Annotated in this window: 50 protein-coding genes and 1 other RNA gene (2 of these 51 running past the window's edge); 28 read left to right on the forward strand and 23 right to left on the reverse strand. The window is 61.5% G+C overall.

Annotated features, from left to right (window positions below):
- The 12 genes from ccoN to hemN all read left to right on the forward strand — a co-directional run.
- Window positions 1-1319: the 3' portion of a cytochrome-c oxidase, cbb3-type subunit I gene (gene ccoN, locus EJD88_RS04465; protein WP_112196428.1), read on the forward strand. It extends 124 nt beyond the left edge of the window; 1319 of the gene's 1443 nt are visible here — the last part of the coding sequence; the start codon falls outside the window, past its left edge; the stop codon is at window positions 1317-1319.
- Window positions 1319-1927 carry a cytochrome-c oxidase, cbb3-type subunit II gene (gene ccoO, locus EJD88_RS04470; RefSeq protein WP_003193167.1) on the forward strand — a complete coding sequence of 203 codons (609 nt, stop codon included), beginning with the start codon at window positions 1319-1321 and terminating at the stop codon, window positions 1925-1927. Before ccoN ends, ccoO begins: the two co-directional genes overlap by 1 nt.
- Window positions 1928-1932: 5 nt before the next feature.
- Window positions 1933-2118 (forward strand): CcoQ/FixQ family Cbb3-type cytochrome c oxidase assembly chaperone, encoded by a 186-nt coding sequence (locus EJD88_RS04475; RefSeq protein WP_003175465.1) that lies wholly within the window; start codon window positions 1933-1935, stop codon window positions 2116-2118.
- Complete coding sequence (gene ccoP / locus EJD88_RS04480; RefSeq protein ID WP_099582661.1) at window positions 2115-3092, forward strand: cytochrome-c oxidase, cbb3-type subunit III; 978 nt, start codon at window positions 2115-2117, stop codon at window positions 3090-3092. Before EJD88_RS04475 ends, ccoP begins: the two co-directional genes overlap by 4 nt.
- 163 nt (window positions 3093-3255) lie before the next feature.
- On the forward strand, window positions 3256-3510 hold the full coding sequence (locus EJD88_RS04485; protein ID WP_158876956.1) for a type II toxin-antitoxin system Phd/YefM family antitoxin: 255 nt from the start codon (window positions 3256-3258) through the stop codon (window positions 3508-3510).
- Window positions 3510-3920, forward strand: coding sequence for a type II toxin-antitoxin system VapC family toxin (locus tag EJD88_RS04490; RefSeq protein WP_099582663.1), 411 nt, complete (start codon window positions 3510-3512; stop codon window positions 3918-3920). The genes EJD88_RS04485 and EJD88_RS04490 overlap by 1 nt, the downstream gene beginning before the upstream one ends.
- A 207-nt stretch (window positions 3921-4127) precedes the next feature.
- A complete protein-coding gene (gene ccoG, locus EJD88_RS04495) occupies window positions 4128-5543 on the forward strand; it encodes a cytochrome c oxidase accessory protein CcoG (protein WP_158876958.1) in 1416 nt (471 codons plus the stop codon).
- 15 nt (window positions 5544-5558) lie between these two features.
- Window positions 5559-6098: a FixH family protein gene (locus EJD88_RS04500; protein ID WP_099582665.1), complete on the forward strand. Its 540-nt coding sequence runs from the start codon at window positions 5559-5561 to the stop codon at window positions 6096-6098.
- Window positions 6099-6247: 149 nt separating this feature from the next.
- Window positions 6248-8698 carry a heavy metal translocating P-type ATPase gene (locus EJD88_RS04505; protein ID WP_158876960.1) on the forward strand — a complete coding sequence of 817 codons (2451 nt, stop codon included), beginning with the start codon at window positions 6248-6250 and terminating at the stop codon, window positions 8696-8698.
- A gap of 22 nt (window positions 8699-8720) precedes the next feature.
- Window positions 8721-8933: a cbb3-type cytochrome oxidase assembly protein CcoS gene (gene ccoS / locus EJD88_RS04510; RefSeq protein WP_099582667.1), complete on the forward strand. Its 213-nt coding sequence runs from the start codon at window positions 8721-8723 to the stop codon at window positions 8931-8933.
- Window positions 8926-9609, forward strand: coding sequence for a sulfite exporter TauE/SafE family protein (locus EJD88_RS04515; protein WP_158876962.1), 684 nt, complete (start codon window positions 8926-8928; stop codon window positions 9607-9609). The genes ccoS and EJD88_RS04515 overlap by 8 nt, the downstream gene beginning before the upstream one ends.
- 102 nt (window positions 9610-9711) lie before the next feature.
- The gene (hemN, locus tag EJD88_RS04520) at window positions 9712-11094 is read left to right on the forward strand and encodes an oxygen-independent coproporphyrinogen III oxidase (protein ID WP_112196432.1); all 1383 of its coding nucleotides are present in this window, start codon (window positions 9712-9714) and stop codon (window positions 11092-11094) included.
- On the opposite strand, the gene EJD88_RS04525 is transcribed toward hemN, so the two are convergent.
- Window positions 11095-11562: a hypothetical protein gene (locus tag EJD88_RS04525; protein ID WP_158876963.1), complete on the reverse strand. Its 468-nt coding sequence runs from the start codon at window positions 11560-11562 to the stop codon at window positions 11095-11097.
- A 151-nt stretch (window positions 11563-11713) separates the two neighbouring features.
- Between EJD88_RS04525 and fnr the strand changes: the two genes are divergently transcribed.
- Both fnr and EJD88_RS04535 read left to right on the forward strand, forming a co-directional pair.
- Window positions 11714-12448 (forward strand): fumarate/nitrate reduction transcriptional regulator Fnr, encoded by a 735-nt coding sequence (fnr, locus tag EJD88_RS04530; protein WP_099582671.1) that lies wholly within the window; start codon window positions 11714-11716, stop codon window positions 12446-12448.
- A gap of 79 nt (window positions 12449-12527) precedes the next feature.
- Window positions 12528-13076, forward strand: coding sequence for an adenine phosphoribosyltransferase (locus EJD88_RS04535; protein WP_112196434.1), 549 nt, complete (start codon window positions 12528-12530; stop codon window positions 13074-13076).
- A gap of 155 nt (window positions 13077-13231) precedes the next feature.
- Here the strand turns inward: EJD88_RS04535 and recR are convergent, their stop codons facing one another.
- The 4 genes from recR to dnaX form a co-directional block, all read right to left on the reverse strand.
- The gene (recR, locus tag EJD88_RS04540) at window positions 13232-13834 is read right to left on the reverse strand and encodes a recombination mediator RecR (RefSeq protein ID WP_032887656.1); all 603 of its coding nucleotides are present in this window, start codon (window positions 13832-13834) and stop codon (window positions 13232-13234) included.
- A 65-nt stretch (window positions 13835-13899) separates the two neighbouring features.
- Window positions 13900-14934, reverse strand: a complete 1035-nt coding sequence (locus tag EJD88_RS04545; RefSeq protein WP_099582673.1) for an NADP-dependent oxidoreductase — start codon at window positions 14932-14934, stop codon at window positions 13900-13902.
- Between the two features lie 144 nt (window positions 14935-15078).
- Entirely contained in the window at window positions 15079-15417 is a 339-nt protein-coding gene (locus EJD88_RS04550; RefSeq protein ID WP_099582674.1) for a YbaB/EbfC family nucleoid-associated protein, read from the reverse strand.
- Between the two features lie 44 nt (window positions 15418-15461).
- Window positions 15462-17522 carry a DNA polymerase III subunit gamma/tau gene (dnaX, locus tag EJD88_RS04555; protein WP_158876965.1) on the reverse strand — a complete coding sequence of 687 codons (2061 nt, stop codon included), beginning with the start codon at window positions 17520-17522 and terminating at the stop codon, window positions 15462-15464.
- 133 nt (window positions 17523-17655) lie between these two features.
- Here dnaX and EJD88_RS04560 point away from each other — a divergent pair, with 133 nt between their 5' ends.
- Window positions 17656-18414: an ABC transporter substrate-binding protein gene (locus EJD88_RS04560; protein WP_158876967.1), complete on the forward strand. Its 759-nt coding sequence runs from the start codon at window positions 17656-17658 to the stop codon at window positions 18412-18414.
- Here EJD88_RS04560 and EJD88_RS04565 read toward each other — a convergent pair.
- On the reverse strand, window positions 18365-19264 hold the full coding sequence (locus EJD88_RS04565; protein WP_158876969.1) for a DMT family transporter: 900 nt from the start codon (window positions 19262-19264) through the stop codon (window positions 18365-18367). The two genes, EJD88_RS04560 and EJD88_RS04565, sit on opposite strands and share 50 nt — an antisense overlap.
- A 102-nt stretch (window positions 19265-19366) precedes the next feature.
- On the opposite strand from EJD88_RS04565, the gene EJD88_RS04570 reads away from it, so the two are divergent.
- Window positions 19367-20230, forward strand: coding sequence for a LysR family transcriptional regulator (locus tag EJD88_RS04570; RefSeq protein ID WP_099582678.1), 864 nt, complete (start codon window positions 19367-19369; stop codon window positions 20228-20230).
- Window positions 20231-20236: 6 nt separating this feature from the next.
- Here the strand turns inward: EJD88_RS04570 and EJD88_RS04575 are convergent, their stop codons facing one another.
- The 8 genes from EJD88_RS04575 to EJD88_RS04610 form a co-directional block, all read right to left on the reverse strand.
- Window positions 20237-20827: a hypothetical protein gene (locus EJD88_RS04575; RefSeq protein WP_158876971.1), complete on the reverse strand. Its 591-nt coding sequence runs from the start codon at window positions 20825-20827 to the stop codon at window positions 20237-20239.
- Between the two features lies 1 nt (window position 20828).
- Entirely contained in the window at window positions 20829-21875 is a 1047-nt protein-coding gene (locus tag EJD88_RS04580) for an N-acetylmuramidase family protein (protein WP_099582680.1), read from the reverse strand.
- Between the two features lie 244 nt (window positions 21876-22119).
- Window positions 22120-22216: signal recognition particle sRNA small type (ffs, locus tag EJD88_RS04585), an RNA gene on the reverse strand.
- 143 nt (window positions 22217-22359) lie between these two features.
- Complete coding sequence (locus EJD88_RS04590; RefSeq protein WP_158876973.1) at window positions 22360-23526, reverse strand: putative zinc-binding metallopeptidase; 1167 nt, start codon at window positions 23524-23526, stop codon at window positions 22360-22362.
- Window positions 23527-23650: 124 nt separating this feature from the next.
- A complete protein-coding gene (ligA, locus tag EJD88_RS04595; protein ID WP_158876975.1) occupies window positions 23651-26008 on the reverse strand; it encodes an NAD-dependent DNA ligase LigA in 2358 nt (785 codons plus the stop codon).
- A gap of 87 nt (window positions 26009-26095) precedes the next feature.
- Window positions 26096-26965, reverse strand: coding sequence for a cell division protein ZipA (gene zipA / locus EJD88_RS04600; protein ID WP_099582683.1), 870 nt, complete (start codon window positions 26963-26965; stop codon window positions 26096-26098).
- 259 nt (window positions 26966-27224) lie between these two features.
- The gene (gene smc, locus EJD88_RS04605) at window positions 27225-30713 is read right to left on the reverse strand and encodes a chromosome segregation protein SMC (RefSeq protein ID WP_112196442.1); all 3489 of its coding nucleotides are present in this window, start codon (window positions 30711-30713) and stop codon (window positions 27225-27227) included.
- 2 nt (window positions 30714-30715) lie between these two features.
- On the reverse strand, window positions 30716-31375 hold the full coding sequence (locus EJD88_RS04610) for a GntR family transcriptional regulator (protein ID WP_099582685.1): 660 nt from the start codon (window positions 31373-31375) through the stop codon (window positions 30716-30718).
- A 281-nt stretch (window positions 31376-31656) separates the two neighbouring features.
- Between EJD88_RS04610 and xdhA the strand changes: the two genes are divergently transcribed.
- The 4 genes from xdhA to guaD all read left to right on the forward strand — a co-directional run bounded on the left by xdhA (window position 31657) and on the right by guaD (window position 37770).
- On the forward strand, window positions 31657-33105 hold the full coding sequence (gene xdhA / locus EJD88_RS04615) for a xanthine dehydrogenase small subunit (protein ID WP_099582686.1): 1449 nt from the start codon (window positions 31657-31659) through the stop codon (window positions 33103-33105).
- Entirely contained in the window at window positions 33098-35497 is a 2400-nt protein-coding gene (xdhB, locus tag EJD88_RS04620; RefSeq protein ID WP_099582687.1) for a xanthine dehydrogenase molybdopterin binding subunit, read from the forward strand. The genes xdhA and xdhB overlap by 8 nt, the downstream gene beginning before the upstream one ends.
- Before the next feature lie 118 nt (window positions 35498-35615).
- Entirely contained in the window at window positions 35616-36458 is an 843-nt protein-coding gene (gene xdhC / locus EJD88_RS04625) for a xanthine dehydrogenase accessory protein XdhC (RefSeq protein ID WP_099582688.1), read from the forward strand.
- Between the two features lie 7 nt (window positions 36459-36465).
- The gene (guaD, locus tag EJD88_RS04630; protein WP_158876977.1) at window positions 36466-37770 is read left to right on the forward strand and encodes a guanine deaminase; all 1305 of its coding nucleotides are present in this window, start codon (window positions 36466-36468) and stop codon (window positions 37768-37770) included.
- 76 nt (window positions 37771-37846) lie between these two features.
- On the opposite strand, the gene EJD88_RS04635 is transcribed toward guaD, so the two are convergent.
- Window positions 37847-38611, reverse strand: a complete 765-nt coding sequence (locus EJD88_RS04635; RefSeq protein ID WP_017134778.1) for a GntR family transcriptional regulator — start codon at window positions 38609-38611, stop codon at window positions 37847-37849.
- Between the two features lie 226 nt (window positions 38612-38837).
- Between EJD88_RS04635 and EJD88_RS04640 the strand changes: the two genes are divergently transcribed.
- Window positions 38838-40028: a benzoate/H(+) symporter BenE family transporter gene (locus tag EJD88_RS04640; RefSeq protein ID WP_158876979.1), complete on the forward strand. Its 1191-nt coding sequence runs from the start codon at window positions 38838-38840 to the stop codon at window positions 40026-40028.
- A 37-nt stretch (window positions 40029-40065) separates the two neighbouring features.
- On the opposite strand, the gene EJD88_RS04645 is transcribed toward EJD88_RS04640, so the two are convergent.
- Window positions 40066-40410 carry a YggL family protein gene (locus tag EJD88_RS04645; protein WP_016979277.1) on the reverse strand — a complete coding sequence of 115 codons (345 nt, stop codon included), beginning with the start codon at window positions 40408-40410 and terminating at the stop codon, window positions 40066-40068.
- A 237-nt stretch (window positions 40411-40647) separates the two neighbouring features.
- On the opposite strand from EJD88_RS04645, the gene dacB reads away from it, so the two are divergent.
- The gene (dacB, locus tag EJD88_RS04650) at window positions 40648-42108 is read left to right on the forward strand and encodes a D-alanyl-D-alanine carboxypeptidase/D-alanyl-D-alanine-endopeptidase (protein WP_099582691.1); all 1461 of its coding nucleotides are present in this window, start codon (window positions 40648-40650) and stop codon (window positions 42106-42108) included.
- Window positions 42109-42160: 52 nt separating this feature from the next.
- Here dacB and EJD88_RS04655 read toward each other — a convergent pair whose 3' ends face one another.
- Both EJD88_RS04655 and rlmKL read right to left on the reverse strand, forming a co-directional pair.
- Window positions 42161-44560 carry a diguanylate cyclase gene (locus EJD88_RS04655; protein WP_158876981.1) on the reverse strand — a complete coding sequence of 800 codons (2400 nt, stop codon included), beginning with the start codon at window positions 44558-44560 and terminating at the stop codon, window positions 42161-42163.
- A 137-nt stretch (window positions 44561-44697) separates the two neighbouring features.
- Window positions 44698-46965, reverse strand: a complete 2268-nt coding sequence (rlmKL, locus tag EJD88_RS04660) for a bifunctional 23S rRNA (guanine(2069)-N(7))-methyltransferase RlmK/23S rRNA (guanine(2445)-N(2))-methyltransferase RlmL (protein ID WP_099582693.1) — start codon at window positions 46963-46965, stop codon at window positions 44698-44700.
- Window positions 46966-47497: 532 nt separating this feature from the next.
- Here rlmKL and rmf point away from each other — a divergent pair.
- Entirely contained in the window at window positions 47498-47713 is a 216-nt protein-coding gene (rmf, locus tag EJD88_RS04665; protein WP_002553055.1) for a ribosome modulation factor, read from the forward strand.
- A 123-nt stretch (window positions 47714-47836) separates the two neighbouring features.
- Here rmf and EJD88_RS04670 read toward each other — a convergent pair whose 3' ends face one another.
- The 5 genes from EJD88_RS04670 to sctC form a co-directional block, all read right to left on the reverse strand.
- Complete coding sequence (locus EJD88_RS04670; RefSeq protein WP_099582694.1) at window positions 47837-48856, reverse strand: quinone-dependent dihydroorotate dehydrogenase; 1020 nt, start codon at window positions 48854-48856, stop codon at window positions 47837-47839.
- 86 nt (window positions 48857-48942) lie between these two features.
- Window positions 48943-49404 carry a transglycosylase SLT domain-containing protein gene (locus tag EJD88_RS04675; protein WP_177411563.1) on the reverse strand — a complete coding sequence of 154 codons (462 nt, stop codon included), beginning with the start codon at window positions 49402-49404 and terminating at the stop codon, window positions 48943-48945.
- Entirely contained in the window at window positions 49397-49795 is a 399-nt protein-coding gene (locus tag EJD88_RS04680) for a winged helix-turn-helix domain-containing protein (protein WP_158876983.1), read from the reverse strand. Before EJD88_RS04680 ends, EJD88_RS04675 begins: the two co-directional genes overlap by 8 nt.
- A gap of 155 nt (window positions 49796-49950) precedes the next feature.
- Window positions 49951-50172 carry a FliM/FliN family flagellar motor switch protein gene (locus EJD88_RS04685; protein WP_099582696.1) on the reverse strand — a complete coding sequence of 74 codons (222 nt, stop codon included), beginning with the start codon at window positions 50170-50172 and terminating at the stop codon, window positions 49951-49953.
- 15 nt (window positions 50173-50187) lie between these two features.
- Window positions 50188-51615 (reverse strand): type III secretion system outer membrane ring subunit SctC, encoded by a 1428-nt coding sequence (sctC, locus tag EJD88_RS04690; RefSeq protein ID WP_158877009.1) that lies wholly within the window; start codon window positions 51613-51615, stop codon window positions 50188-50190.
- 273 nt (window positions 51616-51888) lie between these two features.
- Here sctC and EJD88_RS04695 point away from each other — a divergent pair, with 273 nt between their 5' ends.
- The 5 genes from EJD88_RS04695 to cobA all read left to right on the forward strand — a co-directional run.
- A complete protein-coding gene (locus tag EJD88_RS04695) occupies window positions 51889-53115 on the forward strand; it encodes a CmpA/NrtA family ABC transporter substrate-binding protein (RefSeq protein ID WP_099582697.1) in 1227 nt (408 codons plus the stop codon).
- A gap of 13 nt (window positions 53116-53128) precedes the next feature.
- Window positions 53129-53704: an ANTAR domain-containing response regulator gene (locus EJD88_RS04700; RefSeq protein WP_158876985.1), complete on the forward strand. Its 576-nt coding sequence runs from the start codon at window positions 53129-53131 to the stop codon at window positions 53702-53704.
- Window positions 53705-53928: 224 nt separating this feature from the next.
- The gene (locus EJD88_RS04705) at window positions 53929-55140 is read left to right on the forward strand and encodes a NarK/NasA family nitrate transporter (protein WP_158876987.1); all 1212 of its coding nucleotides are present in this window, start codon (window positions 53929-53931) and stop codon (window positions 55138-55140) included.
- Entirely contained in the window at window positions 55140-56810 is a 1671-nt protein-coding gene (locus tag EJD88_RS04710) for a bifunctional protein-serine/threonine kinase/phosphatase (RefSeq protein WP_158876989.1), read from the forward strand. Before EJD88_RS04705 ends, EJD88_RS04710 begins: the two co-directional genes overlap by 1 nt.
- A gap of 26 nt (window positions 56811-56836) precedes the next feature.
- Window positions 56837-57248, forward strand: the 5' portion of a protein-coding gene (cobA, locus tag EJD88_RS04715; RefSeq protein ID WP_158876991.1) for a uroporphyrinogen-III C-methyltransferase. The gene runs 332 nt beyond the window's last position; 412 of the gene's 744 nt are visible here — the first part of the coding sequence; it begins with the start codon at window positions 56837-56839; its stop codon lies off the right edge, out of view.

The following is a 57248-nucleotide window of genomic DNA, read 5'->3' on the forward strand; positions in this document are numbered from 1 at the left end:
GGCCGGAATTGAATTTCGACTTGCCATGGACGACCTTCGGTCGCCTGCGCCCGCTGCACACCAACCTGGTGATTTTCGCCTTCGGCGGATGTGCCTTGTTTGCCACCTCCTACTATGTCGTGCAACGCACCTGCCAGACGCGACTGATCTCCGACGGCCTCGCCGCCTTTACCTTCTGGGGTTGGCAAGCAGTCATCGTCGGCGCCATCGTCAGCCTGCCGCTGGGCTACACCACCACCAAGGAATACGCCGAGCTGGAATGGCCGATCGCCATTTTGCTGGCGATTGTGTGGGTGACCTACGGTGCGGTGTTCTTCGGCACCATCGTCAAGCGCAAGACCAAGCACATCTACGTGGGCAACTGGTTCTACGGTGCGTTCATCGTGGTCACGGCGATGCTGCACATCGTCAACCACGCATCGTTGCCGGTCAGCCTGTTCAAGTCCTACTCGGCCTATGCCGGTGCGACGGATGCGATGATCCAGTGGTGGTACGGGCACAACGCCGTAGGTTTTTTCCTGACCACGGGTTTTCTGGGGATGATGTACTACTTCGTGCCGAAACAGGCCGAACGTCCTATTTACTCCTACCGTTTGTCCATCGTGCACTTCTGGGCGCTGATCACCCTGTACATCTGGGCCGGTCCGCACCATTTGCACTACACCGCGCTGCCGGACTGGGCGCAGTCCCTGGGCATGGCGATGTCGATCATCCTGCTGGCGCCCAGCTGGGGCGGCATGATCAACGGCATGATGACCCTCTCGGGCGCCTGGCATAAATTGCGCACCGACCCGATCCTGCGTTTCCTCGTGGTCTCCCTGGCGTTCTACGGCATGTCGACCTTCGAAGGGCCGATGATGGCGATCAAGACCGTCAACTCGCTGTCCCACTACACCGACTGGACCATCGGCCACGTACACGCCGGCGCCCTCGGTTGGGTGGCGATGATCTCCATCGGCGCGCTGTACCACATGATCCCCAAACTGTTCGGCCGTGCGCAGATGCACAGCGTCGGGCTGATCAACACGCACTTCTGGCTGGCCACCATCGGCACCGTGCTCTACATCGCCTCGATGTGGGTCAACGGCATCACCCAAGGCCTGATGTGGCGTGCGATCAACGATGACGGCACCCTCACCTACTCCTTCGTCGAAGCGCTGCAAGCCAGCCATCCCGGCTACATCGTCCGCGCCCTGGGTGGTGCGTTCTTTGCCACCGGTATGCTGTTCATGGCCTACAACGTCTGGCGCACCGTGCGTGCCTCCGACCCGGCGCAAGCCGAAGCCGCCGCCCAGATCGCCGTTGTGGGAGCCCACTGATGAAGCATGAAGTAGTCGAGAAGAACATCGGCCTGCTGGCCTTCTTCATGGTCATCGCCGTGAGTATCGGCGGCCTGACCCAAATCGTTCCGCTGTTTTTCCAGGACGTGACCAACAAGCCGGTCGAAGGCATGAAGCCGCGCACCGCCCTTGAACTGGAAGGCCGCGACGTCTACATCGCCAACGGCTGCGTGGGCTGCCACTCGCAGATGATCCGCCCGTTCCGCGCCGAAACCGAACGCTACGGCCACTACTCGGTGGCCGGTGAAAGCGTGTGGGACCACCCGTTCCTGTGGGGCTCCAAGCGCACCGGCCCGGACCTGGCCCGCGTGGGCGGGCGTTACTCCGACGACTGGCAGCGTGCGCACTTGTACAACCCGCGCAACGTGGTGCCTGAGTCGAAAATGCCGGCGTACCCGTTCCTCGTGGAAAACAAGCTCGACGGCAAGGACACCGCGAAGAAGATGGAAGTCTTGCGCACCCTGGGCGTGCCCTACACCGACGAAGACATCGCCGGTGCAGCCGCAGCCGTGAAGGGCAAGACCGAAATGGACGCATTGGTGGCCTACCTGCAAGGCCTTGGCACCATCATCAAAAGCAAACGGTGACCTACATGGATATCGGGATGATTCGTGGCCTGGGCACCGTTGTGGTGATGGTGGCCTTTATCGGCCTGGCGTTGTGGGTGTTCAGCCCCAAGCGCAAGTCGGAGTTTGAGGACGCGACCTTGCTGCCCTTTGCGGATGATCCCGAAGCCATCAAGCACGTCGAGCAAGCTTCTAGGAGTAACAAAGAATGACTACGTTCTGGAGTCTGTACGTCACAGTCCTCAGTCTGGGTACCATTTTCGCCCTGACCTGGCTGCTGCTGTCGACCCGCAAGGGCCAGCGCGCCGAGCAAACCGACGAGACCGTCGGCCACTCGTTCGATGGCATCGAGGAGTACGACAACCCGCTGCCCAAGTGGTGGTTCATGCTGTTCGTCGGCACCATCATCTTCGCCCTCGGCTACCTCGTGCTGTACCCCGGCCTGGGCAACTGGAAAGGCCTGCTGCCGGGCTACAACTACCTCGACAACGACAAGCAAACCCCCTTCGCCAACGGCCAGACCGGCTGGACCGGCGTGCACGAATGGGAAAAGGAAATGGCCAGGTCGGACGCCAAGTTCGGGCCGATCTTCGCCAAGTTCGCCTCGATGCCGATTGAGGAAGTCGCCAAGGACCCGCAAGCCCTGAAGATGGGTGGCCGCCTGTTCGCCTCCAACTGCTCGGTGTGCCACGGTTCCGACGCCAAGGGCGCCTACGGTTTCCCCAACCTGACCGACGCCGACTGGCGTTGGGGTGGCGAGCCGGCCACCATCAAGGAAACCATCATGAAGGGCCGCCATGCCGTGATGCCGGGCTGGTTGCCAGTCATTCATGAAGAAGGCGTCAGCGACGTGGCCGCCTACGTGGTCACCCAACTTGACGGTCGCAAGCTGCCGGAGGGTGTGAAGGCCGACGTGGCCAACGGCGAAAAACTCTTTGCCGCCAACTGCGTGGCCTGCCACGGCCCGGCCGGCAAAGGCACCCCGGCAATGGGCGCGCCAGACCTGACCCACCCCGGCGCCTTCATCTACGGTTCGAGCTACGCCCAACTGCAGCAGACCATCCGTTTCGGCCGTCAGGGCCAGATGCCGGCGCAGGAACAACTGCAAGGCAATGACAAGGTGCACCTGCTCGCGGCGTATGTTTACAGTTTGTCCCATGGGGACAAGAAGGCCGAGGAACAGTAAAGGCCTCGGACACAACCGAGCCCCGCCTGGCGAACGCTGGCGGGGCTTTGTTATTTCTGCAGCCTGGGCCAGGACCTGGGCGACCGTTGATAACCCCGGGTTGTGGTCCCTGCTGACTAAGTAGTAACGTACCTACATTGCATCTGATAAAGGGGGTTCCCCCATGACCATCACCACTATTTCCAGCCGCGAATTCAATCAAGACACAAGCGGTGCCAAAAAAGCGGCCCGGCAAGGGCCGGTTTTCATCACCGATCGCGGCAAACCTGCCCATGTACTGCTAAGCATTGAGGACTACCAGAAATTGACAGGTCTCAACGTCGACATCGTGGACCTGCTGGTGATGCCGGAAGCGGCCGATATGGAATTCGAAACCGAACGTGCCGTGATCACTCATCGACCCGTGGACCTCTCTTGATGTATCTACTCGACACCAACGTGATCTCTGAACTTCGTAAACCCCAGGCGGATGCGAATGTCGTGGCCTGGGCAAAAAGTGTCATCGCGTCCCACCTGTTTATTTCTGCGATTACGTTGAAGGAACTGGAAACCGGAGTGCTGCGCATTGAGCGCCGCGACCCCACGCAAGGGAAGGTACTGCGCACCTGGCTCAAGCGGCATGTGATGCCCGCGTTCGATGCCCGGATCCTGCCAATCGACGCCGCCGTCGCCTTACGTTGTGCACGCCTGCATGTACCCGACCGCGCCAATGAAAGTGACGCACTGATCGCTGCGACCGCCCTGGTCCATGGGCTCACGGTGGTCACGCGCAACGTCAGCGATTTCAAATCCAGCGGTGTCCCGCTGATTAATCCGTGGGACGAATGACCGTCCCACTCGCAAAAACCGACCATACTTGCCAAGTCAATTGATCCAGATCACGTACACCATCAATTGATTTCTCCCAACGCGACCAAAGGTCGCACCCTTTGCGCCGCATCGGGGGCGTATCATTACGCCACTGCAAGACCCCTAATTTGACCCCGGTTGGCACGTACTGGCCGAGGCAAATCTCCACCGCCGTGGGATGCAATGATGAGCGACCAAATACCGGTACATGACGTTACCCCGCCTGCCAAACACTCGACCACCACCGTCGATCTCTATGCCCCGCGCGAGAAAATCTACACCCGCGCGTTCACCGGCCTGTTCCGCAATTTGCGCATGCTCGGCGGCGCTGCGTTGTTCCTGCTCTACTTCGGCACGGTGTGGCTGAACTGGGGTGGTCACCAGGCCGTATGGTGGAACCTGCCGGAGCGCAAGTTCTTCATTTTTGGTGCGACCTTCTGGCCCCAGGACTTCATTCTGCTGTCGGGCATCCTGATCGTCGCCGCGTTTGGCCTGTTCTTTATCACGGTGTACGCCGGCCGCGTGTGGTGTGGTTATACCTGCCCGCAAAGCGTGTGGACGTGGATCTTCATGTGGTGCGAAAAAGTCACCGAAGGCGACCGTAACCAACGCATCAAACTGGATAAGGCGCCGATGGGCGCCAACAAGTTCCTGCGCAAATTCAGCAAGCACAGCCTGTGGCTGCTGATCGGCTTTGCCACCGGCATGACCTTCGTTGGCTACTTTTCGCCGATTCGCGAACTGGTGTTCGACTTCTTCACCGGCCAGGCCGACGGCTGGTCGTATTTCTGGGTCGGCTTCTTCACCCTCGCCACCTATGGCAACGCCGGCTGGCTGCGCGAACAGGTGTGCATCTACATGTGTCCGTACGCGCGCTTCCAGAGCGTGATGTTCGACAAAGACACCCTGATCGTCTCCTACGACCCACGCCGTGGCGAACTGCGTGGCCCGCGTAAAAAAGGGACCGACTACAAGGCCCAGGGCCTGGGCGATTGCATCGATTGCACGATGTGCGTGCAGGTATGCCCCACCGGCATCGACATCCGCGACGGCCTGCAGATCGAGTGCATCGGTTGCGCCGCGTGCATCGACGCCTGCGACAACATCATGGACAAGATGGAGTACCCGCGCGGCCTGATCAGCTACACCACCGAACACAACCTGTCCGGGCAAAAAACCCATAAGCTGCGCCCACGCCTGATCGGTTACGCCTTGGTGTTGCTGGCGATGATCAGCCTGTTGGCCGCTGCGTTTTTCATGCGCTCGCTGGTGGGCTTCGACGTGAGCAAGGACCGCGTGCTCTACCGCGAGAACGCCGAAGGCCGCATCGAAAACGTCTACAGCCTGAAGATCATGAACAAGGACCAGCGAGACCACACCTACGTGCTCGACGCCGCCGGCCTGCCCGACCTCAAGCTGCAAGGCCGCCGCGAAATCAAGGTGGCGGCCGGCGATATCGTCAGCATGCCGGTGGAGCTGTCGAGTGCGCCGGAACAACTGCCATCGAGCACCAACGAGGTGAAGTTCATCCTCACCGATGCCGATGACGCCAGCGTCCACATTGAAGCCAAGAGCCGATTCATCGGCCCACAAGTCCGATAAAGAGAGAACGGAACGATGCCCCTAGCCACTGCCGCAAGCCCTTGGTACAAGCACCTCTGGCCCTGGATCATCATCGGCATCCTCGCCTGCTCGGTGACCTTGACCTTGTCCATGGTGACCATCGCGGTGAACAACCCGGACAACCTGGTCAACGACAACTACTACGAGGCCGGCAAAGGCATCAACCGCTCCCTCGACCGCGAACGCCTGGCCCAGACCCTGCAACTGCGGGCCAAGCTGCACCTGGATGAACTGACCGGCGAAGTCGAACTGAACCTCACCGGCTACAGCAACCCGAACACCCTGGAACTGAACCTGATCTCCCCGACCCAGCCGGAGAAGGACCGCAAGATCAACCTGGCCCGCAGCGACAGCGAACCTGGCCGCTACATCGGCCAAGTCACCGACAAAGTCGAAGGCCGCCGCTTCGTGGAACTGCTCGGCGTGGAAGGCGACAAGACCTGGCGCCTGTTCGAAGAAGAAGAGGTCAGCCACGACAAGGACTTGCTGTTGGGGGATGAGCCGTTGCAGGGCGCCGAAGACCTGAAAAAATAAAGCCGCGCTTCGCGCATCGGGGGCAAGTCGAATCGTCGCACCGCCCCTCCCACATTTTGAATGTATTCACAGATCAAAGGTGGGAGGGGCGGTGCGACGATTCGACTTGCCCCCGATGAGGCCCTCCCAGCCAACCAAGATCCAGAACCATGACCAGCCCAACCCCCTGCTACCACTGCGCCCTGCCCGTCCCGCCCGGCAGCCGGTTCACCGCCGACATCCTCGGCGAGCGCCGCGAGCTCTGCTGTCCGGGCTGCCAGGCCGTAGCCGAAGCGATTGTGGCCGGAGGACTGGAAAGCTACTACCAGCACCGCAGCGAAGCTTCGGCCAACCCCGAGTCGCTACCGGTGCAACTGGTGGATGAACTGGCGCTGTACGACCGCGCCGATGTGCAAAAACCCTTCGTGCACCACCAAGGCGAACTGGCCGAAACCACCCTGCTGATGGAAGGCATCAGCTGCGCCGCCTGTGGCTGGCTGATCGAAAAACACCTGCGCAGCCTGCCCGCCGTGGCCGAGGCGCGGTTGAACCTGTCCAACCATCGCTTGCAGGTGCGCTGGGCCGACGGGCAACTGCCGTTGAGCCAGGTGCTCAGCGAATTGCGCCATATCGGCTATGCCGCCCACCCGTATCAAGCCGACCGCGCCGCCGAGCAACTGGCCAGCGAAAACCGCCTGGCCTTGCGCCAACTCGGCGTGGCCGGATTGCTGTGGTTTCAGGCGATGATGGCAACCATGGCCACCTGGCCCGAATTCAATATCGACCTGAGCCCGGAACTGCATGTGATCCTGCGCTGGGTGGCGATGTTTCTGACAACCCCCATCGTGTTCTACAGCTGTGCGCCGTTCTTCAAGGGCGCCATGCGTGACCTGCGCACGCGCCACCTGACCATGGACGTGTCGGTGTCCCTGGCCATTGGCGGGGCTTACCTGGCGGGTATCTGGACCGCGATCACGGGGGTCGGCGAGCTGTATTTCGATGCCGTGGGCATGTTTGCGCTGTTCCTGCTGGCCGGTCGCTACCTGGAGCGGCGCGCCCGCGAGCGCACAGCGGCGGCCACTGCCCAACTGGTCAACCTGCTGCCGGCTTCGTGCCTGCGCTTGAACGGCGACGGACAGAGCGAACGCATCCTGTTGAGCGAGCTGGTCCTGGGCGACTGCGTGCTGGTGCATCCGGGCGCGGTATTGCCAGCGGATGGCGTGATCCTCGACGGCCAGTCCAGCATCGATGAGTCCCTGCTCACTGGCGAATACCTGCCGCAACCGCGCCGGGTCGGCGACAGCGTCACCGCCGGCACCCTCAACGTCGAAGGCGCGCTGAACGTCGAAGTGCGCGCCCTCGGCCACGAGACACGCCTGTCCGCCATCGTGCGTCTGCTGGAGCGCGCCCAGGCCGAGAAACCGCGCCTGGCGCAAATCGCCGACCGCGCCGCGCAATGGTTTCTGCTGTGTTCGCTGATTGCCGCCGCATTGATCGGCCTGCTGTGGTGGGAGCTGGACTCATCACGGGCGTTCTGGATCGTGTTGGCCATGCTGGTAGCGACCTGCCCGTGTGCGTTGTCCCTGGCGACACCAACCGCCCTGACCGCCGCCACCGGCACCCTGCACAAACTCGGGCTGCTGCTGACCCGTGGGCATGTGCTGGAAGGCCTGAACCAGATCGACACGGTGATTTTCGACAAGACCGGCACCCTGACCGAAGGCCGCCTGGCCCTACGCGTCATCCGTCCCTTGGGCGAGCTGGGCAGCGACGATTGCCTGGGCCTCGCCGCCGCCCTGGAAAACCGCTCCGAACACCCGATTGCCCGCGCCTTTGGCCGTGCGCCATTGGCCGCTGACGAAGTACTCAGCACCCCCGGCCTGGGCCTGGAAGGTCGCGTGGGCGAGCGTCTGCTGCGTATCGGCCAGCCGGCGTTTGTCTGCGCACTCAGTGGCTGCCCGATCCCCGCCTCGCCGGACGATGCTGGGCAATGGCTGCTGCTCGGCGACCGCAGCGGCGCCCTCGCCTGGTTCGTGCTGGATGACCGCCTGCGCAGCGACGCCCCGGCGCTGCTCGCCGCGTGCAAGGCGCGCGGCTGGCGCACATTGCTGCTGTCCGGGGACAGTTCGCCGATGGTCGCCAGTGTCGCCCTTGAGCTGGGCATCGACGAAGCCCACGGCGGCCTGCGCCCCGACGACAAGCTGCAGGTGCTGCAACAGTTGCACAAGGAAGGCCGCAAGGTGCTGATGCTCGGCGATGGGGTCAACGACGTCCCCGTGCTCGCCGCCGCCGATATCAGCGTGGCCATGGGCTCGGCCACCGACCTGGCCAAGACCAGCGCCGATGCGGTGCTGCTCTCCAATCGCCTCGACGCCCTGGTGCAGGCCTTCAGTCTGGCGCGGCGCACTCGACGGGTGATTATTGAAAATCTGCTGTGGGCAGGCCTATACAATGGCCTGATGTTGCCGTTTGCTGCCTTGGGCTGGATCACGCCAATCTGGGCGGCGGTCGGCATGTCCATCAGTTCGTTGACCGTGGTGCTCAACGCCCTGCGCCTGACTCGCCTGCCGAGCGCGCAGGCCGTCAGCGCGCCCTCAATCACCCGCCCGCTGCCCGTATGAGCCGCGCGGGCCTGGAGTGCAGATGCCAGCTTTATACGTGATGATTCCGGCGGCGCTGCTGATAGTGGCCATCGCCATCTACATCTTCTTCTGGGCCGTGGACAGCGGCCAGTACGACGACCTCGACGGCCCGGCCCACAGCGTGCTGTTCGACGACCAGGACCCGAACCACCTGGCCGCCATCGACGAAGCCAACGGCCCGGATCAACCGCCCAAAGACCCGCCTCATGCTTGAATTGGCGCCGCTGCTGGTCTCCGCGCTGATCCTCGGCCTGCTGGGCGGCGGCCATTGCCTGGGCATGTGCGGCGGGCTGATGGGCGCGCTGACCCTGGCGATTCCCAAGGAACAACGCAGCCGCCGGTTTCGCCTGCTGCTGGCGTACAACCTGGGGCGCATCCTCAGTTACGCCACGGCCGGGCTGTTGGTCGGCCTGGCCGGCTGGGCCGTGGCCAATAGCCCGGCGGCGATGTTCATGCGCGTGCTCGCCGGCTTACTGCTGATCTGCATGGGCCTGTACCTGGCGGGTTGGTGGAGCGGCCTTACCCGCATTGAAAGCCTCGGACGCGGCCTGTGGCGGCATATCCAGCCGGTTGCCACGCGCTTGCTGCCGGTGTCGAGCCTGCCCCGCGCTTTGCTGCTGGGCGCGCTCTGGGGCTGGTTGCCGTGCGGTTTGGTCTACAGCACCCTGCTGTGGGCCGCGAGCCAGGGCAATGCGCTGGACAGTGCACTGCTGATGCTCGCGTTCGGGCTGGGCACCTGGCCGGTGCTGCTGGCGACCGGGCTGGCAGCCGAGCGCGTTACCGCGTTATTGCGCAAAAGCAGCGTGCGCATGGCCGGTGGCTTGCTGGTCATCGTGTTCGGGATCTGGACCTTGCCAGGACCGCACCAGCACTGGCTGATGGGCCATTGAATCGCCATGTGGCATAGCGCCGCTCCCCGTTGATGCAAATCAAGATGCCATCCCCGCCCCGCCCCTAGACTCGGCCCATTAGCCTATCCGGGGGACGCCCGCATGCTCGACGCCATTCGTTGGGACACCGATCTGATTCATCGCTACGACCTGGCGGGACCACGCTATACGTCCTACCCCACCGCCGTACAATTCGACAGCCAGGTCGGCACCTTCGACCTGCTCCACGCCCTGCGCGACAGTCGCAAGGCCGTGCGCCCCTTGTCGCTGTATGTGCATGTGCCGTTCTGCGCCAACATTTGCTACTACTGCGCCTGCAACAAGGTGATCACCAAGGACCGTGGCCGCGCCCAGGCGTACCTGCAACGCCTGGAGCAGGAAATCCAATTGGTGGCCTGCCACCTTGACCCGAAACAGCCGGTGGAACAGCTGCATTTCGGCGGCGGCACCCCGACGTTTCTCAGCCACGACGAACTGCGCCAGGTCATGGGCCGCCTGCGCCAGCATTTCCATTTGCTCGATGATGATTCCGGCGACTACGGCATCGAGATCGACCCACGCGAAGCCGACTGGGCCACCATGGGCCTGCTGCGTGAGCTGGGCTTCAACCGCGTCAGTATCGGCCTGCAAGACCTCGACCCCGAGGTACAGCGGGCGGTCAATCGCCTGCAAAGCCTGGAAGAGACCCGTGCGGTGATTGATGCGGCGCGCACCCTGCAGTTTCGCTCGATCAATATCGACCTGATCTACGGCCTGCCCAAGCAGACGCCGATCAACTTCGCGCGCACCGTGGAAGAGGTGATCAAACTGCAACCGGACCGCCTGTCGGTGTTCAACTACGCGCACCTGCCGGAGCGCTTCATGCCCCAGCGGCGCATCAACAGTGACGAGCTGCCGGCGCCGGCGGAAAAGTTGCTGATGCTGCAAACCACCATCGAGCAATTGACCCAGGCCGGCTATCGCTACATCGGTATGGACCACTTCGCGCTGCCGGATGACGAACTGGCCATCGCCCAGGAGGAAGGTACCCTGCAACGCAACTTCCAGGGCTACACCACCCACGGCCATTGCGACCTGATCGGCCTCGGTGTGTCGGCGATCAGCCAGATCGGCGACCTGTATTGCCAGAACAGCAGTGACCTCAACGGCTACCAGAACACCTTGGCCGGCGCGCAGTTGGCCACCAGCCGCGGCCTGGTCTGCACCACGGATGATCGGCTGAGGCGGGAGGTGATTCAGCAGTTGATCTGCACGTTCAGCCTGGCATTCGAACCGGTCGAACAGGCCTTCAACATTGATTTTCGTGGGTACTTCGACGAGATCTGGCCGCAACTTGAGGCCATGGCCGAGGACGGCCTGATCGAACTCGACGCCCAGGGCATCCGGGTGCTGCCCGCCGGCCGCTTGCTGGTGCGCTCGGTGTGCATGGTGTTCGATGCCTACCTGGAGCACCAGAACAGGCAACGATTTTCACGGGTGATCTAGTTACATCGACAACGAAGCGGCCTTGAGGGCACCATCAGCGCTCATGCTTTTCATCGCCTTGAGCAGGGAGCCCTGGGAGGTCATCAACCCGGCCTGCAGCGAACTGATAGCGCCCTGGATGTTGTTGGTCTTAACCCGGGCCTGCTCCGGCGTCAGGCTATTGTCATTCGCGACCGCCTGAAGCTCAGCCATTTTATCGGCGATCTGTTGCTTGAGCTTGCGGATCATTTTGAGGATCTGTTTAACGCTGTCGTCCAGGCCACTGCCATCAATATCGGAGTTGGCTTTACTCGCCACCGCCACCGCCTTGAACGCCGCGCCGGAAATCGTCACCTTCACGCCTTCCAGCACGTTGGTTTCGGCAGCCGGTGCAGCAGCCTGATCTTTTACGGCGGTTTCGGCCGCTGACTTCGCGCCCGACACTGTAGGAACTCGGATGGCAGGATTGTAGGCGGCGATGACAGACATCGTACGAGCTCCGGCGTATGGGAATGCCCTTGTATCGGCATCGGTACAAAAAGCTTTATACCGCTGCCGGTTTTTTGTACAGGCTGGCCTGACTGCACCCCAGTGCGTTACCCTTACGTCTTATGTGTGTTTTCCCACAAGGATTTAAGAAATGTCCGAGCCAGTCAAACTGCGCGCTCACAGCCAGGCTCACTGCAAGGATTGCAGCCTGGCCCCCCTCTGCCTGCCACTTTCGCTGAATCTGGAAGACATGGATGCGCTGGACGACATCGTTAAACGCGGGCGCCCGCTGAAAAAAGGCGAGTTTCTGTTTCGCCAGGGCGACAGGTTCGACTCCGTCTATGCAGTACGTTCGGGCGCGCTGAAGACCTTCAGCCTGAGCGACAACGGCGAAGAGCAGATCACCGGTTTCCACCTGCCTAGCGAACTGGTGGGTTTGTCGGGCATGGACACCGAGATGCATCCCGTGTCGGCCCAGGCGCTGGAAACTACGTCGGTGTGCGAAATCCCCTTCGAACGCCTGGATGAACTGGCCATACAGTTGCCTCAACTGCGCCGTCAGCTGATGCGCGTGATGAGCCGCGAAATCCGTGACGATCAGCAGATGATGCTGCTGCTTTCGAAGAAAACCGCCGACGAGCGCATCGCGACATTCCTGGTCAACCTCTCGGCGCGATTCCGGGCCCGTGGTTTCTCGGCCAACCAGTTCCGCTTGAGCATGTCGCGCAATGAAATCGGCAACTACCTGGGCCTGGCGGTGGAAACCGTGTCCCGCGTGTTCACCCGTTTCCAGCAGAACGAGTTGATTGCCGCCGAAGGCAAGGAAGTGCACATCCTCGACCCGATCCAGCTGTGCGCGCTGGCGGGTGGTTCTCTAGAGGGCTGATACAGACACTTGCGGCCGGGCCATTTGGCAAGGCCGCAGGTATACTTCGGGTCCGTTTTCCTCCCAGGACTCCTCGACGATGACCTTCGATTCGTTCGACATCAAATCCCTGATCCGCCCCGTCATCGACTTCCCCAAGCCTGGGGTGATCTTCCGTGACATCACGCCGCTGTTCCAATCGCCCAAGGCCCTGCGCCTGGTGGCCGACACCTTTGCCCATCGCTATGTCGAAGCCGACTTCACCCACATCGGCGCGATGGATGCCCGCGGCTTCCTGATCGGCTCGATCATTGCCTATCAACTGAACAAACCGCTGATCCTGTTCCGCAAGCAAGGCAAGCTGCCGGCGGACGTGCTGGCCGAGGGTTACCAGACCGAATACGGCGAAGCCTTCCTGGAAGTGCACGCCGACAGCCTGTGCGAAGGCGACTCGGTGTTGATGTTCGATGACCTGATCGCCACGGGCGGCACCCTGATTGCCGCGGCGAACCTGGTGCGACGCATGGGCGCGAAGATTTTTGAAGCGGCAGCGATTATTGATTTGCCGGAGCTGGGTGGCTCGCAGCGGTTGGAAGATATGGGGATTCCGACGTTTTGCCTGACGCAGTTTGCGTTGACTGAAAGGTAGAGGTTGTCGGGGCCGGCCCCATCGGGGGCAAGCCCCCTCCCACCTTTGATCTGTGAATACATTCAACATGTGGGAGGGGGCTTGCCCCCGATGCAGTGTCTCAGTCAAAGAATGTGTTGACTGAGACCCCCACATTTTCAGCCCTGCGCTGATCGTCAGAGGGCGATGGGCTTGCGACCGGCAAAGGAGTGGGCCAGGGTGCCGCCATCCACCAATTCCAGCTCGCCCCCCAGCGGAACGCCATGGGCGATACGCGAAGTGATCAGGCCTTTGTTGCTCAACAGTTGAGCGATGTAATGGGCGGTGGCTTCGCCTTCCACGGTCGGGTTGGTGGCCAGGATCACCTCGGTAAAGGTGCCCTGCTCTTCAATCCGCGCTACCAGTTGCGGAATGCCGATGGCTTCCGGGCCCAGGCCGTCGAGCGGCGACAGGTGCCCCTTGAGCACAAAGTAGCGCCCGCGATAGCCGGTCTGCTCCACCGCGTAGACGTCCATCGGGCCTTCCACCACGCACAACAACGTGTCGTCGCGGCGCGGGTCGGCGCATTGCGGGCAGAGGTCTTCTTCGGTGAGGGTGCGGCACTGGCGGCAGTGGCCGACGCCCGTCATGGCCTGGCTCAGGGCCTGGGCCAACCGGGTGCCGCCGCTGCGATCACGCTCCAGCAGTTGCAGCGCCATGCGCTGGGCGGTTTTCTGGCCGACGCCCGGCAACGTGCGCAGGGCGTCGATCAGTTGGCGAATCAGGGGGCTGAAGCTCATGGGCATTGGTCCGACAAAACAACGAGACGCGGTTTATACCCGCGCCCCGGATTAGCGTCAAATCCTCAATCCTGCGCGACCCGCACCACCAACTTGCCGAAGTTGCGCCCTTCAAGCAGACCGATAAAGGCTTCGGGCGCCTGCTCCAGGCCATCGACCACGTCCTCGCGGAACTTGATCTTGCCATCACGCACCCAAGGCGCCATGGCACTGAGGAACTCGGGCTGGCGATCACCGTAGTCGTCGAACACGATAAAGCCCTGGATGCGTACCCGCTTGGTCAGCAAGGTGCGTTGCAGCGCCGGCAGGCGATCAGGGCCGCTGGGGGCTTCATGGGCGTTGTAGCCGGCAATCAGGCCGCACAGGGGAATGCGCGCCTTGGGGTTGAGCAAGGGCAGCACGGCGTCGAATACCTTGCCGCCGACGTTCTCGAAATAGATGTCCACGCCCTTGAAGCAGGCCTGGGCCAGTTGATCGGCGAAGTCTGCGCTCTTGTGGTCGATACAGGCATCGAAGCCCAGCTCGTCCACCACATAGCGGCACTTGTCGGCGCCGCCCGCAATACCGATCACACGCAAGCCCTTGAGCTTGGCCACCTGCCCCACTACCGAGCCGACCGCACCGGATGCCGCAGCCACCACCAAGGTTTCGCCGGCCTTGGGCTGGCCGATGTCCATCAGGCCCATGTAGGCGGTCATGCCGGGCATGCCCAGCACACCAAGTGCCATGGATGGGCTCGCCAGCCCCTTGGGCACCGGAATGAGGTTGCGGCCGTCGGAAATGCTGTGGCTCTGCCAACCCGTGGCGCCGACCACCAGATCACCCACTTCGAATTTTGGATTACGCGACTGCTCGATACGGCTGACAGCACCACCGGTCATCACCTCGTCGATTTCCACCGGTGCGGCATAGGAAGGTGCGTCGCTCATGCGCCCGCGCATGTAGGGATCGAGGGACAGGTAGAGGGTCTTGAGCAGGACCTGGCCGTCCGCCAGCTCCGGCAGGCTCACGCGTTCCAGGCGAAAGTTTTCCGGAGTGGGCGCGCCTTGGGGCCGCGAGACCAGCACGATGCGTTGGTTCAGGGTGAGTTCTTGAGGCATCAGGGGGCTCCTTATCGAATTGATCGGTATAGGGTGCAGACCATCGGTGCCGTGCCAGGGTTCGATCGGGGTTTGATTGAAAGCGGCACAAACAAAAATGCCAGGCACTGGGCCTGGCATTGGAGTCTAGCTAACGCTGGATAATCAGAACGGCATCTTCATGCCCGGCGGCAGTTGCATGCCGGCGGTCGCGGCGCCCATTTTTTCCTGGCTGTTGGCTTCGATCTTGCGCACGGCGTCGTTGACGGCCGCGGCGAACAGCGCTTCAAGCATTTCCAGGTCATCTTCACCCACGCCCGGCAGCACGCTTGGGTCGATGCTCACGCGCTTGATGTCGTGACGACCGGTCATCACCACGCTGACCATATCGCCACCGGCTTTACCGGTGACTTCGGCGTTGGCCAGTTCTTCCTGCATCTTGGCCATCTTTTCCTGCATCTGCTGCGCCTGCTTCATCAGGCCGGCCATGCCACCTTTCATCATGGGAATCACCTCAAAAGTACGTGGATCAAGTTAGTAGCCCGGTGTCATGACGCTTGGGGCACCGGGGCTTCGACAGGTTCAATAGTATCGTGACGGACGACCGCCCCAAACTGTTGCATCATTTGCTGGATGAGCGGGTCTGCGTGGATCGAATCCTCAGCCTCGCGCTGACGGTTGATACGCCGGCGGGTCGCGGCCTGGGCCGGGGTTTCCTGCTCGGGCTTGATCAACTCGATGGCGATGGTCAGCGTGCGCCCATGGTACTGGTTCAGCGCATCGTTGAGGCGACGCTGCTGGGTCGCGTTGAACAGGGCGCTGTGGGCCGGGTCCAGGTGCAACAGCCAGTGGTCGCCATCAATGGAAATCAGTGTGCAGTTGGCGGCGATGCTGCCGGTCATGCCGGAGATCGGCAGTTTCGGGAACAGTTCCAGCCATTGCAACGCCAGGCCGGTGGCCGGGGCTGCGGCAGGCTCTGCTTCGGGCTCGGGGGCCGGCTCGGCAGTGTGTTCGCTGGCAAGGTCGTCCAGGTAGCTGTAGGCCGAATCCATGTCCGGCTCGATGTAGTCTTCATCAAGCGGCGGCTCGTCGTCGAGGTCGATGCCTGGGGTTGCGGCTTCAACCTGAGCGACGGTCGGCTCAGGGACCGGTGCGGACACCCACTCCGGGGCATCCGGCACCACGCTGTCCGGAGTTGGCGCGGGCATCGGGGTCAACTCGGGCTGCTCGCCAGTGGTTTCCAGTACAGGCTCCACGGCGGGCTGCTGCTCGGGCTCGGCTTCGGTCTCCACCGGGTCGTTCCAGGGCAGATCGACCACGGGCGCAGGTTCCGGCTCCACCACCGGTGCCGGCTCAACCACTGGCGCGACCACAACGGGCTCAGGCTCAGGAGCCTGCGCAACAGGCGCAGGGGCCGCGACCACTGGCGCAACCACCGCCGCGCCAGCCACTGGTTTGGCGGAATCAACTGTGGCCTGGCTGATCCCCACTGGCTTTAGCGGCTGTCTCGGCGCGTCGGCCGTATCGGCGGGCCGGAAGGCCAGCATCCGCAGCAAGACCATCTCAAAGCCACCGCGTGGGTCCGGCGCCAGGGGCAGGTCGCGACGGCCGATCAGTCCCATCTGGTAGTAGAACTGCACATCTTCGGCCGGCAACGCCTGAGCCAGACCCAACACGCGGTCGCGGTCGCCATGGCCGTTGTCGACACCTTCAGGCAAGGCCTGGGCGATGGCAACGCGGTGCAGCACATTGAGGATTTCCGAGAGCACGCCGTTCCAGTCCGGGCCTTGCTCGGAGAGGTGGCGCACGGCTTCGAGCAATGCCTTGGCGTCACCTTCGATCAGGGCGTGCAGCACGTCGAACACCTGGCCATGGTCGAGGGTGCCGAGCATGGCGCGCACATCGGCGGCCATGACCTTGCCTTCACCAAAGGCGATGGCCTGGTCGGTGAGGCTCATGGCATCACGCATCGAGCCATCGGCGGCGCGGCCGAGCAGCCACAACGCGTCGTCTTCGAACGGTACGTTTTCGACGCCCAGCACGTGGGTCAAATGCTCGACCACACGCTCGGGGGTCATGTTTTTCAGGGAGAACTGCAGGCACCGCGACAGAATCGTTGCGGGAAGTTTCTGCGGGTCGGTGGTGGCCAGGATGAATTTGACGTAGGGCGGCGGCTCTTCCAGGGTTTTCAACAGCGCGTTGAAGGAATGGCTGGACAGCATGTGCACTTCGTCGATCAGGTAGACCTTGAAGCGGCCGCGGCTCGGCGCGTACTGCACATTGTCGAGCAGTTCGCGGGTGTCTTCGACCTTGGTGCGGCTCGCGGCGTCGATCTCGATCAGGTCGACAAAACGCCCTTCGTCGATTTCCCGGCACACCGAGCAAGTCCCGCAGGGCGTCGAAGTGATACCGGTTTCACAGTTCAGGCATTTGGCGATGATGCGCGCAATGGTGGTCTTGCCCACCCCGCGCGTACCGGTGAACAGGTAGGCGTGGTGCAGCCGTTGGCTGTCCAAGGCATTGATCAGAGCCTTGAGCACATGGGTCTGGCCGACCATTTCGCGGAACGAGCGCGGACGCCATTTACGTGCAAGAACCTGATAACTCATCGAAAACCGTCGCAACTGGGAAGCGGAAGCCGGTAATGCTAGCGGAGCAAGGGGGAAATTGCATCCGGCACGCTCGCCTAATCTGACTAAGCTGTCCTGACTGGCCCCTCAAAGGCCTGAACCCGGAGAGTGTATGCGCGTAGTCCTGGGCGCTTTATGGATGATGACCACGGCCTGCCTGGCGGCGCCTGCACCGTTGCGTTTCTCGGTTTCCGACAGCTGGGCGATGCCCATGGTGCAGTTGGAGAACGGTCGGCCAACCCAGGGTATTTTGTATGACGTGATGTTGAGCCTGGCCACCCAGGTCGGCCACCCGGCGCAGTTCAAGGTGCTGGCCCGGGCACGCATCGCAGCCGCCATGGAACACGGCGAGGTTGATGTGCGCTGTTATGTCACCCAGACGTGGGTCGATAATTTTTCCGGCAATTACACCTGGAGCCTGCCGCTGATGGTGCAGCGCAACGTACTGGTGAGCACGCACATCCCAGTGCAGGCGGTGTCCCTCACCCAGTTGGCGCCCCAGGCCATCGGCACGGTGCTCAATTACCGCTACGCCACCCTCGACCCGCTGTTTGCCAGCGGCCAACTCACCCGCGACGATGCCCGCAGTGAAGAGCAGGTGCTGCACAAGCTGGTGGCCGGGCGCTTCAAATATGCGGTTATCAATGAGTGGATCCTGGACCGGTTCAACCAGAACATGCCCGTCGGCCGACGGCTGCACAAAGTGGCGGTGATCGACGAGCAAAGCCTGGGCTGCATCGTGCGCAATGACCCGGACGTGCCGGTGCAGAGGATTTTGCGCACGTTGTTGCAGATGAAGATGTCGGGGGAGATCGACGACATTATCCAGTTGTATACCGGACAGCCCGCCTCCAGCGCCCTTCCAGACTGATGGCGGCCACACTGGCCAGCACCATCACCCCACCGAGCACCACCTGCCGTGCAATCTGTTCACCCAGCAGCGTTGCGGCCATCACCATCGCCACCGGCGGAATCAGGTACATCGCCACCGATGCGCGGCTCACCTCGACATACTTGAGCACATAGCCCCAGGCCAGGTAGGCCAGGGCGCTGGGAAAAATACCCAGCACCAGCACCGCCAGGTTCTCCGGCAACGGCGCTCGCACAACGGCCGCCGGCAAGCCAGGCAAATTGACGCAAAGCATCAGGGTGCCCACCCACACCATGTAGCACGCCAGGGTCAGCGGGCTGTAGCGAAGGGCGTAGTGCTTCTGAATGGCGAAATACACGCTCCACGACAACGCCGCCAGCAGGATCAGCAATCCCCGCGGGTCGATATCACCTACGCCCTGGTCGCCCCAGATCACCACCAGCACACCGAACAACCCCGAGAGTACGCAGCCCCAACGCCAGGCGCTGACCCGCTCCTTCAAGCAGAAAAACGCGATCAGCACGCTGAACAAGGGCGCCGACTGCGCCAATACACTGGACGCCGCCGCCGTCACCCATTGCTGCCCGGCATTGAGGCTCATGTGGTGCAAGAAAACGCCGAAAAAACCCAGTACCAACAACCACGGCACATCCCGCAGGCGCGGCCGACCGATCCCGACCACCAGCGCCACACCGCCCATGAACACCGAGGCAATCAGAAACCGCAGCAACGCCAGATGACCGGGGCTGTAGCTGTGCAAGCCCATGTGCACACCAATCGGCGAATAGGCCCAACAGAGGATCACGCTGGCGATGACTAGCGTAAGCTTCACGGGTGACGGGGTGTTCATCGATGGCGTCCAGAAACTAAGAAAGAATGCAATCAGTCTTGGCCCCGGCATGCCGTAGGACAATTAAGTGTTTCTGACTTCTGAAATCAGCGGAACTGAGCAATGGAACTGGCCCAACTGAAAATGGTGCGAGCCGTCGCGCAAACCGGCAGCGTGGCCCAGGCGGCCGTGCAACTGCACTGCGTGCCGTCCAACATCACCACACGCATCAAGCAGTTGGAAAGCGAGTTGGGCACGCCGCTGTTTATCCGTGCCGGGCGTGGGCTGGCCATCAGCGCGGCCGGCGAAATTTTCCTGGACTACTGCGAACGCATTCTCGCGTTGGTGGAGGAGTCCAAGCGCGCGGTGGACGCCAATGCCATCCCCCGTGGCACCTTGCGCATCGGCGCCGTGGAGTCCAGCGCGAGCGGCCGCCTGCCACCGCTGCTGGCGGAATACCATCGACGCTACCCGGATGTCAGCCTGGAACTGGTGACCGGCGCCTGGGCTCAGTTACTCGACGATCTGCAACACCATCGCCTGGATGTGGCACTGGTGGCCGCCAGCAACAAGCGCTCCAAACTTGAACACAGCGTGGTCTACAGCGAACGCCTGGTGCTGATCGCCAGCGCGTCCAGCGCGCCGATCCACAGTGCCGAAGACCTGGCGGGCCGTACCCTGCTGGTGTGGCCATCGGGCTGCCCTTACCGGGCGGCGCTGGAAAACTGGCTCAAGCCCCATGACGTCAAGCCGGCCATCGCCAGTTATGCCAGCTGGGGCACGATTATCGGCTGCGTGAGTGCGGGAATTGGCGTGGCGCTGGCACCGGAAGGCATCCTGGCCCGCTATGAGCAGGCCAATCAATTGGCGTCCTATCGGTTTGACGAATTGCAGGCCGTGGACAACCTGCTGTTCTGGCACAAGGACACCCAGCGCCACTTGGCGCGGGATGCGTTTGCGGGGCTGTTGCGCGAAACGTTCGGCTGATGGAGATCAGCTTTTGGGTGCAGCCAACCGCGCGTACTGATCCTGACTGATCCAGCCCTTGAACGAGCGGTCGTCAGCATTGATGAACTCAACCTGGGCCCAGCCATCCTTGAACGCCAGCACACCGACCACATCGTTCTTGACGATATAGGGGCGCTTGGCCGCCTTGGCGCCCGGTGTTTTCTGCAAGTAAGCCTTGTCGGCAGATACGGTGACCAGACCGATCCACTGCTTGCTGGCGGTCTGGGTCAGGTCCAGGCCCGTGGCGATCTCCGGCATCAGGACGTTGATGCAGCCGGGATGCTGACGGCCTTCCTCCACGGTCAGGGTCACGCCGTCGGACGACGGCGCCACGCTGCCAGGGTAGGCGTCGTCGAGCCAGGTGGTGAGCGCGCCGGGCTTGCCTTGCAGGTAGAACGCACAACTGCGTGTTACGCCCTCACCCATTGATTCTGCGTAGAAACCTTCGACCTGATGTTCCGGCGTCACCGCCAGCATCAGCCCTTCGTACTTGCCCGAATGCAGCGCGGCCGAACCGGCCATGGCTGGCGCCACAGCGCACAACGACAACACACCTATCGCGAGTAAACGGATCATCCTATTTTTTCCCTTCAAGTTTTTCGTAGGCTTTTTGCATAAGGACGTCGTAGTTGCCGTAGTCCTCACCGTTATAGTTACGCGCCATGCCGGTAAAGTCTTTGGCCTTCATGGCTTTCATCAACGCAGGGCTTTTGCTGCAAAAACCGAGGAATGCCTTTAGTTGATTGCCGGCATTGACCTTTAATGCCGCCGAAAACTCAAACACCGTCTTGTAACCGCACGACGCAAAGTTGAAGCCCATGATCTGGAACATGCCCCACGAAGCCGACATCAAGGCGGCTTCCTGGTCCAGGGCAAATGCGGTGGCCATGGTTTCCCAGGCCTTGGCCTGGTCCTTGTTGTTCGCCTGCCACTGCGGCCCGGCCTTTTTCTTGTAGGGGTAGGACAGCAGCGGGTGCGCCTGGTCGTAGATGTGCTTGGTGTATTTGCGAAACAGGTGCCCTTCAAAGGCGATCACCGGCAACTTGGCCGGCCCGAAGCCGGAGCGCCCGCCCGACTCCACGGTTGCGAACGCCTTGATGATATTCACCGAAATACCGCTGCCCAGTTGCGTGGCGGCGTTCTGGAAGTCCGTTTCGCTGAGGGTCATGCCCCCGTCGCAAGTGGCCTGGAGCATCAATTGCCGGTTACGCCGCTCGGCCTCGATCATCGCGCGCATGCGGTCCAGGTACACGTTGACCGTGGCCTGCACCGCATCGCCCTGATTGTTGCCGAACACGTTGAGAAAAGTCGGGATGCGCATGCTCGGAAAGGCCTTCACCGGCACTTTCACCGCTTCCTCGATCAGGCTGTTGAAGGTGCGGCCGGTGGGGTCGATCACGCCATCAGGGTGGGCGTACTTGAGATGACGGAACTGATACTGGCTGATGCACTGCACCAACTGGCCGTCACACTTGCCGTTTTCGGCCAGCGGGAACCCCATCTTGGGAATGATCAAATTGAATAAATACTGGATGCACTGAACATCGGCAGGCAAGTTTCGGGCTTTACCGGCCGCACCTACCGACGCAGTGATAAGACGGGGTAACCCTTGCAGGCTTTTCATCACAGACATCCTTGTTAGTTAAAGAAGTGATAGCACTTCAATATCAAATCAGTACCCTTGTCACACTCTGAAACAAGTGGCCGGCGCAAACTAACAAGGCGGTCTGGGGTTGTCCAGAGAGGGTTTGGAAAGTTGTGAAACAGCCGTCATCGACCGCGCAATAAAACAATGGCAGTTGACTGAAAATAAATAATTTGGATTTGAATCGAAGGGGGTATTGCTAGGAAGAGCGTTATGGAGGCAACCCCACCAGCCACACCCCGGCACACAATGTTCCCGCTGTGGCTGCTGCCTTCCGGCTCTGACCAGGTTCACGGGTAATCGTTGCGGGGGGACCGATGGGGTCACCATAACGACGCCTGCCTCTCGGCAAGCGGGGCCATTGTACCGATCTCATCGGAAGTTACAACCGTTGGTGACGGATTAAAAATATGAAGGGGTTCAAGCACTTGCCATGGTCACCAGCTTCTCCCTCATTGGCTGATCATTGTGCCTGCAGTACCTCATCCGCCCGGCCGCCCTCTTCCTGGATCACCAGGTGGATGAAGTGCAGCTTGGCGATCACCGCCGGTGGCAGCACGAACGGGTAGAAATCCGGCTGGCCCATGGCGCGTGACAGTTCATTGAGCATGCCGGCCAGTTCGATCCAGGCGTTGACGAACGACAGGAATGCCGGGCCGCTGGGGTGTTCGGGGTCATACAGCGTGGTGAGAGGGAACGGTTGATAATCCAGGTCCATCTCACGGGCGCTCATGCCAAAGCCCAGGGCGGTGTCGACGGCATCCATCATGTGCAGGTAGTGGGCCCAGGTTTCGGCCCAGTCTTCCCACGGGTGCATGGTGGCGTAGGCGCTGACGCAGGTTTGCTGCCAGTCCGGACTCGGGCCATTCTGGTAATGCTGGTCGAGGGCGTCGGCGTAACTGGCGCGTTCGTCGCCGAACAGGGTGCGAAAAGGTTGCTGCCAGTGGGTATTGGCAATCAGGCGATCCCAGTAATAATGGCCGACTTCATGGCGAAAGTGACCGAGCAAGGTGCGGTACGGCTCGCGCATCTGTACACGGATTTTCTCGCGGTGGGCGTCGTCGGCTTCCTTGATGTCGAGGGTGATCAGGCCGTTGGCGTGGCCGGTCATGGGCGCGTTGCCTTCCAGGTCGATACCGACGAAGTCGAAGGCCAGGCCGGTGTCTTCGTCAACGCTCTTGGGCACGACGCGCAGGCCCAGGCTGATCAGTTGCGCCACCAACCGGCGCTTGGCGGTTTCCACCTTGCGCCAGCGTTCGGGGTTTTCCGGGATCGACAGGTCGGGAATGGTGCGATTGAGGCTACAGGCCACGCACAGCGGTGCGGTGCTGTGGGCCGGGATCAGCCAGTTGCAGGCGGCCGGGGTGTCGAGGTTGGCACAACGGCGAAAGGCGCCGGCGTCCAGGTTGTCGTCCTGCAACCAGGTGCCATCGACGGGGCCGGGCTGCAATGAGGACAGGCGGCTTTGCTGGGGTTGGTAGCCCAGCAGCGCCGCGCAGGCCAGGCATTGGCTGTTGCGAAAGAACAAGGACTGGCCGCAACGGCACTGCCAGACCTTGCTGTTACGCGAGGATTCGGCCATGAACGGTGCGGCGATGCGCGAACTGAGTTGCTCGAAGTAGCGGAACATGGCGATCTCTCCCTGGGTGACTGAGACTAGATCATTTAGCGCTTGGGATCGTTCCACTTTCCTACAGGGCTGCTGCGCAGCCCGGCGCGGGGCAAGCCCGCTCACTACAGAAAATCATGCCGCGTCAGACGGTGATGTTGTGCTTGACCAGGAAGGCTACGAAGGCTTCTTCATCCAGCACCTTGAGGCCCAGCTCGCTGGCCTTGGCCAACTTCGAACCCGCGCCCGGCCCCGCCACCACGCAGTGGGTTTTCGCCGAGACAGAACCGGCCACCTTGGCGCCGAGGCTTTCGAGCTTCTCCTTGGCCACGTCGCGGCTCATCAGCTCCAGGGAGCCGGTGAGGACCCAGGTGTGTCCGGCCTCCGGCAAACCTTCGACGACCTTTTTCTCGCTTTGCCAGTGCATGCCGAAGTCCTTGAGCTGCTGCTCGATGGCCAGAGCAAGGTTAGCGTTGTCCGGGTTGTCGAAGAAGTCGCGCACAGCCTTGGCCTGCTTCTCGGGCAACGCCTGGCGCATGTCCAGCCAGTCGGCCTTGATCACACCTTCCAGGGTGCCGAACTTGTCCGCCAGTTTCTGCGCGGCGCCAGGGCCCACGGACGGTACGTGCAGTTTGTCGAGCAAACCGCCCAGTGTGGTGCTGGCGGCGAACTCGGCACTGAGGTCGCCCTGATCCTGCAATTGCAGCCCACACTCGTTTGGCGACAGGAGTGCGCCGATTACCTGCTGGTTATGAGTGTCTTCAAAGAAGCTGTGGATCTCGTGCGCCACTTCCAGGCCCACGTCGGGCAAGTACGTGAGCACTTGCGGCAAGGCCTGCTGCACGCGCTCCAGAGAAGCCAGGGAGCGCGCCAGCACCTTGGCGGTCTCCTCGCCCACATCCGGAATGCCCAGGGCGTAGATAAAGCGCGCCAGGGTCGGCGTCTTGCTGTTTTCGATGGCGGCGATCAGCTTCTTGCTGGAAACATCGGCGAAGCCTTCCAGGTCGATGATCTGCTCGTACTTTAGTTTGTAGAGGTCGGCGGGCGAACCGATGAGTTTTTCATCCACCAGTTGCTCAATGGTCTTGTCGCCGAGGCCATCAATGTCCATGGCCCGGCGCGAGACGAAATGAATGATCGCCTGCTTGAGCTGCGCCCCACAGGCCAGGCGCCCGACGCAGCGGTACACCGCGCCCTCACTGATGGTTTCCTTGCCCTTGCTGCGCTTGACCAGTTGCGTGCGCTCCACGTGGGAGCCGCACACCGGGCAACGCTCCGGGATCGGCACTGCGCGGGCATCGGCCGGACGGCGCTCAAGCACCACGGACACCACTTGCGGGATCACATCACCGGCGCGGCGGATGATCACTGTATCGCCGATCATCACGCCCAGGCGCGCCACTTCGTCCATGTTGTGCAAGGTGGCGTTGGACACGGTCACACCCGCGACCTTGACCGGCTTCAGGCGCGCCACCGGGGTGACGGCGCCGGTGCGGCCGACTTGGAATTCCACGTCGAGCAGTTCGGTGAGCTCTTCCAGGGCCGGGAATTTATGGGCGATGGCCCAGCGCGGTTCACGGGCGCGGAAGCCCAGTTCACGCTGGGCGGCAATGCTGTTGACCTTGAAGACAACGCCGTCGATTTCATAGGGCAGGCTGTTACGCCGCTCGCCGATATCCCGGTAGTAGTCGAGGCAATCCTGAATACCCTTGGCCAGCTTCAGCTCATGGCTGATCGGCATGCCCCATTTCTGCAACTGTTGCAGGTTGCCAATATGGGTGTCGCTGATGTCCGTGGTCACGCCATAGCAGCAGAATTCCAGCGGGCGGCTGGCGGTGATCTTCGAATCCAACTGACGCAGGCTGCCGGCGGCGGCGTTGCGCGGGTTGGCGAAGGTCTTGCCACCGACTTCCAGCTGCGAGGCGTTGAGCCGCTCGAAACCGGCCTTGGACATGAACACTTCACCGCGCACTTCCAGGGTCGCCGGCCAGCCGGTGCCATGCAGCTTCAGCGGGATGTTGCGCACCGTGCGCACGTTGACGCTGATGTCCTCACCCGTGGTGCCATCGCCGCGGGTCGCGCCGCGTACCAGCTCGCCATCCTGATACAGCAGGCTGACCGCCAGGCCATCGAGCTTGGGTTCGCAGCTGTATTCCACCGCTGCGCCACTGCCAAACAGATCACCCACCGGCAGGTCGAGCCCTTCGGTCACCCGGCGATCAAACTCCAGCATGGTGGTTTCATCAAAGGCGTTGCCCAGGCTGAGCATCGGAATCTCGTGCTTGACCTGAGTAAACGCCGACAACGCCGCACTGCCGACCCGCTGCGTCGGCGAATCCCGCGTGACCAGGTCCGGATGCTCGGCCTCCAGAGCCTTGAGCTCGTGGAACAGCCGGTCGTACTCGGCGTCCGGAATGCTCGGCTCGTCGAGGACGTGGTAACGGTAGTTGTGCTGATCCAGTTCAGCGCGCAGTTCGAGGATGCGGGTATGGGCGGCGGTCATGGGTGTTCTCTCATAAAGCAAAAGAGCAGCCGAAGCTGCTCAATATGTTAGTGCACGGATTCTACAGACAACGCTTAAGATCGAACCTCAGCGTTTCTGTGTCAGGGCGCGACGCTCGAACTCGACGATACGCTGACGGTAATGTTCGATGGTCTGGGCAGTCAGGACGCTGCGTTGGTCGTCCTTGAGCTCGCCGTTGAGTTCCTGGGACAGCTTGCGGGCTGCGGCCACCATCACGTCGAACGCTTGTTTCGGGTGACGCGGGCCTGGCAGGCCGAGGAAGAAGCTTACCGCCGGCGTGCTGAACAGGTCGATGTCGTCCAGATCAAAAGTGCCCGGCTTGACCGCGTTGGCCATGGAGAACAGCACTTCGCCGTTGCCGGCCATGCTTTCGTGACGGTGGAAGATATCCATCTCGCCAAAACGCAGGCCGCTTTCGAGGATGTTCTGCAACAGCGCAGGGCCTTTGAAGCCGGCGGCGTCGCGGCAGATCACGCTGATCACCAGGACTTCTTCGGCGGCCGGCTGATCATTGACCGACTGGCGCGCGGCGCTGCTGGTCTTGCCGACGTTTTCGTCCGGGAAATCATCGTCGCGGCTGCTGAAGCTCGGGCCTTCGTCGACGTCGAGGTTCAGGTCACCCTGATGGGGCTCGGCCACGGCGGCGTTGGCGCGCTTGCCACGCTTGGAAGACGGTTCACGGGCTTCACGCAACGGCGCGCTCATCGACGGCAAGTCGTGTTCGTCCAGCTGCGGCTCTTTATGGGTATCCAGCACACGGGGCGGCCCCAACAGCTCGGCGCTGCCGTCGTCGTCAGGCAAGTTGGACAGGTTGCGGTCCAGACGGAATTTGAGCTTGCCCTTGCCACCGCGCATGCGGCGCCAGCCATCAAAAAGAATACCGGCAATGACAATAATGCCGATGACGATCAGCCACTCGCGCAGACCGATTTCCATGTAATCCCGTGCCTCTAATAAAAAATGCTGAAAAATAAGGGGTTTAGCACCGTGCAAACCGCTTTAAAACGTGGCGCCAACTCTATGTTCTGACTGACGTTTTGCCCACGCACACGAAAAATTGACATTAAACTAGCACGACCAAAGATAACTTTACACCGTCTGTCAAAATGCCTTGAACAAATATGTCCATTTGCCACTTTCCCTAGACCGGTAAATCACCCTTCAACGCGCTGAAAACTTTCTGTCATGGCGCAACTCAAGATTCCACCATCGCCATCGCTTCTTCGACATCCACCGCGACCAAACGCGAACAGCCCGGTTCATGCATCGTCACGCCCATCAACTGATCAGCCATTTCCATGGCGATCTTGTTGTGGGTGATATAGATGAACTGCACGGTCTGGGACATCTCTTTGACCAGTCGTGCGTAGCGTCCAACGTTCGCGTCATCCAACGGTGCGTCAACTTCGTCGAGCATGCAGAACGGCGCCGGGTTCAACTTGAAGATGGCAAATACCAGGGCCAGTGCGGTCAGGGCTTTTTCGCCGCCGGACAACAAATGGATGGTGCTGTTCTTCTTGCCCGGAGGCCGCGCCATGATCGTTACCCCTGTATCGAGTAGATCTTCGCCCGTCAGTTCCAAGTAAGCGCTGCCACCGCCGAAAACTTTTGGGAATAACGCCTGTAAACCGCTATTAATCTGATCAAAGGTATCTTTGAAGCGGTTACGGGTTTCCTTGTCGATCTTGCGGATCACGTTTTCCAGGGTGTCCAGGGCTTCGACCAGATCGGCGTCCTGGGCATCCAGATAACGTTTACGCTCGGACTGCTGCTGATATTCATCGATGGCCGCGAGGTTGATCGCGCCCAGGCGCTGGATCCGTGCAGCAATGCGCTCAAGCTCTTCTTCGGCGTCTTTTTCATTGGCCTGGGCGGTCAGGGTGTTGAGCACGCCGTGCAGGTCGTAGCCGTCTTCCAGCAACTGGTCTTGCAGGGTTTTGCGGCGCACGGTCAGGGCTTGCCATTCCATGCGCTGTTGTTCGAGCTGGCCGCGGATCAGTTGGGATTGCTGCTCGGCTTGAGTCCGACGCTTTTCCGCATCGCGCAACTCGCGGTCGGCATCTTCCAGGGCGATCTGTGCGGTCTTGAGTTCTTCGTCGACGGTCATGCGCTTGTCGAGCAACTCTTCGAGCTTGAGGCGCAACTCTTCCAGCGGCGCTTCGCCCTCCTCCAGGTTGAGGCTCAGTTGCTCGCGCTTTTCGGTGAGGCGTTCGGATTGCATCTCCAGGCGCTCAAGGGCCTGGCGTGTCGAATCATGCTGGGCACGCAGCGAGCCGAGGCGTACCGCCAGTTGGTGCGCGTGATCCTTGTGCTGCCGGGCTTCCTGGCGCACGCGGTCAAGGCGTTCGCGCAGGCTGTCGCGCTGGGCCAGCAGCAGTTCGCGCTGCTCGGTGTCGAGGGCCATGCTGTCGAGGGCTTCCTGCAAGTGCAGGCGCGCTTCGCCGATCTGTTCGTGTTCCAGGGCGCGTTGCTCGCCCATCTCGGCGACTTCTTCATCAAGACGGGTGCGGCGCAGGGTCAGTTGCTCGGCTTTGGCTTTGCTCGCCGACAGTTGCGCCTTGAGTTCGCCTTGCTGGCGCGCCTCGTCCTGCAACAGGCGGCGCAGGTGTTCGCGACCGGTCTCTTGCTGGCGCTGGGTGGCGCGCAGGGTCTGCAATTCAGTTTCCAGGCTTTCGAGGGTGGCTTCACGCTCTTCGCGCTCGGCGATCAGGCTGACGATTTCCTGGCCACGGGCCAGCACGCCGCTCTCGGCTTCACTGGCGCGGCGCACCCGCAAAAAATGCCGGCCGACCCAGTAACCATCGCGGCTGATCAGGCTTTCGCCGGCCGCCAACTGACCGCGCTGGGCCAGGGCCTGCTCCAGGGAATCCACCGGTTTGACCTGGCCCAGCCATGGCGACAGGTCAATCGCGGCCTCGACCTTGTCCAGCAGGCTACCCGGCACCCGCGTGCCATCGGCGGCGGGGCTAAGCAATCGCAGGTCGCCTTGGGCAAACCCGGCCAGGTCAAAGCCGCCGAAATCATCCACCAGCACTGCTTGCAGATCGGCGCCGAGCACGGTTTCCACCGCCAGCTCCCAACCGGCTTCGACCTTCAGGCCTTCCGCCAGGCGCGGGCGCTCGGCCAGATGCTGGTCGCGCAGCCATTCAGCGGTGCCGGTGCCAGGGTCCAGCGCGGCTTGCTGCAAGGCTTCAAGGGACGCCAGCCGCCCGTTAAGCCGCTGCAAATCGCCCTGGGCCTGTTGCTGGGCCTGGGTTGCCTGTTGCAGTTGCTGACGCAATTGCTCCAGGCGCTCCACTTGCTGCTCTTCGCTGGCTTCCAGCTCTTCGAGGGTCATCTCGCTTTCGGCGAGCTGCTCGCTGAGGTCCATGATCGCCGCGTCTTCCGGGTCGGCGGCGAGCAGCACACGCTCTTCCTGCAGACGACGCTGGCGCTCGGCGAGGCGCTCCATGCTGGTCTCCAGTTGCTGGATGCGCGACTGCTGCACCTCGGCCTGGCGACGCGGTTCGGCAGATTGCAGGTTGAAAGCGTCCCACTGCTCCTGCCAGCCGTGCATGGTGGTTTCAGATTCTTCAAGCGCCGCTGCGGCTTCTTCGGCAGCGGCGCTGGTAATTTCCTGCTCGGGGGTGAGCATGTCCAGCTCTTCACCCAGCGTCAGCAGCAAGGTGCGGTCGTGGCCCAGGTGGGATTCAGTCTCCAGCCGCGCGCGTTCGGCTTCTTTGAGATCGTCCTGCAATTGGCGCAGGCGCTGCTGGCCGTGCTGGATGCTTTGCTCGACGCGGGCGATATCGCCGCCCACCGAATAGAAGCGGCCTTGCACCAGATTGAAGCGTTCGGACAGATCATGGTGCCCGTCGCGCAGTCGCTCGATGCTGGCATCGGCGTTGCGCTGCTCGGCCACCAGTGCTTCGAAACTGATTTCCTGGGTGCCGATGATCGCTTCGCGCTGCCCCACCTGCTCATTCAGCGCCTGCCAGCGCAGGGCCGAGAGTTGCGCCTTGAGCTGGCGTTCTTCGCCTTTGTATTCCTGATACTTCTCGGCTGCCTGGGCCTGGCGGTGCAGGCGTTCCAACTGGCGCTCCAGCTCTTCGCGCAGGTCGGTGAGGCGGGCGAGGTTTTCGTGGGTACGGCGGATGCGGTTTTCAGTCTCGCGGCGGCGCTCCTTGTACTTGGAGATGCCGGCCGCTTCTTCGATGAAGTTACGCAGGTCTTCGGGCTTGGCTTCGATCAGCTTGGAGATCATGCCCTGCTCGATGATCGAGTAGCTGCGCGGGCCCAGGCCGGTGCCGAGGAAGATATCGGTGATGTCGCGTCGACGGCACTTGGTGCCGTTGAGGAAGTAGCTGTTCTGGCTGTCGCGCGTGACTTTGCGGCGGATGGAGATTTCCGCGTAGGCCGCGTATTCGCCGATCAGGGTGCCGTCGGAGTTATCGAACACCAGCTCGATACTGGCCTGGCTCACCGGCTTGCGGCTGGTGGAGCCGTTGAAGATGACGTCGGTCATCGACTCGCCGCGCAGGTTTTTGGCCGAGCTCTCGCCCATCACCCAACGTACGGCGTCGATGATGTTCGACTTGCCGCAACCATTGGGCCCGACCACTGCCGCCATGTTACTGGGGAAGTTCACCGTGGTCGGGTCGACGAAGGATTTGAACCCCGCCAGCTTGATGCACTTGAGCCGCACGCTTAGGCGTCCGCCAACGCTGCGATGACCAGCGAGCTGCTGCGCTGGCAGTAGGCCGACAGCACTTGGCGAATCTGCGGCACGTCACGGGCCAGCACGGCGGCGAGCAGTTGCTCGAACAGCGCCAGGTACTCGCTCATGGACGCCTTGCGCTGATCCAGGGCCAGGTAATAGGCACGGTTCATCGCCGGTTGCAGGTTCTCGACGGTTTCCTGCAGGTACGGGTTATTGGCAAAGGGGTACGCGGCGCGCATCACGTTGAAGCATTCTTCGACGAAGGCGCGGATGTCCTCACGCTCGAAATTGGTCACCAGGCGCTGTTGGATCTGCACGAACGGCGCCATGTCGGCCTGGGTCTGCCAGCCTTCAGCGACGGCATTGCCGAGCAGGATGTACAGCTCGCTCATCAGCGTGCACAGGCTCTGGACCTTGTGTGCGGTGAGCTCGGTCACGTGGGCACCACGGCGTGGCAGGATCGCGATGAGGTGGCGCCGTTCGAGGATCAGCAAGGCTTCGCGCACGGAACCACGGCTGACATTCAGCGCCAGCGTGACTTTCTGTTCCTGGATGCGTTCCCCAGGCTTGAGATCGCCGCGAATGATGCGTTCGGCGAGGTGGTGAGCGATTTGCTCGGCGAGACTGTCCGGCGCCTTGAACGTCATGTTTTCCCTTCAAAATCTTCTATCGGTACAAGCGCGGCAGTGTAGCGCATTGGCTGGCTGATGGCGCTACGCCCACCGTGGCGAATTTGGCATGAAACAAGCAGCGGTTGAGCGGCGCCAGCCCGCAAAAAACGCCAGTTCTAGAAGACTGGACCATAATTGAATGTGTTGTGATCGCCTTTTCTTGACCCTTAGGTCAGAAAACCATTGACCGAAAAGTCAGACATGACTAGATTCGGCGCAAAGCGGTTAACAACAATAATGAGTCTGCGAGGCCTTCCGTGATCCAGTTTTTACTCAACCAGGAACTCCGTAGCGAGCACGCCCTGGACCCCAACCTGACCGTGCTCAACTATCTGCGCGAGCACGTGGGCAAATCCGGTACCAAGGAAGGCTGCGCCAGCGGCGACTGTGGTGCGTGCACCGTGGTGGTCGGCGAGTTGCATCGCGACGATCAAGGCGTCGAGCAGATTCGTTATCGCAGCCTTAACTCGTGCCTGACCTTTGTGTCGTCGCTGCACGGCAAGCAACTGATCAGCGTCGAAGACCTCAAGCACCAAGGCCAACTGCACAGCGTGCAGCAGGCCATGGTCGAGTGCCACGGTTCGCAGTGCGGCTTTTGCACCCCTGGGTTTGTGATGTCGCTGTTCGCCCTGCAAAAGAACAGCGACGCCCCCGACAGCCAAAAGGCCCACGAAGCCCTGGCCGGCAACCTGTGCCGCTGCACCGGCTACCGCCCGATTCTGGCCGCCGCCGAGCAGGCCTGCTGCAACAAACCCGTGGATCAGTTCGACAGCCGCCAGGCCGAGACCATCGCGCGCCTCAAAGCCATTGCGCCGACCCAGACCGGCGAACTCAACAGCGGCGACAAACGCTGCCTGGTGCCGCTGACCGTGGCCGACCTGGCCGACCTCTATGACGCCTACCCGCAAGCCCGCCTGCTGGCCGGCGGCACCGATCTGGCGCTGGAAGTCACCCAGTTCCATCGCACGCTGCCGGTGATGATCTATGTCGGCAACATCGAAGAAATGAAGCGCATCGAAGCCTTCGACGACCGCCTGGAAATCGGCGCCGCCACCGCTTTGTCCGACTGCTACACCGCGCTGCACCACGAATACCCGGACTTCGGCGAGTTGCTGCACCGCTTCGCGTCCCTGCAAATCCGCAACCAGGGCACCTTGGGCGGCAATATCGGCAACGCCTCTCCGATTGGCGATTCGCCGCCGCTGCTGATCGCCCTCGGCGCGCAGATCGTGCTGTGCAAAGGCGATGTGCGCCGTACCCTGGCCCTGGAAGACTACTTCATCGATTACCGTGTGACCGCACGCCAGGACAGCGAATTCATCGAGAAAATCATCGTGCCGAAGGGCCACACACTGTTCCGGGCGTACAAGGTTTCCAAGCGCCTGGACGATGATATTTCCGCCGTGTGCGCAGCCTTCAACCTGAAGCTCGATAACGGCGTGATCGGCGAAGCTCGCGTGGCCTTCGGCGGTATGGCCGCCACGCCTAAACGCGCCAAGCGCTGCGAAGCCGCATTGGTCGGCGCCACCTGGAACGCTGCCACCGTGGAGAAAGCCTGCGCCGCCCTGGCCGAGGATTTCACCCCGCTGTCGGACTTCCGCGCCAGTAAGGAATACCGCCTGCTCAGCGCACAGAACCTGCTGCGCAAATACTTCATCGAGCTGCAAACGCCGCACATCGAGACTCGGGTGACCGCTTATGTCTAACCATCACGCCGTGGAAAAAACCCAGGCCGAACTCGCCGAACTGTTCGCCCAGGACCTGACGTCCGGGGTCGGTCGCAGCGTCAAGCATGACAGCGCCGCCAAGCACGTCAGCGGTGAGGCGCAGTACATCGATGACCGCCTGGAATTCCCCAACCAATTGCACCTGTATGCGCGCATGTCCGACCGCGCCCACGCCCGGATCATCAGCATCGACACCGCGCCTTGCTACGCCTTCGAAGGCGTGCGCATCGCCATCACTCACGAAGACGTGCCGGGCCTGAAAGACATCGGCCCGCTGATGCCCGGCGACCCGCTGCTGGCCATCGACACGGTGCAGTTTGTCGGCCAAGTGGTGCTCGCCGTAGCCGCCCGGGATTTGGACACCGCACGCAAGGCCGCCATGGCCGCCGTGATCGAATACGAAGACCTGGAGCCGGTGCTGGATGTGGTCGAGGCGTACCGCAACAAACACTTCGTGCTCGACAGCCACACACACCAGCGTGGCGATTCGGCCGGCGCACTCGCCACGGCGAAAAACCGTATCCAGGGCACCCTTCACATCGGTGGCCAGGAGCACTTCTACCTGGAAACCCAGATTTCCTCGGTGATGCCCACCGAAGACGGCGGCATGATCGTCTACTGCTCCACGCAAAACCCCACCGAAGTGCAGAAGCTGGTGGCCGAAGTGCTGGATGTGTCGATGAACAAAATCGTCGTCGACATGCGCCGCATGGGCGGCGGTTTCGGCGGCAAGGAAACCCAGGCCGCGAGCCCGGCGTGCCTGTGTGCGGTGGTCGCACGCCTCACCGGCCAGCCGACCAAGATGCGCCTGCCGCGTGTGGAAGACATGCTGATGACCGGCAAGCGCCACCCCTTCTATATCGAATACGACGTGGGCTTCGACGACAGCGGCCGCCTGCATGGGATCAACCTGGAGCTGGCCGGAAACTGCGGCTGCTCGCCGGACCTGTCCAACTCGATTGTCGACCGCGCCATGTTCCACGCCGACAACTCGTATTACCTGGGCGACGCCACGGTGAACGGCCATCGCTGCAAGACCAACACCGCGTCCAACACCGCCTACCGTGGTTTCGGCGGCCCCCAAGGCATGGTCGCCATCGAAGAAGTGATGGACGCCATCGCCCGCCATCTGGCGCTGGACCCGCTGGCGGTGCGCAAGGCCAACTACTACGGCAAGACCGAGCGCAACGTCACCCACTACTACCAGACCGTCGAGCACAACATGCTCGAAGAGATGACCGCCGAACTGGAAGCCAGCAGCCAATACGCCGAGCGCCGCGAAGCGATCCGCCTGTACAACGCCCACAGCCCGATCCTGAAAAAGGGCCTGGCGCTGACCCCGGTGAAATTCGGCATCTCGTTCACCGCCAGTTTTCTCAATCAGGCCGGTGCGCTGATCCACATCTACACCGACGGCAGCATCCACCTGAACCACGGCGGCACCGAGATGGGCCAGGGCTTGAACATCAAGGTCGCGCAAGTGGTGGCCGAAGTGTTCCAGGTGGAAATCGACCGCGTACAGATCACCGCCACCAACACCGACAAGGTGCCCAACACCTCGCCGACCGCTGCCTCCAGCGGTGCGGACCTGAACGGCAAGGCCGCACAGAATGCCGCCGAAACCATCAAGCAACGGCTGGTGGAGTTTGCCGCGCGCAAATACGACGTGAGTGAGGCGGACGTGGAATTCCACAACGGCCATGTGCGCGTGCGCGACCAGATCCTGACCTTTGAGGCGTTGATTCAACAGGCGTATTTCGCCCAGGTCTCGCTGTCGAGCACCGGCTTCTACAAGACCCCGAAAATCTTCTACGACCGCAGCCAGTCACGCGGGCGGCCGTTCTATTACTTCGCATTCGGCGCGGCCTGCTGCGAAGTGATCGTCGACACCCTCACCGGCGAATACAAAATGCTGCGCACCGACATCCTGCATGACGTGGGCGCCTCGCTGAACCCGGCCATCGACATCGGCCAGGTGGAAGGCGGCTTTATCCAGGGCATGGGCTGGCTGACCATGGAAGAGTTGGTGTGGAACAACAAGGGCAAGCTGATGACCAACGGCCCGGCCAGTTACAAGATCCCGGCGGTGGCGGACATGCCGTTGGACCTGCGGGTGAAGCTGGTGGAAAACCGCAAAAACCCGGAAGACACGGTGTTCCATTCCAAGGCCGTGGGTGAGCCGCCGTTCATGCTCGGGATCGCGTCTTGGTGTGCAATCAAGGATGCGGTGGCGAGCCTGGGTGACTATCGCCATCAGCCGAAGATTGATGCGCCGGCAACGCCGGAGCGGGTGCTGTGGGGGTGTGAGCAGATGCGTAAGTTGCAGGCGGTTGTGCCGGTTGAAACCGAAACCGAGATGGCTCCGCTTTAGGACCGAGGCGCTGCCATCGGAGGCAAGCCTCTTCCCACATTTTGATCTGTGAATGCCATCAAATGTGGGAGGGGGCTTGCCCTCGATGACGGCCTGACAGACACCACAAGAGGTGACTATGAACAACTGGATCAGCGCCCTCGCCGACCTGCAAAACCAGGGCGAACCCTGCGTACTGGTGACCATCATCGAAGAGCTCGGCTCCACGCCGCGCAATGCCGGTTCGAAGATGGTGATCAGCGCCGCGCAGACCTTCGACACCATTGGTGGCGGGCATCTGGAATACAAGGCGATGCAAATCGCCCGGGACATGCTCGTGCGCGGCCAGCAAAGCACCCATCTGGAGCGCTTCAGCCTCGGCGCCAGCCTGGGCCAGTGCTGCGGCGGCGTGACCGTGCTGCTGTTCGAACCCATGGGCCAGGTGCAGGCACAGATTGCGGTATTTGGCGCAGGCCACGTCGGCCGCGCACTGGTGCCACTGCTGGCGAGCCTGCCGTGCCGCGTGCGCTGGATCGATTCCCGTGATCAGGAGTTCCCGGAACATATCCCCCAGGGCGTGCGTAAAATCGTCAGCGAAGAACCGGTCGACGAAATTGCCGACTTGCCCGTGGGCAGTTACTGCATCGTCATGACCCACAATCACGCGCTGGACCTGGAACTCACCGCCGCTCTGCTCAAGCGCAACGACTTCACCTACTTCGGCCTGATCGGCTCCAAGACCAAACGCGTCAAGTTCGAACACCGCCTGCGTGACCGTGGCTTCGATGCCGCGCAGTTGCAACGCATGCGCTGCCCTATGGGCCTCACCGAGGTGAAGGGCAAATTACCGGTGGAAATCGCCATCTCCATCGCCGGCGAAATCATCGCCACCTATAACGCCAATTTCGGCCAGCACACTGCGAGCGCCGAACCGATTGCCAAACTGCTGCCGGTGTCACGCCGCAGCCAAGCCACGAATTGAGATCACCATGCCTTTGACTCGCAAAGCCTACCGCGCCGCCATCCTGCACAGCATCGCCGACCCCGCCATCGTTGGGATCGAAGCGTCCTACGAGTATTTTGAAGACGGCCTGCTGGTGATCGACAACGGCCAGATCAGCGCCGTCGGCCATGCTAGCGACCTACTGCAGACCTTGGCGGCCGATATTGAAGTCACCCATTACCAGGACGCGCTGATCACTCCCGGCCTGATCGACACCCATATCCACCTGCCGCAAACCGGCATGGTCGGCGCCTATGGCGAGCAACTGCTGGACTGGCTCAACACCTACACCTTTCCGTGTGAAAGCCAGTTCGCCGACAAGGCCCACGCCGAGGAAGTCGCGGATATTTTCATCAAGGAACTGCTGCGCAACGGCACCACCACCGCGTTGGTGTTCGGCAGCGTGCATCCGCAGTCGGTGAACTCGTTCTTCGAGGCGGCCGAGAAACTCGACCTGCGCATGATTGCCGGCAAAGTGATGATGGACCGCAATGCGCCGGACTACCTGACAGACACAGCCGAATCCGGGTACCAGGAAAGCAAGGCGCTGATCGAGCGCTGGCACGGCAAGGGTCGCCTGCACTATGCCGTCACGCCGCGCTTTGCGCCGACCAGTACGCCGGAACAACTGGCGTTGGCTGGGCAACTGTTGGGGGAATACCCGGACCTGTACATGCAGACTCACATCAGTGAGAACAAGCAGGAAGTCGAGTGGGTGAAGGAACTGTTCCCGGAGCGCAAAGGCTATCTGGATGTGTACGACCACTACAAACTGCTGGGCGAGCGTTCGGTGTTTGCCCATGGCGTGCACCTGTGTGATGACGAATGTGCGCGGTTGGCGCAGACCGGTTCGGCTGTCGCGTTCTGCCCGACCTCGAACTTCTTCCTCGGCAGCGGTTTGTTCAACCTGCCGATGGCTGAGAAGCACAAACTGAATGTGGGCTTGGGCACGGACGTGGGCGGCGGCACCAGTTTCTCGCTGCTGCAAACCTTGAACGAAGCGTACAAGGTCATGCAGTTGCAGGGCGCGCGGTTGAGCCCGTTCAAGTCGCTGTACCTGGCGACGCTGGGTGGTGCGCGGGCGCTGCGCCTGGAGGACAAGATCGGTACGTTGCAGCCGGGTACGGATGCGGACTTTTTGGTGCTGGACTACAACGCCACGCCGCTGCTCAGCTATCGCTTGAAACAGGCGAACGACATCGCCGAGAGGTTGTTTGTGCTGATGACGCTGGGGGATGATCGGACGGTGTTGCAGACGTATGCGGCTGGGCAGCTCGTACACCAACGCTGATCTCAGCCACAACACAAAACCAATGTGGGAGGGGGCAAGCCCCTCCCACATTTTTGTCCCAAGTGAATCAGGGAAATTACAGTTTTACAGAAGAGCGCCCAGGCTTTTTAGTCTGTAGCAGGTGAGAAAACACCGCATGCAAATCATCCGACGCGCTTTCCTCATCGAGGTTGAGCTTGCTGTCGATGTGATCCATGTGGTGCATCATCAAATTCACCGCCAGTGTCGCGTCCCGCGCTTCAATCGCGTCGATCAACTGGGTGTGCTCATCGTAGGAGCAGTGCGAGCGATTGCCGCTTTCGTACTGGGCGATGATCAATGAAGTCTGGGACACCAGGCTGCGCTGGAAGCTGATCAGCGGCGCGTTCTTCGCCGCTTCGGCCAGCTTGAGGTGGAATTCGCCGGAAAGGCGGATACCCGCACCTCGATCACCACGGGAGAAACTGTCGCGCTCGTCGTTGACCATCTGGCGCAGCTCAGCCAGTTGTTCGGCGGTCGCATGCTGTACCGCCAACTCCGTGATCGCCCGCTCCACCAGGCGCCGAGCGAGGAATACCTGGCGTGCTTCCTCGACGCTTGGACTCGCCACCACCGCACCGCGATTGGGCCGCAGCAGCACCACGCCTTCATGGGCCAGGCGCGACAGGGCGCGACGAATGATGGTGCGGCTGACGCCGAAGATTTCGCCCAGTGCCTCTTCGCTCAATTTGGTGCCGGGCGCCAGGCGTTGTTCGAGGATGGCCTCGAAGATATGCGCGTAGACAATATCGTCCTGGGTTCCGCTGCGACCGGCCTTGCCGGCTCGCGGTTGTTTCTTGAGAGGTTGCAACTGTTCGTTCATGGGCACTCGGGTTTGGAGAACGGCGGCGAATTAACGGTAATACGGCAAGCGACGGTCGCTGGCAAGTATCACCTAAAAACAGGGCACATTGTACACAACCGAATGCGCCAACACACTGTACGGCTGTTTGCGCCAGCGGCTGTATTGCAATGAGTCGTTACGTTTGAGTTTAGGCTTGAATCTGCGCCTTCACCGGCAAACACCCAGGTAAAAGGAACACCTCTCCATGACCGACGCCACCCAAGCGCCTTTGCGCCCACTGGCCGACACTTCTCCCTCGGCCATTGTCGCAGGATTTATCGCGATGATGACCGGCTACACCAGCTCATTGGTGCTGATGTTCCAGGCCGGCCAGGCTGCCGGCTTGACCACCGCACAGATTTCCTCGTGGATCTGGGCAATCTCCATCGGCATGGCGGTATGCAGCATCGGCCTGTCCCTGCGCTATCGCACCCCGATCACCATTGCCTGGTCCACACCGGGCGCGGCGCTGTTGATCACCAGCCTGGGCGGCGTGAGTTATGGCGAGGCCATCGGTGCCTACATCACCTGCGCGGTGCTGGTGACCCTCTGCGGGTTGACCGGCAGCTTTGAAAAGCTGGTCAAGCGCATTCCGGCTTCACTGGCGGCAGCCTTGCTGGCGGGGATCCTGTTCAAGATCGGCAGCGAGATTTTCGTCGCGGCGCAGCATCGCACCGGCCTGGTGCTGGGGATGTTCTTCACCTACCTGATCATCAAACGCCTTTCGCCACGGTATGCGGTGCTGGCCGCGCTGGTGATCGGCACCGCGCTATCAGGGCTGATGGGCTTGCTGGATTTCAGCGGCTTCCACCTGGAAGTGGCGACGCCGGTCTGGACCACGCCGCACTTCTCGTTGGCGGCGACGATCAGCATCGGCATTCCGCTGTTCGTGGTGGCGATGACCTCGCAGAATATGCCCGGCGTCGCGGTACTGCGCGCCGACGGCTACACCGTGCCCGCCTCGCCACTGATCACGGCCACCGGCCTGGCCTCGCTGGTGCTGGCACCGTTCGGCTCCCACGGCATCAACCTGGCGGCGATCAGCGCCGCCATCTGCACCGGCCCCCATGCCCATGAAGACCGCAATAAACGCTACACCGCAGCGGTGTGGTGCGGGGTTTTCTACGGGATTGCAGGCGTGTTCGGCGCCACATTGGCGGCATTGTTCGCAGCACTGCCCAAGGAACTGGTGCTGTCGATTGCGGCCTTGGCATTGTTTGGCTCGATCATCAATGGCTTGAGTATCGCCATGAATGAGCCGAAGGAACGGGAAGCGGCGCTGATCACCTTTATGGTCACCGCGTCAGGCTTGACGTTGTTTTCCATCGGGTCGGCGTTCTGGGGAATTGTGGCGGGGGTGTTGACGCTGCTGATTCTGAACTGGCGCAAGGCATAAAAAAACGGCGACCCTCAGGTCGCCGTTTTTTTCAGTATCACTTAGCCGCGTTGATCGGCTTTTCCGGATACCACACGTCCAGCAACGGGCTGACTTCAGCCTTGGTCAGCTCGGAACGGGTTTTCAGCCAGGCTTCGACGGCAGCGCGCTGCTCTTCGGAGACCGAGCCACGCTTCTGCAGGCAAACCAGACCGAAGTCATCGCCGCCGACATAGCCCAGACCGTTGGCTTCCATGGCTTCTTTGATGAATGCTTCGAGGAAAGCGTCGATAGCTTCTTCACTCAGGCCTTCGTTGAAGTCCAGGTTCAGTTCGAAACCCAGCTCTTGAAATTCATCAACGCACAGTTTTTTGCGCAGACGCTGGGAACGGTTAGTCGCCATTGGAACAATCCTCATAAGTAATAACGGGCGGCACTTTAGCAGTTTAAGGCGGCAATTGCCCGACTCTCTGGGACAGGCGGTGCAATGCCTGCAAAAAAACGCCGATTTCCAGCTATGGTTCAGCTACAAGTGCGCCCACCTTGGGGCATAATGCCGACACTTTCATGACCAATGAGGGATTTTTCTTATTTACCCCTCGCCTTTTTCACCCTCCTCAGCAGTAGGGTTTTACTTCTTATGATCAAATCTTTGCGTTCCGTATTTTTTGCCGGTTTTATTCTGCCACTGGCGTTTTCCGTCTCCGCTGCCCCCGTCAACACCACCCTGCCACCAAATGTCCAGCAGGCACTTGCCAAAGCCAAGCTGCAAAACACCGCCCTGTCCCTGGTCATGATTCCTCTGAATGGCCCCGGCACCCCCACGGTTTTCAATGCTGACGTCTCGGTGAACCCCGCCTCGACCATGAAGCTGGTCACCACTTACGCGGCCCTGGAGATGCTCGGCCCCAACCACCAGTGGAAAACCGAGTTCTACACCGACGGCACCCTCAGTGGTGGCGTGTTGCACGGCAACCTTTACCTCAAGGGCGGCGGCGACCCCAAGCTGAACATGGAAAAACTCTGGCTGCTGATGCGTGACCTGCGCGCCAATGGCGTGCAGCAAGTCACCGGCGACCTGGTGCTCGACCGCAGCTTCTTCAACCAACCGCAATTGCCTGAATTCAATGACGACGGTAACGACGAGAACAAACCGTTCCTGGTCAAGCCGGATGCGCTGCTGGTCAACCTCAAGGCGCTGCGCTTTGTGACCCGCAACGACTCGGGCCGCGTGATTGTGTCGGTCGAGCCCCCCATTGCCAGCATCCGCATCGACAACCAGGTCAAAGTCTCCAACGCCAAGCAGTGCACCGGCGACGTGCGCTACAACCCGGTCACTGCCGCCGATGGCAGCATGACAGTGACCGTCAGCGGACAGTTGGCCGAAGGCTGCAGCTCGCAGACGTACCTGTCGCTGCTCGACCATGCCACCTACACCGCCGGCGCCGTGCGGGCAATCTGGCAGGAACTGGGCGGCAGCATCCAGGGCCGTGATATCCAGGCGCCCGTGCCCAAGGATGCCAAGGTGCTGGCCCGTGCATTCTCGCCGGACCTGGCGGAAATCATCCGCGACATCAACAAGTACAGTAACAACACCATGGCCCAGCAGCTGTTCTTGAGCCTGGGCGCCCAGTTTCGCAACGATGCCGACGGCGATGACGCCAAGGCTGCGCAGCGTGTAGTGCGCCAATGGCTGGCGAAAAAAGGCATCACTGCGCCACATCTGGTGATGGAGAACGGCTCCGGCCTGTCCCGTGCCGAACGGGTCAGCGCCCGCGAGATGGCGGCGATGCTGCAAGCCGCCTGGAAAAGCCCCTACGCTGCGGAGTACATCAGTTCGATGCCGATTGCCGGCACCGACGGCACCATGCGCAAACGCCTGAAGACCACGGCCATGCGCGGCGAAGCCCACGTCAAGACCGGCACCCTGAACACCGTGCGCGCCATTGCCGGGTTCAGCCGCGACAACAACGGCAATACCTGGGCGGTGGTGGCGATTCTCAACGATCCGAAGCCATGGGGCGCCTCGTCGGTGCTGGATCAGGTGCTGCTGGACCTGTATCGCCAGCCTAAACTGGCAGCGGCTGCGCCTGTGCTCTAAATAACGACATCGATCCAAGGTGGGAGCTGGCTTGCCTGAAAGACCCTGTTAATCAAGCCCGAAGCCGCTCCGCCTCCACCCGATCCCTGCCCGCCTGCTTGGCCACATACACCGCCGAGTCGGCGCGCAGCAACAACCCGTCAATACCCTCATCGATCCGCCAACTGGCCACGCCAAAGCTGGCGGTGACGATGCCCACCGTTTCCATCGGCTCGTTGCGCAGTGACTGCCACAACTCCATCGCCAAGCTATAGGCCTGCTCCCCATCCGTGTGGGGGCACAGCACCATGAACTCCTCACCACCCAGCCGGCAGAACACATCGGTGCGGCGCAAGCGTTCGCTGATGCGTTTGCACAATTCCTGTAACACCGCGTCGCCGACCGCGTGCCCATGCTTGTCGTTGATGCGCTTGAAGTGGTCAATATCGAGCATGATCACCGACAACGCCCCATTGGTCCGGTTGAGTCGCGCCATTTCGGCCCTGAGCCGGTCCTGGAAATAGCGGCGGTTGTGGATCCCGGTCAGTGAGTCAGTGATGGACAGCGCACGCAACTCCTCTTCAACCCGCTTCAAATCGGAAATGTCCGACACATAGCCATGCCACAGCGTACCGCCACCCGGTAATTCTTCCGGGGTGGCCTCGCCGCGAATCCAGCGCAACCCGCGCTGCGGCAACAGCACCCGGTATTCTTCACGCCAATGGCTCAACTGCAATGCCGACAGGCGAATCGAGGCGCGTACCCGCTCCAAGTCCAGGGGGTGGATACGCTCGAAGACCTTCTTCGCGTCCTGCTGCAACACCCCGGTTTCGATTTCATAAATGTCGCGCATGCCATCGCTGGCATAGATAAACCGCCAGTTTTCGTGGGGCTCAAGGGTGAACTGGAAGATCCCGCCTGGCACATGGGCGCTGAGTTTCTTGAGCAGGCGGTCGCGGGCCGCCAACGCTTCGTAAGCCCGTTTCTGCTCGGTAATGTCCAGGTAGATCGCCAGGTGCCCGATCCACAAACCGTGGTCATCCAGCAGCACCGTGGCCAGCATGGTCACGGTCAACTGGCTGCGGTCCTCGCGCACCAAGGTCCATTCGCGGGCTTCGTGCAGGTTGTCGGGGCTCTCCACCAGCATCGCCTGGCTGGCCGGGATTCGCTTGCCCAGGGCCACGCTCAGGCTGGCAGCACGGGCTTCCAGTTCCGGCGCCAGGTGCAGGCTTTCCAGGGTCAATTTGCCCACCACCTGCTCGGCGCATAACCCGAGCATCTGCTCGGCACCGGCGTTGAAGGTATTGATAACACCGCGCAAGTCGGTGGCAATGATTGCCACCTGGGTCGCAGCATTCAGCACGCTGCGCAATTGACCGTGGGCACCGCGCAACTCCTGCTCACGCAGACGCAACTGCACGGTGCGCTGCTCCACCAGTTTCACGGCGCGCTGACGCTGACTGACCAGCACATAGAGCAAAGCGCCGAGCAACAGGCTGAGCAAGCCGCCCATGGTCAGGATAGTGGTCAGGGAGGAATGGTTGGACTGGTCGAACACCTGGCTCGGACGCAAGGTCAGGGCATATACATGGTCACCCAGGGTAAGACGTCGCGCACCGAGCAGGTCGCTGCTTCCCACGGTATTGCTAGTCTCATAGAGCACGCGTTTGTCCAGGTCGGATGTATCGACGATCTGCATCACCAGGTTGTCCCGTTCCGGCTTGGGCAAACCATCGGCCACTAACTGGCGCATGCTGATCACCGCCATCACGTAGCCAAAGGGCTCGTTCTGGGACTGATCGGAAGTGGGCAGGTGGCTGACCGGCGCCACCAGCAACACCCCAGTGGCGTAGGCAGGCTCGACGCCGACCAGTTGCATGGGCTGGGACACCGCCAGCTTGCCGCTATTTTGTGCACGTTCAAGGGCTGAACGCCGCAGCGGTTGAGCCAGCAGATCAAAACCCAGGGGTGAGCCCAGCAGGCTTTGGGTCTGACTGTAGAGCACCGGCACGTATTCATCGCGTTCGCGCGCCGGAACCAGCTCACCGGCAGTATTTAATTCACGGATGACAAAAGACACGCCGCGCTGCTGGGACACCGCGTGTTCAAACTGGCTGCGCTCATCGCGAAACACCCGCGGCGCCCAGGAATAGGCACGGGTGCGCAACAGTAAAGGCTGGGCGAAACCATCGAATTCTTCGCGAGACACTTCGTCGGAATTGACGAAAAACCGCCGAATGCTGTTGAGGCGCTGCTCCTGATCGTCGAAGCGTTCCTGCAGACGGGTATAGCGCTCGTTGACCAGCAACTGAAAACGCTGGCGCACCTGTTGTTGATAGAGGTCGGAGGCCGCCCAGGCGACTATGAGCGTCAGCGCACCGCCGGCCAGAAACACCACCAATGCCACCAGCCAAGCCGACGCCTGCTCACTGATAAAACCTAGGATTTTCGGGCGAACGGCTTGCATCGGCATAAGCAACACTCACAACGCCAGCGTGCGGGGGTGTCACTTTGGCTAGGCCTTAAGTTATAGCCATCGGCCCAGGGTTTGACCAGCGCAAAAAAGCCGCAAGACCGGAATAAACCAGGCTTGCGGCTTTAGGTTGTTGGTTATCCGCGCGCCGTGATTTTCCAGGCGCGGTGGATCTTGGCGTTGCGCGCAAAATCCGGGTCGAGGGTCTTGTCGCTGATTTCCTCGACGGCGTAGCGTTCGCTGAGGTTGTCCTCCAACACGAACTTGCGGAAGTTGTTCGAGAAGTACAGCACGCCACCCGGTGCCAGGCGTGCCATGGCCAGGTCCAGCAACTGCACGTGGTCACGCTGCACGTCGAAGATACCTTCCATGCGCTTGGAGTTGGAGAAGGTCGGCGGGTCGATGAAGATCAGGTCGAACTCATCACGACTGGCTTCCAGCCACGCCATCACGTCGCCCTGCTCCAGGCGGTTTTTGTCGGAAAAACCGTTGAGGGAGAAGTTGCGACGCGCCCAGTCCAGATAGGTCTTGGACAGGTCAACGCTGGTGGTGCTGCGAGCGCCGCCCTTGGCTGCGTGCACGCTGGCGGTAGCGGTGTAGCAATACAGGTTGAGGAAGCGCTTGCCGGCCGCTTCCTTCTGAATGCGCATGCGCATCGGGCGGTGGTCGAGGAACAGACCGGTATCCAGGTAATCGGTGAGGTTGACCAGCAGTTTCACGCCGCCTTCACTGACCTCGGTGAACTTGCCTTGGGCGCTCTGGCGCTCGTACTGCTTGGTGCCGCTCTGGCGCTCGCGACGTTTGACCACCACACGGCTCTTGTCGATGTTCAGCGCCTGGGGGATAGCCGCCAAGGCATCGAACATGCGCGCGGAGGCTTTTTCCGGGTCGATGGACTTCGGCGCGGCGTATTCCTGTACGTGCACCCAATCGTGGTAGAGGTCGATGGCCATGGAGTATTCCGGCATGTCGGCGTCGTACACACGGTAGCAATCCACGCCTTCACGCTTGGCCCACTTGCCCAGCAGCTTGAGGTTCTTCTGCAGGCGGTTGGCGAACATCTGCCCGCCTTCGCTCAGGCGCGCCTGCTCGACCACGGGGGCCGGGGCTGGCTTGATCGGATTGCCGTTCTTGTTGTATTGGCGCTCTTGTGGCTCCACCGGGGCCTGATCGTAAGCGGCTTGCTCACGTTCGGCCTGGCGCTGCTCCGGGGTGCGGCGCTCGCCGGTGACAAACTGGTCTGGGTTGACCTTGATCAGCAGCAGCTTGCACGGCAAGGCGCCGTTCCAGAACGAATACTGCTTGTGGCTGCGGATGCCCATGCGCTTGCCCAGGTCCGGCGCGCCGGTGAACACCGCCGCCTCCCAACCCATGCACGCCTGGCGCAGACGCTCGCCGAGGTTCTGGTAGAGATACAACAGGCTGGCTTCGTCACCCAGGCGCTCGCCGTAGGGTGGGTTGCAGATCACCAGGCCTTTCTGGTTCTGGTCCGGGCGCGGCTCGAAAGTGCCGACTTCGCCTTGGTACACCTTGATCCAATGGCTCAGGCCAGCACGCTCGATGTTGTTGCGCGCAGGCTGGATCAGCCGTGGATCAGCTTCGTAGCCACGCACCCACAGCGGGGTCTTGTTCATGCCGATGGCGGCACGTTCAGTGGCCTCGGTGTGCAATTTCTTCCACAGCGCCGGCACGTGGCCAAGCCAGGTGGTGAAGCCCCACAGTTCGCGATTGAGGTTGGGCGCCATGTCGGCGGCAATCATCGCGCCTTCGACCAGGAACGTACCCACACCACACATCGGGTCGGTCAGCGCGCCGCCTTCGGCAGCGATGCGCGGCCAGCCGGCACGGATCAGGATCGCGGCCGCCAGGTTTTCCTTCAGCGGTGCTGCGCCCTGCTGCAGGCGGTAGCCGCGCTGGTGCAGGCTGTGGCCGGAAAGGTCGAGGGAGAGGATCGCTTCGCCACGGTCCAGGCGCAGATGGATGCGCAGGTCCGGGTTGATCTTGTCGATGGACGGGCGCTCACCGGTCGGGGTGCGCAGCTTGTCGACGATTGCATCCTTGACCTTCAGCGCGCCGAAGTGGGTGTTGTCGATACCCGAGCCGTGACCGCTGAATTCCACGGCCAGGGTGCCGTCGCTGACCATATGGTCGGCCCACTCGATATCCAGCACGCCGTGGTAAAGGTCTTCGGCGTCCTTCATCGGGAAGCGCTTGAGTACCAGCAACACGCGGTTGGCCAGGCGCGACCAGAGGCAAAGGCGGTAGGCGGTTTCCATGTCGGCCATGCCGCGCACGGCCGAGGTGTGCTCGCGGGCTTCCTCAAGGCCAAGCCCGACGGCTTCCTCGATCAGCAGGCCTTCGAGGCCCTTGGGGCAGGTGAGGAAGAGTTCAAAACGGTCCGACATGGGGCAATCCAGGCTTTTCAGCAATAAATGAACGGGCGACGCATCGCCGGCTCGGTTTTCAATCAAGCACTTTTCTTGAAGAGTGCCCGCGTGGCACGAATGTGCCGTCCCACCCCGTCTGACGGGCCCTTGAGCCTTTATTGACGGGGCAGAGTGAATTTTTGAAGCAACAAAAAGAAATATTCCGACCCTTCGTCGAATAGTAACCGACCGCAACAGGAGGACATTCTCACTAAAGGATTAAATCCTTCCTCTGTGCAGGGTGCATCATAGCTGGCTTTGCTGCACAAATGGGGCGAAAAGCCATCCCAGCTTATGGCTATAGCATCGTTATCGTTACGTGCTTATGACAAAACGATCATTGAATCCATGTGACCTATTGGTTAGAACTCAACACAGGTTGGCGCCGTAACGACGTCGACACCTAGGCTCGCCACGCCGGCAGCGGGCCCACCAACGGCAGAAAAACTCTGCCCGGCCTCAGACGAGGCCGAAGGATATCAAGACAGTCAACAAGTGAGGGAAACACCCTATGAGAAGACTTAAGCGTGATCCGTTGGAAAGAGCATTTTTACGCGGATATCAATATGGCGTTCATGGCAAATCCCGTGAGCTTTGCCCATTTACTCTACCGTCGGTACGCCAAGCCTGGATCAACGGCTGGCGAGAAGGACGCGGCGACAACTGGGACGGTATGACTGGCACTGCGGGAATCCACAGACTCAACGAACTTCACGCCGTCGGCTAATCAAGGGCACTTAATTCCGACATCACCACGAATATGTAACGACTTAACCACGCACGTCCTATCCGGGCGGCGGGCTTCGGCCCAGGGGGCTCCTTTATGGAGCCCTTTTTAATGGGCGATCCTTCAACGCAATGCGGCGATGGCATCCACCGATTGACGAATCAGCGCCGGGCCCTTGTAGATAAAGCCGGAGTACAGCTGCACCAGGCTTGCGCCGGCGGCGATCTTCTCGGCCGCGTGCTTGCCTTCGGTAATACCACCCACCGCAATAATGGGCAGACGCCCGGCCAGCTCAGCAGCCAGTACCTTGACGATGTGAGTGCTCTTATCCCGCACCGGCGCACCCGACAGGCCACCTGCTTCATCGCCATGGGCCAACCCTTCGACGCCAACACGGCTGAGGGTGGTATTGGTGGCGATCACCGCGTCCATACCGGAATCCACCAGGGCCTGAGCCACTAGCACAGTTTCTTCGTCGCTCATGTCCGGGGCGATCTTGATTGCAAGCGGTACGCGCTTGCCATGGCGCAGAGCCAAGTCTTCCTGGCGCTGACGCAACGCTTCGAGCAATTGCTTGAGGGAATCACCAAACTGCAAGCTACGCAGGCCCGGCGTGTTGGGCGAGCTGACGTTGACGGTGACGTAGCTGGCGTGGGCGTAGACCTTGTCCAGGCAGATCAGGTAGTCATCGACTGCACGCTCGACCGGTGTATCGAAATTCTTGCCGATATTGATGCCCAGGATGCCCTTGTACTTCGCTGCCTCAACCCGCGACAGCAGGTGATCGACGCCGAGGTTGTTGAACCCCATGCGATTGATGATCGCCTCCGCTTCCGGCAAACGGAAAATACGCGGCTTGGGGTTACCCGGTTGCGGTCGCGGCGTCACGGTGCCGATCTCGACAAAACCAAAGCCCAGTTGTGCAAAACCATCAATGGCCGCGCCGTTCTTGTCCAGGCCGGCGGCCAGTCCGACCGGGTTAGGGAAGTCGAGCCCCATTACCGACACCGGCATCTTTGCCGGGGCCTTGCATACCAGGCCATTAAGCCCCAGACGGCCACCGGCTCCGATCAGGTCCAGGGACAGATCGTGGGAGGTTTCCGGGGAGAGTTTGAACAACAGCTGGCGGGCCAGGGTATACATGGGCGGGCTAGACTCGGATGGCGGCGAAAGGTGGCGGCGATTATAGCCGGGGTGACGGGCTGCACGCGAGGCGTGCCGCCCAAACGTCAATAGCGCTGCTGTACCAAAGCCTCATAACGCCCCCAGACTTTTTCTGCATAGCGCATGCGCAGCGCCTCACGCAGTGGCCCGGGACCTGGTCCGGCGTTGTAGGCCCCCACCGCCGTCCAGTTATAACCAAAGCGCTGGATGAACTCGACCAGTATCGACGCCGCCACTTCCACCGAGAGGCAGGGTTCACTCAACAGTCGCTCTTCGGTGATGCCCAGCTTGAGCAAACGAGGCAAGTGGATGCTGTTGATCTGCATCAGACCAATATCCCGGGTGCCATTACTGTTGGCGTTATTCATCGCGTCTGGTCGATAGCCTGACTCCACGGCAGCGATCGCTTGCAGCAACTCCGGCTCGATATCGTAGCGACGGGCCGTTTCCTCCCAGCAAAAGGCCAAGGCCTGATTGCCACTCATCAAGACTCCAAGCAACAGCACTGCGCGCCACACCTTACCCATGGTTGACTTGACCACAGGCCGAACACACATGCTCCTGGTGCCCGGTGCGACCTTGAACTGGCGACACAGCCCTCACCGGGCAGGTAAAGCGATACCCTCGACCGTATATCGTCTTGATAAACCCCTTGTCTGCACCCAAGTGCTTGCGCAACGAATAAATGCACCGCGTCAGCGATTCTTCGGCGACCTCCCCTTGGGGCCAGGCCAGCTCCAGCAATTGATCCTTGGTCATCAGCACGCCCCCTGAGACCAGCAGCAAACGCAACACATGCCACTCCTTGGGCGGCAGTTGCACATCAATGCCCTCGCCGGTGAGACGGCCATCGCCATGCAGGGTCCACTGGGAAAAGACTTGGGAAGTCACCGTCACCCCATCACTCACGACGGCCATATCTACCTCGGCATCCGACTACTGACATTGAAGCCCCTATTTCCACTACCGGCTCTAGCGCCCATCTCACAACTATAAAAACCTGCCTTACATTCCACCGTAAGAAAAAGCCCATATATTCAGGACTTTTCAGGGCCTACCCGTAAGACTTTTCTCTACCCGCCAGCGGCTCCCACCCCCTCGTAAACTTCGTGCAGTTCTACCCCTAGCCGGTCCTCCAACTGCACCAGTTCACCCAAGGCGAACAACAGGCCATCAACCCGTAATTCCACACAGTGAATAACCTCAGGCGCCAACGGCAGCACCTTCCCAGGCGCAAAGGCTGCCAGGCGCCTGCGACTGACCCGTTGTTCCTGTAGAAGAATTTCCAAATGCATGGGCTAACACCTTGTTCACGGAGAGATATCGCGACCCGGACGCACAAACGCACGCTGCACACGCTCGTATTGAGCCGCCGTCAACGGGGGCGCACCAAGGCCTGATCCCGGCGACTTCAACTCGCTGTCCACGGCCCTGGCCTGAATCACAAACAGGCGAACCTTGGCGGCTCCCGACGCTACCGTGCTACGGCTCGACTCGCGCGCCTCGCGGCTAAACGCGCCCAGCCACAGGCGCTTGCCCTGTGGCACCCGCACCACGCTGCTGATACCCACCCTCGCGACCGCAGCCGGTTTTGCGCCCCGCCCTGCTTCGCTCAGTTGGCGACCATCCTCAATGTGGAGCAGCATCTCGATCTGGTTCGCTTCGGCGAAACGCGGCAGCACGCTGACCTGTGCGCCATAACGCACAGGCCTCCAGTCGGCTGAGTCATCTCCGGGATGGGGCAGGTAAAAGGTGTGGTTGTCCTGAAACACCGCCGGCACGTTCTCCTGGGTGAGGATCACCGGTAACGTCGTCACCCTCGCTCGCCGCCGGCGTTCCAGAGCGGCGATTTGCGCCATCAGACGCTTATCGTCCAGCGGCGCCAGAATTCGCGTGGCCTGAGTCTTGGCGTCCTTATCCCAGGCAGGGTCGAGCTTTTTCAGTTCGTCACGATCGACATCCACCATCCATAACGAAACCTCGACAGACCGCTTGGGTGTATCCAGTTCTGCCACCAGTCGCTCGATAACACTCAGCTGCGCAGGTTTGCCCTTGATCAGCAGGCTGTTGGTGTCCGGGTAGGCGATTACGGCCAGACTCTTGTCTGCCAGCGGCCCCTTCTGTTCGGCAGCCAGTACGGTTTTGATCGTCGACGCGATTCCCGGCACGGTGACCGTTTCGTTGCCCATGCCGTACTCGCGGTCTGCCACATGCGTATTGAGCACCTGCACCACTGCGAACGCCTGGGTACCTGCGCGTAAATCGGCACGCTCGCGGTCCATCAATTGGGCCAGGTGCAATACGTGGTCGACATAATTGGGCGGGCCTGACACGTAAAACGTCCGCGCTCCACTCACCCGTAACGGATAGCGTGTTTCATCAATCCCCGCGCGACGCATGAGGCTGCGAAACCTGTCAACGGAGATATGCCGCAACGCCACTGCCGAGCTTTTTTCCTCACTTGCGTCATAGAGATAAAGCACCTGGCCATCGCTGTACCAGATCAAGCTGTATTGCAATGCAAGCGTCTCCAGCGCGTGTTGAGGCGTATCGAGATCAATGAGTTCACTGATGCGTGTCCGCGCTACGTCACGGCTCACAACGATCGGCAGGCCTAAAGGCACGGACAAGACGGTAAAGACGGTATGCAGGCTTTCGTCCTGCGCCTGATAGGTATCCCCCCAGGCGCCGTTGCCGCCCAGCATCAATGCGGCAAGCAGGAGCCAGAAGCGGGGCATCATTACGGTGAAGTCAGCGTACACCTTGGGTTTCCTGGCCGGTCCGGCAGTGAGAAGCGGCCATACTGAGAGGGCGCCCACTTTCAATCTTGATGGAAAGTTGACGGCCGACCGTCCTTGTCGGCCCGTGGCATGTGCCTTGCTTTGCACTCTGTATCAGAGCCCACTCCAACGGCGGAACGGGCTTACGGACAAAGGCGTCGTTACCCGCAATGGCCTCGCATCGCCATCTGAGGGAACGACGCTTTTTTTTGAAAGAAAAGGTAGGTGTTGATGAACGATTCGGTAGGCAGCAGCCCGACGAACGACCCGCGGGCCTGGGTCAACGGCAGTGATGCTCCGGAAAAGAGCAGCCTCGACCTGGGCTTCATGGCTTTGAGCGATTGCGCCTCACTGGTGGTGGCCGCCACCCAAGGCTTCGCACAACCCTATGGCCTGACACTCAACCTCAAGCGCCAAACTTCGTGGGCCAACCTGCGGGACAAACTGGTCAGTGGTGAATTGGACGCCGCCCACAGTCTGTACGGGCTGATCTATGCCGTTCACCTGGGCATTGGCGGCGTTGCGCCCACCGACATGGCCGTGTTGATGGGATTGAACCAGAACGGTCAAAGCATCAACCTGTCCCACGGCCTGCAACAGCAAGGAGTGGTCACTCCTGAGGCGCTGGACCGTCACGTGCACCAAAGCCGAACAAAACTGACCTTCGCCCAGACCTTTCCCACAGGTACCCACGCCATGTGGCTGTACTACTGGCTGGCGAGTCAGGGCATTCATCCGTTACAGGATGTGGACAGCGTGGTGGTACCGCCCCCGCAAATGGTCGCGCACCTGCAAGCCGGGCGGATTGATGGCTTTTGCGTCGGAGAGCCGTGGAGTGCCAGCGCAGTCGCGCAAAATCAGGGGTTTACCCTGGCAACCACCCAAACGATCTGGCCGAACCATCCGGAAAAAGTGCTCGGCTGTACCCAAGCCTTCGTCGACCAATACCCCAACACTGCCCGTGTGTTGGTCATGGCCATTCTCGAAGCCAGCCGTTTTATTGAAGAAAGTACCGAGAACCGGCGTTCCACCGCGCAATTGCTCAGCGGCCGCGAGTACCTTGACGCACCGCTCGACTGCATCGAACCCCGTCTGCTGGGTACTTACGATGACGGCCTGGGCAACCACTGGCAGGACCCCCATGCCCTGCGTTTTTTTGCCGGTGGCGAAGTGAACCTGCCGTACCTCTGCGATGGCATGTGGTTCATGACCCAGTTTCGACGCTGGGGCCTGCTGCGCGATGACCCTGACTATCTAGGCGTCGCCCGCCAGGTCCAGCAATTGGCGCTCTATCGCCAGGCGGCCGACGCCTTGGGCATCACCCCGCAAAGCCAGGACATGCGCAGCAGCCAGTTGATCGACGGCAAGGTCTGGGACGGCTCGGATCCCGTCGGCTACGCCCACAGCTTCCGGCTGCATGCCCTCGCCGACCACGCCAACCGCCAAGCCTTGCGCTGACAGGAGCACATCTATGCTGCGAATCCTGTTGATCAATGACACCCCGCGCAAGGTCGGGCGCCTGCGCACAGCACTGATCGAAGCCGGCTTCGAGGTGATCGATGAGTCCGGACTGACCATCGACCTGCCGGCACGCGTCGAAACAGTGCGCCCAGATGTGATTCTGATCGATACCGAGTCACCGGGCCGCGATGTGATGGAGCAAGTGGTGCTGGTCAGCCGCGACCAGCCCCGGCCGATCGTGATGTTTACCGATGAGCACGACCCGAATGTGATGCGCCAGGCCATCAAGTCCGGGGTCAGTGCCTACATCGTCGAGGGCATACAGGCCCAGCGCCTGCAACCGATCCTCGACGTGGCCATGGCCCGCTTTGAAAGCGACCAGGCCTTGCGCGCCCAGCTTCAGGAGCGTGATCAGCAACTGGCCGAGCGCAAGCGCATCGAGTTGGCCAAAGGTCTGTTGATGAAAATGAAAGCCTGCAATGAGGAAGAGGCCTACACCCTGATGCGCCGCCAAGCCATGAGCCGCCAGCAGAAACTGATCCAGGTGGCCGAGCAGATTATCGCCATGAGTGAGTTGCTCGGCTGAACGCTCGTAGAAGGTTGGCGCAGGACTTGCTAAGTAATCATCACAGGTAACCAACGGCGGTTGCCCCTCCACGACAAAGACGTCGCACATCCGGTTTGCCCTCGCGAACCCGGTGGCGGCGTTTTTTCGTTTTGGCCCCCGCAGCACGGGGCCGGTGGGGCGGCCTTAGCTGGCTGTTCCATCACCAGGCCTTCTTACAAGACTCCCAACCGTTGAGGTGCGTGATGAAATCAAGCTTCTGGAAATCCGGGCACACCCCGACCCTGTTTGCCGCGTTCCTGTATTTCGACCTGAGCTTCATGGTCTGGTATTTGTTGGGCCCGCTGGCAGTGCAGATTGCCGCCGACCTGCACCTGACCACGCAACAACGCGGCCTGATGGTAGCGACGCCGATCCTGGCGGGCGCTGTGTTGCGCTTCTTGATGGGCATGCTGGCCGACAAACTGTCGCCCAAGACAGCCGGGCTGATTGGCCAGGTGATCGTGATCGTGGCGTTGTTCGGCGCTTGGAAACTAGGCGTTCACAGCTACGAACAAGCCTTGTTGCTGGGACTGTTCCTCGGCATGGCCGGCGCATCCTTTGCCGTGGCATTGCCGCTGGCGTCCCAGTGGTACCCGGCCGAGCACCAGGGCAAGGCCATGGGCATTGCCGGTGCCGGTAATTCGGGCACGGTGTTCGCGGCGTTGCTGGCCCCGGTACTGGCGGCGGCATTCGGCTGGAGCAACGTGTTCGGCTTTGCGCTGATCCCGCTGATCCTGACCCTGATCGTCTTCGCCTGGCTCGCAAAAAATGCCCCTGAGCGGCCAAAAGCCAAGTCCATGGCTGATTACTTCAAGGCCCTGGGCGACCGCGACAGCTGGTGGTTCATGTTTTTCTACAGCGTGACTTTCGGCGGCTTTATCGGCCTGGCCAGCGCCCTGCCCGGCTATTTCAACGACCAATACGGCCTGAGCCCCATGACCGCCGGCTACTACACCGCCGCCTGCGTGTTCGGTGGCAGCCTGATGCGCCCTCTGGGCGGCGCACTGGCCGACCGTTTCGGCGGGATTCGCACGCTGCTCGGCATGTACAGCGTCGCTGCCATCTGCATTGCGGCAGTCGGCTTCAACCTGCCCAGCTCCTACGCGGCACTGGCTCTTTTCGTCTGCACCATGCTCGGTCTGGGCGCGGGAAATGGCGCCGTGTTCCAGTTGGTGCCACAGCGTTTTCGTCGTGAGATCGGCGTGATGACCGGCCTGATCGGCATGGCCGGCGGCATCGGCGGTTTCGCCCTGGCGGCGGGCATGGGTGCTATCAAGCAGAGCACCGGAAGCTATCAATTGGCCCTGTGGTTGTTCGCGAGCCTGGGCCTGCTGGCCTGGTTCGGCCTGCATGGCGTCAAGCGCCGCTGGAGGACCACCTGGGGTTCGGCGGCCGTGACCGCCGCGCGCGTCTGATGAGCCTGCAACTGAGCGTCGCCCACGCCAGCGCCATCGGCCCACGGGCGGAAAACCAGGACGCGCTGCGGGTGGTGACCCCCGCCGCCGAACTGGCGGCGAGCAAAGGCTACCTGTGCGCCATGGCCGACGGCGTGAGCCAGTGTGCCGACGGTGGCCTGGCCGCCCGCTCGACCCTGCAGGCCCTGGCCCTGGATTACTACGCCACGCCGCAAACCTGGGGCGTGGCCCAGGCACTGGAGCGCTTGCTGCTCGCACAGAACCGCTGGCTGCAGGCCAATGGCGGTGGTCAGCCGTTGCTGACCACCCTCAGTGCCCTGGTCTTTCGCGGGCAGCGCTTCACCTTGGCCCATGTCGGCGATTGCCGGGTGTATCGCTGGCTGGACGGCGAGTTGCAGCGCATCAGCGAAGACCATGTGTGGGAGCAGCCGGGCATGCAGCATGTGCTCAAGCGCGCGCTCGGCCTGGATCAGCACTTGGTGCTGGATTTTCTCGACGGTCAGTTGCGCGAGGGTGAGTGTTTCCTGCTGCTCAGCGATGGCGTGTGGGCAACCCTGGGCGATCACAGCATCAGCGCAATCCTGCGTGAACAAAGGGACCTGGATCTGGCGGTAAACACTCTGGTCAACGCCGCGCATCTAGCAGGTAGCCAGGACAATGCCAGCGCGCTGTTGGTGCGTGTCGACACCCTCGGCGAAGCCACCCTCGGCGATGCTTTGGTGCAGTTGCAGCAATGGCCCTTGCCACCGCCGCTGAAGGCCGGGCAACACTTTGAAGGCTGGCAAGTGGACGCCGTGCTGGCGCAAAGCAGGCAGTCGTTGCTGTACCGGGTACGCGACGCCCAGCAGCAACCCTGGCTGCTGAAAACCCTGCCCTTGAGCCGCGACGATGACAGCGACGCCGGCCAGGCATTGCTGTCGGAAGAGTGGTTTTTGCGGCGGGTCGCCGGTCGGGCGTTTCCTGAAGTCCATGCGGCCAGCGGGCGTCAGCATTTGTACTATGTGATGCGTGAATATCCAGGGCAGACCCTCGCCGAGCTGTTTGAGCGGCAAGGCCCGCTGCCTCTGGCGCAATGGCAGGCGGTGGCCGAGCGCTTGCTGCGCGCAGTGGGCATGCTGCATCGACGGCAGATTCTGCACCGCGATATCAAACCGGAAAACCTGCTGCTGGGGGATGACGGTGAATTGCGCGTGCTGGATTTCGGTCTGGCCTACTGCCCCGGCCTTTCAGAGGACCGCGCCCATGTGCTGCCTGGCACCCCCAGTTTTATCGCGCCCGAAGCGTTTAATGGCGACAGTCCTACGCCCCAGCAGGATTTATACAGCGTAGGCGTCACCTTGTATTACCTGCTGACCGGGCATTACCCCTACGGTGAAATCGAAGCCTTCCAACGGCCCCGGTTTACCCAGGCGGTCAGCGCCAGCCGTTATCGCCCCGACCTGCCGGACTGGCTACCGCTGAGCCTGGAACGGGCCGTGGCCGCTCAACCCGCGCAACGCTACGAAACCGCCGAAGAGTGGTTGCGGGTATTGGAGCAGGCGGATCGCCAGGAATTGAACATTCGCCCCCGGCCGTTGCTGGAGCGAGAGCCGTTGAAGGTCTGGCGAACCCTGGCGCTGCTGTCGATGTTGCTCAATCTGGTGCTCCTCTACTCACTCTTTCACAGCTGACGCAGTCTCAACGCGAGGGAAAACACATGAACGCAAAAGTCTGGCTGGTGGGCGCAGGCCCCGGCGACCCGGAGTTGCTGACCCTCAAGGCCGTACGAGCAATGAACGAAGCCGAGGTCGTGTTGATCGACGATCTGGTCAACCCGGCCGTGCTGGAGCACTGCGCCGGGGCTCGCGTGATTACCGTGGGCAAACGCGGCGGCTGCCGTTCTACACCGCAGGACTTTATCCACCGCCTGATGCTGCGTTATGCCCGCCAAGGAAAATGCGTAGTTCGGCTCAAAGGCGGCGACCCGTGCATTTTCGGACGGGGTGGCGAAGAGGCCATATGGTTGCGCGAGCGCGGCGTCGAGGTGGAATTGGTCAATGGGATCACCGCAGGGTTGGCGGGAGCGACGAACTGCGCGATTCCTCTGACGTTACGCGGTGTCAGCCGAG

It is taken from the genome of Pseudomonas sp. PB105 (assembly GCF_009764655.1).
In the GTDB taxonomy this organism is placed as follows: domain Bacteria; phylum Pseudomonadota; class Gammaproteobacteria; order Pseudomonadales; family Pseudomonadaceae; genus Aquipseudomonas; species Aquipseudomonas cyclaminis.

Excerpts from the sequence above, each read along its gene's own strand:
- dnaX (WP_158876965.1), bottom strand. The coding sequence starts at position 17,522 with ATGAGTTATCAGGTTCTTGCACGTAAATGGCGTCCGCGCTCGTTCCGC.
- EJD88_RS04640 (WP_158876979.1), top strand. The coding sequence starts at position 38,838 with ATGACCGACGCCACCCAAGCGCCTTTGCGCCCACTGGCCGACACTTCT.
- EJD88_RS04545 (WP_099582673.1), bottom strand. The coding sequence starts at position 14,934 with ATGCCTCAAGAACTCACCCTGAACCAACGCATCGTGCTGGTCTCGCGG.
- EJD88_RS04655 (WP_158876981.1), bottom strand. The coding sequence starts at position 44,560 with ATGCCGATGCAAGCCGTTCGCCCGAAAATCCTAGGTTTTATCAGTGAG.
- xdhC (WP_099582688.1), top strand. The coding sequence starts at position 35,616 with ATGAACAACTGGATCAGCGCCCTCGCCGACCTGCAAAACCAGGGCGAA.
- EJD88_RS04570 (WP_099582678.1), top strand. The coding sequence starts at position 19,367 with ATGGAACTGGCCCAACTGAAAATGGTGCGAGCCGTCGCGCAAACCGGC.
- rlmKL (WP_099582693.1), bottom strand. The coding sequence starts at position 46,965 with ATGTCGGACCGTTTTGAACTCTTCCTCACCTGCCCCAAGGGCCTCGAA.
- dacB (WP_099582691.1), top strand. The coding sequence starts at position 40,648 with ATGATCAAATCTTTGCGTTCCGTATTTTTTGCCGGTTTTATTCTGCCA.
- EJD88_RS04590 (WP_158876973.1), bottom strand. The coding sequence starts at position 23,526 with ATGTTCCGCTACTTCGAGCAACTCAGTTCGCGCATCGCCGCACCGTTC.
- EJD88_RS04680 (WP_158876983.1), bottom strand. The coding sequence starts at position 49,795 with ATGGCCGTCGTGAGTGATGGGGTGACGGTGACTTCCCAAGTCTTTTCC.
- ccoG (WP_158876958.1), top strand. The coding sequence starts at position 4,128 with ATGAGCGACCAAATACCGGTACATGACGTTACCCCGCCTGCCAAACAC.
- ccoS (WP_099582667.1), top strand. The coding sequence starts at position 8,721 with ATGCCAGCTTTATACGTGATGATTCCGGCGGCGCTGCTGATAGTGGCC.
- EJD88_RS04705 (WP_158876987.1), top strand. The coding sequence starts at position 53,929 with ATGAAATCAAGCTTCTGGAAATCCGGGCACACCCCGACCCTGTTTGCC.
- EJD88_RS04525 (WP_158876963.1), bottom strand. The coding sequence starts at position 11,562 with ATGTCTGTCATCGCCGCCTACAATCCTGCCATCCGAGTTCCTACAGTG.
- EJD88_RS04575 (WP_158876971.1), bottom strand. The coding sequence starts at position 20,827 with ATGATCCGTTTACTCGCGATAGGTGTGTTGTCGTTGTGCGCTGTGGCG.
- zipA (WP_099582683.1), bottom strand. The coding sequence starts at position 26,965 with ATGGAAATCGGTCTGCGCGAGTGGCTGATCGTCATCGGCATTATTGTC.
- EJD88_RS04560 (WP_158876967.1), top strand. The coding sequence starts at position 17,656 with ATGCGCGTAGTCCTGGGCGCTTTATGGATGATGACCACGGCCTGCCTG.
- EJD88_RS04710 (WP_158876989.1), top strand. The coding sequence starts at position 55,140 with ATGAGCCTGCAACTGAGCGTCGCCCACGCCAGCGCCATCGGCCCACGG.
- EJD88_RS04700 (WP_158876985.1), top strand. The coding sequence starts at position 53,129 with ATGCTGCGAATCCTGTTGATCAATGACACCCCGCGCAAGGTCGGGCGC.
- EJD88_RS04580 (WP_099582680.1), bottom strand. The coding sequence starts at position 21,875 with ATGAAAAGCCTGCAAGGGTTACCCCGTCTTATCACTGCGTCGGTAGGT.
- rmf (WP_002553055.1), top strand. The coding sequence starts at position 47,498 with ATGAGAAGACTTAAGCGTGATCCGTTGGAAAGAGCATTTTTACGCGGA.
- ccoO (WP_003193167.1), top strand. The coding sequence starts at position 1,319 with ATGAAGCATGAAGTAGTCGAGAAGAACATCGGCCTGCTGGCCTTCTTC.
- EJD88_RS04685 (WP_099582696.1), bottom strand. The coding sequence starts at position 50,172 with ATGCATTTGGAAATTCTTCTACAGGAACAACGGGTCAGTCGCAGGCGC.
- EJD88_RS04550 (WP_099582674.1), bottom strand. The coding sequence starts at position 15,417 with ATGATGAAAGGTGGCATGGCCGGCCTGATGAAGCAGGCGCAGCAGATG.
- EJD88_RS04635 (WP_017134778.1), bottom strand. The coding sequence starts at position 38,611 with ATGAACGAACAGTTGCAACCTCTCAAGAAACAACCGCGAGCCGGCAAG.
- EJD88_RS04515 (WP_158876962.1), top strand. The coding sequence starts at position 8,926 with ATGCTTGAATTGGCGCCGCTGCTGGTCTCCGCGCTGATCCTCGGCCTG.
- EJD88_RS04500 (WP_099582665.1), top strand. The coding sequence starts at position 5,559 with ATGCCCCTAGCCACTGCCGCAAGCCCTTGGTACAAGCACCTCTGGCCC.
- EJD88_RS04535 (WP_112196434.1), top strand. The coding sequence starts at position 12,528 with ATGACCTTCGATTCGTTCGACATCAAATCCCTGATCCGCCCCGTCATC.
- sctC (WP_158877009.1), bottom strand. The coding sequence starts at position 51,615 with ATGCCCCGCTTCTGGCTCCTGCTTGCCGCATTGATGCTGGGCGGCAAC.
- ccoP (WP_099582661.1), top strand. The coding sequence starts at position 2,115 with ATGACTACGTTCTGGAGTCTGTACGTCACAGTCCTCAGTCTGGGTACC.
- guaD (WP_158876977.1), top strand. The coding sequence starts at position 36,466 with ATGCCTTTGACTCGCAAAGCCTACCGCGCCGCCATCCTGCACAGCATC.
- EJD88_RS04645 (WP_016979277.1), bottom strand. The coding sequence starts at position 40,410 with ATGGCGACTAACCGTTCCCAGCGTCTGCGCAAAAAACTGTGCGTTGAT.
- EJD88_RS04675 (WP_177411563.1), bottom strand. The coding sequence starts at position 49,404 with ATGGGTAAGGTGTGGCGCGCAGTGCTGTTGCTTGGAGTCTTGATGAGT.
- recR (WP_032887656.1), bottom strand. The coding sequence starts at position 13,834 with ATGAGCTTCAGCCCCCTGATTCGCCAACTGATCGACGCCCTGCGCACG.
- EJD88_RS04670 (WP_099582694.1), bottom strand. The coding sequence starts at position 48,856 with ATGTATACCCTGGCCCGCCAGCTGTTGTTCAAACTCTCCCCGGAAACC.
- hemN (WP_112196432.1), top strand. The coding sequence starts at position 9,712 with ATGCTCGACGCCATTCGTTGGGACACCGATCTGATTCATCGCTACGAC.
- EJD88_RS04485 (WP_158876956.1), top strand. The coding sequence starts at position 3,256 with ATGACCATCACCACTATTTCCAGCCGCGAATTCAATCAAGACACAAGC.
- EJD88_RS04490 (WP_099582663.1), top strand. The coding sequence starts at position 3,510 with ATGTATCTACTCGACACCAACGTGATCTCTGAACTTCGTAAACCCCAG.
- fnr (WP_099582671.1), top strand. The coding sequence starts at position 11,714 with ATGTCCGAGCCAGTCAAACTGCGCGCTCACAGCCAGGCTCACTGCAAG.
- xdhB (WP_099582687.1), top strand. The coding sequence starts at position 33,098 with ATGTCTAACCATCACGCCGTGGAAAAAACCCAGGCCGAACTCGCCGAA.
- ligA (WP_158876975.1), bottom strand. The coding sequence starts at position 26,008 with ATGACCGCCGCCCATACCCGCATCCTCGAACTGCGCGCTGAACTGGAT.
- EJD88_RS04610 (WP_099582685.1), bottom strand. The coding sequence starts at position 31,375 with ATGACGTTCAAGGCGCCGGACAGTCTCGCCGAGCAAATCGCTCACCAC.
- EJD88_RS04695 (WP_099582697.1), top strand. The coding sequence starts at position 51,889 with ATGAACGATTCGGTAGGCAGCAGCCCGACGAACGACCCGCGGGCCTGG.
- EJD88_RS04475 (WP_003175465.1), top strand. The coding sequence starts at position 1,933 with ATGGATATCGGGATGATTCGTGGCCTGGGCACCGTTGTGGTGATGGTG.
- EJD88_RS04565 (WP_158876969.1), bottom strand. The coding sequence starts at position 19,264 with ATGAACACCCCGTCACCCGTGAAGCTTACGCTAGTCATCGCCAGCGTG.
- EJD88_RS04505 (WP_158876960.1), top strand. The coding sequence starts at position 6,248 with ATGACCAGCCCAACCCCCTGCTACCACTGCGCCCTGCCCGTCCCGCCC.